This is a genomic window from Hymenobacter terrestris (assembly GCF_013377905.1).
GTDB lineage: Bacteria > Bacteroidota > Bacteroidia > Cytophagales > Hymenobacteraceae > Hymenobacter > Hymenobacter terrestris.
This window is the reverse complement of record NZ_JABKAV010000007.1, coordinates 57672-106775: the sequence shown is the minus strand read 5'-3', so window position 1 is coordinate 106775 and position 49104 is coordinate 57672. Positions and strand designations below refer to the sequence as shown.

The 49104-nt window shown below is 60.0% G+C and carries 36 protein-coding genes, 2 tRNA genes, 2 pseudogenes and 1 riboswitch (1 of these 41 cut by a window edge); of the genes and pseudogenes, 24 read left to right on the top strand and 16 right to left on the bottom strand.

Annotated elements, in window-relative coordinates; all coding sequences use genetic code 11:
- Positions 1-117: 117 nt before the first annotated feature.
- Together metF and metH are read right to left on the bottom strand one after the other, a co-directional pair.
- Positions 118-1074, bottom strand: a complete 957-nt coding sequence (gene metF / locus HW556_RS04425; protein WP_176898339.1) for a methylenetetrahydrofolate reductase [NAD(P)H] — start codon at positions 1072-1074, stop codon at positions 118-120.
- Positions 1075-1178: 104 nt separating this feature from the next.
- A pseudogene (metH, locus tag HW556_RS04420) lies at positions 1179-5322 on the bottom strand (methionine synthase).
- Positions 5323-5392: 70 nt separating this feature from the next.
- Positions 5393-5504: riboswitch (SAM riboswitch) on the bottom strand.
- A 167-nt stretch (positions 5505-5671) separates the two neighbouring features.
- On the opposite strand from metH, the gene HW556_RS04415 reads away from it, so the two are divergent.
- The 8 genes from HW556_RS04415 (at position 5672) to HW556_RS04380 (ending at position 16243) form a co-directional block, all read left to right on the top strand.
- The gene (locus HW556_RS04415) at positions 5672-6808 is read left to right on the top strand and encodes a PA14 domain-containing protein (RefSeq protein WP_176898337.1); all 1137 of its coding nucleotides are present in this window, start codon (positions 5672-5674) and stop codon (positions 6806-6808) included.
- Positions 6809-7123: 315 nt separating this feature from the next.
- A complete protein-coding gene (locus tag HW556_RS04410) occupies positions 7124-8083 on the top strand; it encodes an SDR family oxidoreductase (RefSeq protein WP_176898335.1) in 960 nt (319 codons plus the stop codon).
- A gap of 140 nt (positions 8084-8223) precedes the next feature.
- Positions 8224-8817: a gluconate 2-dehydrogenase subunit 3 family protein gene (locus HW556_RS04405; protein WP_176898333.1), complete on the top strand. Its 594-nt coding sequence runs from the start codon at positions 8224-8226 to the stop codon at positions 8815-8817.
- Positions 8818-8915: 98 nt separating this feature from the next.
- Positions 8916-10604 (top strand): GMC family oxidoreductase, encoded by a 1689-nt coding sequence (locus HW556_RS04400; protein WP_246289516.1) that lies wholly within the window; start codon positions 8916-8918, stop codon positions 10602-10604.
- Positions 10605-10982: 378 nt separating this feature from the next.
- Positions 10983-11906 carry a bestrophin family protein gene (locus HW556_RS04395; protein ID WP_176898331.1) on the top strand — a complete coding sequence of 308 codons (924 nt, stop codon included), beginning with the start codon at positions 10983-10985 and terminating at the stop codon, positions 11904-11906.
- 221 nt (positions 11907-12127) lie between these two features.
- Positions 12128-14440, top strand: coding sequence for a T9SS type A sorting domain-containing protein (locus tag HW556_RS04390; protein ID WP_176898329.1), 2313 nt, complete (start codon positions 12128-12130; stop codon positions 14438-14440).
- 123 nt (positions 14441-14563) lie between these two features.
- Entirely contained in the window at positions 14564-15304 is a 741-nt protein-coding gene (locus HW556_RS04385; RefSeq protein ID WP_176898327.1) for an alpha/beta fold hydrolase, read from the top strand.
- Between the two features lie 126 nt (positions 15305-15430).
- Positions 15431-16243, top strand: a complete 813-nt coding sequence (locus HW556_RS04380; protein ID WP_176898325.1) for an MIP/aquaporin family protein — start codon at positions 15431-15433, stop codon at positions 16241-16243.
- An 86-nt stretch (positions 16244-16329) separates the two neighbouring features.
- Here the strand turns inward: HW556_RS04380 and HW556_RS04375 are convergent, their stop codons facing one another.
- The 4 genes from HW556_RS04375 to HW556_RS04360 form a co-directional block, all read right to left on the bottom strand.
- Positions 16330-18678, bottom strand: a complete 2349-nt coding sequence (locus HW556_RS04375) for a patatin-like phospholipase family protein (protein WP_176898323.1) — start codon at positions 18676-18678, stop codon at positions 16330-16332.
- Between the two features lie 190 nt (positions 18679-18868).
- Positions 18869-19837 carry a zinc dependent phospholipase C family protein gene (locus HW556_RS04370; protein ID WP_176898321.1) on the bottom strand — a complete coding sequence of 323 codons (969 nt, stop codon included), beginning with the start codon at positions 19835-19837 and terminating at the stop codon, positions 18869-18871.
- Positions 19838-19906: 69 nt separating this feature from the next.
- Positions 19907-20641, bottom strand: coding sequence for a LytR/AlgR family response regulator transcription factor (locus HW556_RS04365; RefSeq protein ID WP_176898319.1), 735 nt, complete (start codon positions 20639-20641; stop codon positions 19907-19909).
- A 60-nt stretch (positions 20642-20701) separates the two neighbouring features.
- On the bottom strand, positions 20702-21742 hold the full coding sequence (locus HW556_RS04360; RefSeq protein WP_176898317.1) for a sensor histidine kinase: 1041 nt from the start codon (positions 21740-21742) through the stop codon (positions 20702-20704).
- A 209-nt stretch (positions 21743-21951) separates the two neighbouring features.
- Here HW556_RS04360 and HW556_RS04355 point away from each other — a divergent pair, with 209 nt between their 5' ends.
- On the top strand, positions 21952-23043 hold the full coding sequence (locus HW556_RS04355; RefSeq protein WP_176898315.1) for a DUF5694 domain-containing protein: 1092 nt from the start codon (positions 21952-21954) through the stop codon (positions 23041-23043).
- A 251-nt stretch (positions 23044-23294) separates the two neighbouring features.
- On the opposite strand, the gene HW556_RS04350 is transcribed toward HW556_RS04355, so the two are convergent.
- Positions 23295-23537, bottom strand: coding sequence for a DUF6952 family protein (locus HW556_RS04350; RefSeq protein WP_176898313.1), 243 nt, complete (start codon positions 23535-23537; stop codon positions 23295-23297).
- 14 nt (positions 23538-23551) lie between these two features.
- Positions 23552-23869 carry a thioredoxin family protein gene (locus tag HW556_RS04345; RefSeq protein WP_176898312.1) on the bottom strand — a complete coding sequence of 106 codons (318 nt, stop codon included), beginning with the start codon at positions 23867-23869 and terminating at the stop codon, positions 23552-23554.
- Positions 23870-24102: 233 nt separating this feature from the next.
- On the opposite strand from HW556_RS04345, the gene HW556_RS04340 reads away from it, so the two are divergent.
- The gene (locus HW556_RS04340; RefSeq protein ID WP_176898311.1) at positions 24103-24702 is read left to right on the top strand and encodes an arylesterase; all 600 of its coding nucleotides are present in this window, start codon (positions 24103-24105) and stop codon (positions 24700-24702) included.
- A 67-nt stretch (positions 24703-24769) separates the two neighbouring features.
- Positions 24770-25450 carry a hypothetical protein gene (locus HW556_RS04335; RefSeq protein WP_176898310.1) on the top strand — a complete coding sequence of 227 codons (681 nt, stop codon included), beginning with the start codon at positions 24770-24772 and terminating at the stop codon, positions 25448-25450.
- Between the two features lie 235 nt (positions 25451-25685).
- Here the strand turns inward: HW556_RS04335 and HW556_RS04330 are convergent, their stop codons facing one another.
- The gene (locus HW556_RS04330; RefSeq protein ID WP_176898309.1) at positions 25686-27461 is read right to left on the bottom strand and encodes an ABC transporter ATP-binding protein; all 1776 of its coding nucleotides are present in this window, start codon (positions 27459-27461) and stop codon (positions 25686-25688) included.
- A gap of 334 nt (positions 27462-27795) precedes the next feature.
- Here HW556_RS04330 and HW556_RS04325 point away from each other — a divergent pair, with 334 nt between their 5' ends.
- The gene (locus HW556_RS04325; RefSeq protein ID WP_176898308.1) at positions 27796-28710 is read left to right on the top strand and encodes a bestrophin family protein; all 915 of its coding nucleotides are present in this window, start codon (positions 27796-27798) and stop codon (positions 28708-28710) included.
- An 11-nt stretch (positions 28711-28721) separates the two neighbouring features.
- On the opposite strand, the gene HW556_RS04320 is transcribed toward HW556_RS04325, so the two are convergent.
- Both HW556_RS04320 and HW556_RS04315 read right to left on the bottom strand, forming a co-directional pair.
- Positions 28722-30890 (bottom strand): hypothetical protein, encoded by a 2169-nt coding sequence (locus tag HW556_RS04320; RefSeq protein WP_176898306.1) that lies wholly within the window; start codon positions 30888-30890, stop codon positions 28722-28724.
- Positions 30891-31061: 171 nt separating this feature from the next.
- Positions 31062-31133 (bottom strand) — tRNA-Glu (locus tag HW556_RS04315).
- 267 nt (positions 31134-31400) lie between these two features.
- Here HW556_RS04315 and HW556_RS04310 point away from each other — a divergent pair.
- Positions 31401-33185, top strand: a complete 1785-nt coding sequence (locus tag HW556_RS04310; protein ID WP_176898304.1) for a glycoside hydrolase family 15 protein — start codon at positions 31401-31403, stop codon at positions 33183-33185.
- 225 nt (positions 33186-33410) lie between these two features.
- On the opposite strand, the gene HW556_RS04305 is transcribed toward HW556_RS04310, so the two are convergent.
- A complete protein-coding gene (locus HW556_RS04305) occupies positions 33411-35588 on the bottom strand; it encodes a bifunctional alpha,alpha-trehalose-phosphate synthase (UDP-forming)/trehalose-phosphatase (RefSeq protein ID WP_176898302.1) in 2178 nt (725 codons plus the stop codon).
- Positions 35589-35763: 175 nt separating this feature from the next.
- Here HW556_RS04305 and HW556_RS04300 point away from each other — a divergent pair, with 175 nt between their 5' ends.
- Positions 35764-36546: an IS5 family transposase gene (locus HW556_RS04300; RefSeq protein WP_176898300.1), complete on the top strand. Its 783-nt coding sequence runs from the start codon at positions 35764-35766 to the stop codon at positions 36544-36546.
- Between the two features lie 14 nt (positions 36547-36560).
- Here the strand turns inward: HW556_RS04300 and HW556_RS04295 are convergent, their stop codons facing one another.
- The 3 genes from HW556_RS04295 to HW556_RS04285 form a co-directional block, all read right to left on the bottom strand.
- A complete protein-coding gene (locus HW556_RS04295) occupies positions 36561-36929 on the bottom strand; it encodes a DUF4260 domain-containing protein (protein ID WP_176898298.1) in 369 nt (122 codons plus the stop codon).
- Between the two features lie 73 nt (positions 36930-37002).
- Positions 37003-37596, bottom strand: coding sequence for a Crp/Fnr family transcriptional regulator (locus tag HW556_RS04290; RefSeq protein WP_317170472.1), 594 nt, complete (start codon positions 37594-37596; stop codon positions 37003-37005).
- Positions 37597-37694: 98 nt separating this feature from the next.
- Positions 37695-37766, bottom strand: a tRNA-Glu gene (locus HW556_RS04285).
- A gap of 288 nt (positions 37767-38054) precedes the next feature.
- On the opposite strand from HW556_RS04285, the gene gap reads away from it, so the two are divergent.
- The 5 genes from gap to HW556_RS04260 all read left to right on the top strand — a co-directional run bounded on the left by gap (position 38055) and on the right by HW556_RS04260 (position 43491).
- Complete coding sequence (gene gap, locus HW556_RS04280) at positions 38055-39062, top strand: type I glyceraldehyde-3-phosphate dehydrogenase (protein ID WP_176898296.1); 1008 nt, start codon at positions 38055-38057, stop codon at positions 39060-39062.
- 228 nt (positions 39063-39290) lie between these two features.
- A complete protein-coding gene (locus tag HW556_RS04275; protein WP_176898294.1) occupies positions 39291-40160 on the top strand; it encodes a diacylglycerol/lipid kinase family protein in 870 nt (289 codons plus the stop codon).
- Positions 40161-40344: 184 nt separating this feature from the next.
- On the top strand, positions 40345-40677 hold the full coding sequence (locus tag HW556_RS04270; protein ID WP_176898291.1) for a translation initiation factor: 333 nt from the start codon (positions 40345-40347) through the stop codon (positions 40675-40677).
- A gap of 141 nt (positions 40678-40818) precedes the next feature.
- Positions 40819-41223: a DUF1622 domain-containing protein gene (locus tag HW556_RS04265; protein ID WP_246289515.1), complete on the top strand. Its 405-nt coding sequence runs from the start codon at positions 40819-40821 to the stop codon at positions 41221-41223.
- A 132-nt stretch (positions 41224-41355) separates the two neighbouring features.
- Complete coding sequence (locus HW556_RS04260) at positions 41356-43491, top strand: glycoside hydrolase family 97 protein (protein ID WP_176898287.1); 2136 nt, start codon at positions 41356-41358, stop codon at positions 43489-43491.
- 91 nt (positions 43492-43582) lie between these two features.
- On the opposite strand, the gene kdsB is transcribed toward HW556_RS04260, so the two are convergent.
- A complete protein-coding gene (gene kdsB, locus HW556_RS04255; protein ID WP_176898285.1) occupies positions 43583-44323 on the bottom strand; it encodes a 3-deoxy-manno-octulosonate cytidylyltransferase in 741 nt (246 codons plus the stop codon).
- Positions 44324-44520: 197 nt separating this feature from the next.
- Here kdsB and HW556_RS04250 point away from each other — a divergent pair, with 197 nt between their 5' ends.
- The 5 genes and pseudogenes from HW556_RS04250 to HW556_RS04230 form a co-directional block, all read left to right on the top strand.
- A complete protein-coding gene (locus tag HW556_RS04250; protein ID WP_176898283.1) occupies positions 44521-45495 on the top strand; it encodes a LysM peptidoglycan-binding domain-containing protein in 975 nt (324 codons plus the stop codon).
- A gap of 107 nt (positions 45496-45602) precedes the next feature.
- A complete protein-coding gene (locus tag HW556_RS04245; RefSeq protein ID WP_176898281.1) occupies positions 45603-46361 on the top strand; it encodes a TIGR02757 family protein in 759 nt (252 codons plus the stop codon).
- Positions 46362-47037: 676 nt separating this feature from the next.
- Positions 47038-47228, top strand: a pseudogene (locus HW556_RS04240) (DUF2400 family protein); the annotation flags it as partial.
- Between the two features lie 264 nt (positions 47229-47492).
- The gene (locus tag HW556_RS04235; protein WP_176898279.1) at positions 47493-48107 is read left to right on the top strand and encodes a DUF4136 domain-containing protein; all 615 of its coding nucleotides are present in this window, start codon (positions 47493-47495) and stop codon (positions 48105-48107) included.
- Between the two features lie 275 nt (positions 48108-48382).
- Positions 48383-49104: the start of an endonuclease MutS2 gene (locus HW556_RS04230; RefSeq protein WP_176898277.1), read on the top strand. The gene runs 1702 nt beyond the window's last position; only the first 722 of its 2424 coding nucleotides appear in the window; it begins with the start codon at positions 48383-48385; its stop codon lies off the right edge, out of view.

The window sequence follows — 49104 nt, the reverse complement described above, 5'->3', positions numbered from 1 at the left end:
GAGCATAGCGAAGAATCTCGCGTGCTGACGTTGCTATTGTGTAACAACGTCAGCACGCGAGATTCTTCGCTACGCTCTGAATGACGTTCAACTCACCATTTCCCCATCCCATCACCGCTAAAACAGCGCGGCCGCTACCTGGCGGATGCTGTCGGATTTGCCCATGCTGTAGTAATGCAGGCAGGGCACGCCGTGGGCCATCAGCTCGCGGCTCTGGTTGATGCACCATTCGAGGCCAATCTGGCGGGCGGCAGCGTTGTCGGGGGCCAGGTGCACGGCGTCAGCCAGTTCCTCGGGCAGGTTGAGGTAGAAGGAACGCGGCAGCATAGTAAGCTGGCCTTTGGTGGTGAGCGGCTTGAGGCCGGGGATGATGGGCACCATAATGCCGGCTTCGCGGCAGCGGCGCTCAAAGGCGAAAAACTGCTCGTTATCAAAGAACATCTGGGTCACGATGTACTCGGCCCCGCGGTCGACCTTGTGCTTGAGGTAGCGCAAATCGGCCCCGTAGTTGGGCGATTCGAAGTGTTTTTCGGGGTAGCCGGCCGTACCGATGCAGAAGTCGGTGGCCCAGGTATCGTCCTGCGCCTCATCCAAATAAGCGCCCTTATTAAGGTCCGACACCTGCCCGATCAGGTCGCAGGCGTAGCTGTGGCCGTCGGGCTCGGGCATGAAGCGGCCTTCGCTCTTGATGGGGTCACCGCGCAGGGCCAGCACGTTATCAATGCCCAGAAAATTCAGGTCGATGAGGGCGTTTTCGGTTTCCTCCTTTGTGAAGCCCCCACAAATCAGGTGGGGCACGGTGTCCACATCGAAGCGGTTTTTGATGGCCGCGCAGATGCCCACCGTGCCGGGGCGGCGGCGCACGGTTTTCTTCTCCAACAGCCCGTTCGGGTGCTGGCGGTACACGTACTCCTCGCGGTGATACGTCACGTCAATAAACGGCGGCTTGAACTCCAGCAGCGGCTCGATATTGGAAAACAGCGTCTGGATATTCTCGCCCTTTTTGGGCGGCAGTACTTCGAAGGAAAACAGCGTTTTGCCCTCGGCGCGAGTCAGGTGTTCGGTTACTTTCATGGTTGTGTCGTCGTTCTGGCGTGGCGACTCACCCCCCGGCCCCCTCTCCGAAAAAGGAGAGGGGGAGCCTGAGGTAAGCGTTTTGCCGCTTAGGTTTGAACAGGCTAGTTGAATGCGGCTTTGATTTCGCTTACCACAGCTTCCAGTTGTTCGATGACCTGTTTATTAGGGAAGCGCAGAACTCGATAGCCAAGCTCTTCCAGCAAAGCAGTTCGGCCGGCATCGTAGTCCCGCTGGTCGGGCTCGTAGTGGCCTTTGCCGTCAACTTCCACAATCAGCTTGGAATCGAGGCTGACGAAATCAACAATGTAGCGGTCGATGCTATGCTGGCGGCGGAATTTTGGCCCAGCTTGTCCACCACGTAAAGCCTGCCATAATAGATGTTCGGCTTCAGTGGGTTCCTGTCGCATAGTCCGGCTCCGGCCTTTCGGATTTAGCTTGCCATACTGCTGCTTATCAGCCGTCAACGCCGTATCCTGCAGGGCAGTCTGCCCTCTAGAACCAATCGACTGGCTCCCCCTCTCCTTTTTCGGAGAGGGGGCCGGGGGGTGAGGCGAAACGTTGGCTGGAGCCGCCACCGGCTCGTAGTTCAGGTTCGGCATCAGCCAGCGCTCCAGCTCCGGTAGGGGCATGTCCTTGCGTTCGGCCAGGTCGGCTACCTGATCGGCACCAATGCGGCCGAGACCAAAGTAGCGCGAGTCGGGGTGGGCGTAGTAGAGGCCGCTGACCGAGGAGGCGGGGTACATGGCCAGGTTTTCGGTGAGCGAGATGCCGGTGGCGTTTTCGGCGTCGAGCAGCTGGAAGAGCGTGATTTTCTCGGTGTGGTCGGGGCAGCCGGGGTAGCCGGGGGCGGGCCGCACGCCCTGGTATTTCTCCTGAATCAGGTCGTCGTTGGAGAGGCTTTCAGCGGGTGCATAGCCCCAGAACTCCTCGCGCACCCGCTGGTGCAGCCGCTCGGCGAAGGCCTCGGCCAGACGGTCGGCCAGCGCTTTGAGCATGATGCTGCTGTAGTCGTCGTGCTCGGCGGCGTACTGCTCCAGCAGCTTTTCAATGCCCAGGCCAGCCGTTACCGCGAAGCCGCCGATGTAGTCGGCGCGGCCGGTTTGGCGGGGAGCCAGGAAGTCAGAGAAGGCCAGATTGGGTACGCCGGCGGCCTTTTCGCTCTGCTGGCGCAGGGTGAAAAACTCGGCCTGCACCTGCTGACGTGAATCGTCCTGATACACCTCAATCGTGTCGTAGCCCACAGTATTAGCGGGCCAGAAGCCAATGACGGCGCGGGCCGTAAGCAGCTTTTCATCGATAATGCGGCGGAGCATCCGCTGGGCATCTTGGAAAAGCTGGGTGGCGGCCTCGCCCACGGTGGGGTCGTCGAGCAGGCGTGGGTAGCGTCCCTTCAACTCCCAGGTCTGGAAGAACGGCGTCCAGTCGATGTATTCAGCCAACTCGGCCAGGTCGTAGTTCTCCAGCACTTTGGTGCCCAAAAAGCTGGGCTTGGTGGTGGGCGTGGTTTCCCAATCGGCCTTGAAACCGTTTTCGCGGGCAGCTTCAATGGTCAGGTAGGCTTTCTCGCGCTGGCGGCCGGCGTAGTCGTTCCGGAGCTGGCGGTACTCGTCGTGGATGGCCTGGGCGTAGGTTTCCCGGGCCGAGCCGAGCAGGCTGGCGGCCACGCCTACCGAGCGCGAGGCGTCGTTCACGTGCACAATCGGCCCCGAATACTGGGGCGCGATTTTCACGGCCGCGTGCAGCCGCGAGGTAGTAGCGCCGCCGATGAGCAGCGGGGTTTTCAGGCCGCGCTTTTCCATTTCCTGGGCCACGTACACCATCTCGTCCAAGCTGGGCGTAATCAGCCCGCTCAGGCCAATCATATCGGCGCCCTGCTTCTGGGCCTCGTCCAGAATCCGCTCCAGCGGCACCATCACGCCCAAATCCACGATGTCGAAGTTGTTGCAGGCCAGCACCACGCCCACGATGTTCTTGCCGATGTCGTGCACGTCGCCCTTCACGGTGGCCAGCAGGATTTTGCCGGCCGTCTGCCGGTCGCCGCTCTGCTTGTCGGCCAGTAGGTAGGGTTCCAGGTAGGCCACCGCTTTCTTCATCACCCGGGCCGATTTCACTACCTGGGGCAGGAACATCTTGCCGGCCCCAAACAGGTCGCCGACCACGCCCATACCGGCCATCAGCGGCCCCTCAATCACCTCCAGCGGCCGGTTCAGCTCCTGCCGGGCCGCCTCGGTATCCTCGTCGATGAAATCGGTAATGCCCTTGATGAGGGCATGAGCCAGCCGCTCCTGCACCGGCAGGTTGCGCCAATCCAGGCTGCCGGCGGCCGGTTGATTGCTCGTACCCTTCTGGTCTTTTACGGTTTCGGCAAACTCCAGCAGCCGTTCGGTGGCGTCGGCGCGGCGGTTGAGCAGCACGTCTTCCACCAGCTCCAGCAGGACCGGTGGCACCTCGTCGTACACGGCCAGCTGGTTGGGATTCACGATGCCCATATCCAGCCCGGCCCGAATGGCGTGGTAGAGGAAGGCTGCGTGCATGGCCTCGCGCACCACATCGTTGCCCCGGAACGAGAAGCTGATGTTGCTGACGCCACCGCTGGTGAGCACGCCCGGCAGGTATGTCTTTATCCAGCGCACGGCCTCAATAAACTCGACGCCGTAGTTGCGGTGCTCCTCCAAACCGGTGCCCACAATGAGGATGTTGGGGTCAAAAATGATGTCCTCGGCCGGGAAATTGATGCCCATCAGCAGGTCGTAGCTCCGCTGACAGATGGCAATGCGCCGTTCCAGCGTATCGGCCTGGCCGTCCTCATCGAAGGCCATCACCACCATGGCGGCCCCGTACTGGCGCACGGTGCGGGCGCGCTGCAAAAACACTTCCTCTCCTTCTTTCAGCGAAATCGAGTTGACGATGCTCTTGCCCTGCACGCACTTGAGGCCGGCCTCCAGCACGCTCCATTTCGAGGAGTCGATCATGACGGGCACCCGCGAAATATCAGGCTCCGAGGCAATCAGGTTCAGAAACGTAGTCATAGCCAGTTCCGAATCGAGCATGCCCTCGTCCATGTTGATGTCGAGTACCTGCGCGCCGCCCTCCACCTGCTCGCGGGCCACGGCCAGCGCCGCGTCGTAGTCGCCGGTCCGCACGAGGCGGGCAAAGGCGCGGCTGCCCGTCACGTTGCACCGCTCGCCCACGTTCACGAACAGGCTTTCGGGGGTGGGGTGTACGGCGTGGCGCATACCGTTCCGCCAGTTCGCTCAAAGCGGCAATGTGCTCGGGCGTGGTGCCGCAGCAGCCGCCTACAATCGTCACCAGGCCCTCTTTGAGGTAGTTCTCCACCACGTCGGCAAACTCGCGGGCCGACTCGTCGTAGCCGCCGAAGGCGTTGGGCAGGCCGGCGTTGGGATAGGCCGAAACGTGAACGTCGGCGAGGCGGGCCAGCTCCTGCACGTAGGTTTTGAGCTGGTCGGCACCCAGGGCGCAGTTGAGGCCCACGCTCAGCAGCGGCAGGTGGCGGATGGAGTTCCAGAAGGCCTCCACCGTCTGGCCCGAAAGCGTACGGCCCGAGGCGTCGGTAATGGTACCCGAAATCATGAGTGGCACTACCCGGCCACCCTCATCGAAGAACTGCTGCACGGCGTACAGGGCGGCTTTGGCGTTGAGCGTATCGAAAATGGTTTCAATCAGCAACGCATCCACGCCCCCATCTACCAAGCCGCGCACCTGCTCGTGGTAGGCAGCGGCCAGCTCGTCGAACGTCACGGCCCGGAAACCGGGGCGATTCACGTCGGGCGAGAGGGAGGCCGTGCGGTTGGTGGGCCCCACGGCGCCAGCCACGAAACGGGGCTTGTCGGGGGTGAGGGCCGAGTACGCATCGGCCGCCGCCCGGGCCAGCCGCGCCGACTCGTAGTTCAGCTCGTACACCACATGCTCCAGCCCGTAATCGGCTTGGGCGATGGTGGTGCCCGAAAACGTGTTGGTTTCCACCATGTCGGCCCCGGCGGCGAAATACTCGGCATGAATGCCCTGGATGAGGTCGGGGCGGGTGAGGCTGAGCAGATCGTTGTTGCCGCGCAGGGGCTTGGGATGGTCGGCGAAACGGGCCCCGCGGAAGTCCTCCTCGGTGAGCGGGTGGCGCTGAATCATGGTGCCCATGGCCCCGTCGAGCACCAGCACGCGCTGACGCAGGATGGCGTGCAATGGCGAAACAGCGGCAGGAGGTGAGGCGGGGGCGGAAGTGGTTGGCATAACGGCTCGGCTGGGAAAATCGGCGACAAAAACGCCTATCCAGAAAGAGCCGGGCACGAGGCCGGTTCCGCACTTATCTTCTTCCAGACCGACCAGCGGCTTGAAAAGGGAGTTAGCACCTTGTTTAAATCAGGTTGCTAAGACGTCGTCGGGCCCAATCCCTCGGTCTTTCTGGATAAGTAACGGGGTAAAGATACGGCCGAAACGCTGGAATGCCAAGAGCGCGCCCCGGCGGCAGCACTGAGTTCCGGCCGGCTATCGGACAGACTCAGCACGAAATCCGGCCGGCTTCCGGGTAAAATGAATAGTCTTTTCTATCTTTTGGGCGGCACTTATCTTATACTTTCCTATGGTCCGATTACTTTATACCTCCCTGACGATGAGCCTGCTGTTGCCAGCCGCACTTACCAGCCATGCCCAAACCCTGACACCCCGCGGACTGACGGGCACTTACTACCGGGGGCAGAACTTCGAGCGGGCCGTACTCACGCGCATCGACGACCAGCTGGATTTTGAGTGGAAGAAGCGCGCGCCCGCGCCCGGAGTGCCGGCGGCGCACTTTTCGGTGCGCTGGACGGGTTTTCTGGAAGCGCCCGTGACGGGCCAATACACGCTGCACCTGACTGTGGACGACGGCGTACGGCTGTGGCTGAACAACAAGCTGCTGTTTGACTCGTGGAAGGATCAGTATTTTACGAAGGGCCAAGCCCGCGTGCGGCTGGAGGCTGGCCAGCACTACGCTCTGCGCGTGGAATACTACCAGAACGCACTGGACTCGCGGATACTGCTGACCTGGCAGCGGCCCGATGCGTCGATGACCGATTTTTTTGGCGGCCAGTCAGCCATCCAGCCCATTCCGATGCGTTACCTCTGGTCGGCGCGGCCCGTGCGCCTCAAGCTTAACAACGCGTCCGATTCGGCCGCCTATATGGCCGCTAGGCTCGCATCCATCAAAAGTGCGCCCGCTAAAGCGGCGTTGGTAATTGGCTACCGGCCCCGCTCCAAGCCTGCACCGCTGCCCAGTTCCCGGTCTGCCGTGGTGGTCCGGACGGTGGTGCCCAAGCCGGTACCTAAACCCACTCCCAAACCCATGCCTGCCTCCACTACCGCCCAGCCGGCGCTGGCCAAACTGGGCAGCCTCGCCAAAGGCGCCGCCCTTACGCTGCCCAACCTGTACTTCACCCAGAGCACTGCCAATTTGCTGCCCGCCTCGCGGCCGGGGCTCGATGAACTGGCCCAAACCCTGCGGCTACAACCCGCGCTACGCCTCGAAATAGCCGGCCACACCGACAACGTGGGCGACGCCGCCCGCAACCGGCTTCTGTCGCAACAGCGGGCCCGGGTGGTGCGCCGCTACCTCGTGCAGCAGGGCATCGACTCGCTGCGCCTGACGGCCGTGGGCTACGGCGGAGCCTATCCGGTGGCCGACAACCGCAACCCCGAACTGCGGCCCCGCAACCGCCGGGTAGAAGCGGTAGTGCGGTAGGATTTAAGCTATCAGACTTGTTCCTCAATAAGAAATCAGTGGTTTTCCAGGCGGTATTTGAAGCCAGAAACTACGGCTCCTCAGAGAACCAGCAGATACCGGTTTCGCTAGGTAAAAAAGCCGGTTCGATTGACAACAGCAGCAGAAGTTTTCCGCCGTTTCTTATTTGGGAACAAGTCTATCAATTGACAGCTGTTAGTCGTTAGCTACCGTTTTGGATAGCCCAGGTCTGATTTGGGAGGATAATGCCGGCCGGCCAACGCCTCTTCTGGTTTCGCGTAAGCCTTACTTCCACCCACCTATCGAACTTCATTTATGGCTACCAAGAAGAACCCTACCCCCGAGAAAGCCACTACGCCTGCTGCACAGCAGGCCGCCCAGGCCGCTGGCCGCGCCCCCGAGCCAGTGAATTATCCCACGGCCAAAGACATGGCCGAGTACGCCGAGAAGCTGCCCTACCCGGCCAAGCAGGCCGATATGGAGCTGCAGCCGAGCATGAGTTTCAGCACCTACCGCGCCGCCGGCAAGCTCCAGGATAAAGTAGCGCTGATTACCGGGGCCGACTCGGGCATCGGGCGGGCCGTGGCTGTGGCTTTCGCCATGGAAGGCGCCCATGTGGCCGTGCTCTACAACGAAAACACCGTGGACGCCGAGGAAACCAAGCGCCTCGTGGAAGCCCAGAACCGCCGCTGCCTGCTGCTCAAGCATGATGTGCGCGAGCCCGAGCAATGCCGGCAGGCTGTGGCCCGCACCCGCGACGAACTGGGCGGCCTCAATATTCTGGTAAACAACGCCGCTTACCAGCAGGCCCAGCAGAAGTTCGAGGATATTCCGGAGGAGCAGATTCGGCGCACTTTCGACACCAACATTCTCGGCTACATTTGGATGGCGCAGGCCGCCGTGCCGCACCTGCAAAAGCACGACTGCATTATCAATACCGGCAGCATTGTAGGCATGACAGGCATACCGCTGCTCATTGATTACGCCAGCAGCAAGGCCGCCATTCACGCTTTCACCAAGAGCCTGGCCCTGAACCTGGGCGAGCGGGGCATCCGGGTGAACTGCGTGGTGCCTGGCCCGGTCTGGACGCCCAACATCCCCGGCACCATGCCGAAGGATGAAATTGAAAAGTTCGGCCACGAGGTGGCCCTGGCCCGCCCCGGTCAGCCCGAGGAGCTGGCCCCTGCCTACGTGCTGCTGGCCTCACAGGATGGCTCGTTCATGACCGGTTCGTTGGTGCAGGTAACCGGCGGCAAGCTCAGTAGCGACGACTAATGTGGCCGGCTGCCGGCGCAAAAGACACCGGCCGGTCTGAACCTGCCGCCAGTTCGCCGGTTGCGTTGCTGTGGTTGCTGTTTGCTGCCCGTTGGCCTGACAACTGACCTACTCTCATATCTACCTCTGTTCTCAACCGCATGCCCAACTACCCCGAAGGCACCGTCAGGGCGCTGCTGGAAACCGACCTGGTAACGCCCGCCACCCGGGCGGCGCTGGAGGCCCGGTTGACGGCCTCAACCATCTACGAGCCGCAGTTTTTCGACGCCGATACTTACCGGCTGCTGCAGGCTGTGGCCGCCCGCATCTATCCGCAGCCCGACCGTGAAGCACCCATTCTGCTGGCCCCGGCCATAGACAAGCGCCTGTTGAACGGCGACGCCGATGGCTGGCGCTACGACTCTATGCCCCCCGACCGCGAAGCGTATAGGCTCGGATTAGGTGGCATCAACCAAGCAGCCGAAGCCAGGTTTCAACAGCCATTTGTGGTACTGGACGAAGCCCGGCAGGACCAGATTATAGAGTTGCTGGCTGCCGCCGAAGCCCCCGGCGAAAACTGGAGCCAGCTGCCTCAAGGCCGCTTCTTCGAGGAAATGCTGGCCGAGTTGACTGAGGCTTACTATGCTCATCCGCTGGCCCAGGAAGAAATAGGTTACGTAGGTATGGCCGACGTGCCGGGTTGGCAACATATCGGCCTGAACGAGTTGGAGCCTCGCGAACCGGAAGAGCTTTAAAGACAACGAACTGCTAATCCGCTTCTAGTCCGGCGCTTCGCTCAGGACGAGAAGTAGGTTCGTTTAAACGCCAACTCATCACTTCACCACCTCACCTCATGCCCGACGAAGAAACGCTGGAAGAAAGCGTACTAAACCCGGTTCAGCCCGAAATACAGGACCCATTGTTGCGCGAAATACTTGAAGAAAACGAGCTGCAGGCCGACCCCAGCCGCAACCCGCTGGAACAGCCCGCCCCGTTGCCTGACCCTAACGAAATAGTGGACTGCCTGGTGATTGGCACCGGGGCGGGCGGTGCCCCGCTGATAGCCCGGCTCGCTCAGGCCGGCCTGCGCGTAGTGGCCCTCGAAGCCGGGGCCCGCCACGACCCCAAAACCGAGTTTGCCACCGATGAAAAAGCCCAGAACTTCCTGTTCTGGAACGATGAGCGGCTGTCGGCCGGCAAAAATCCGGTGGCATTTGGCAAGAACAATTCGGGTATCGGCTACGGTGGCTCTACGCTGCACTATACCGCCTACACGCCCCGTGCCCACCGCGGCGACCTGATGCTGCACACCGAATTCGGCCAAGGGGTCGACTGGCCCTTCGGAATTGAGGAGTTGGAGCCATACTACGAGGAGGTAGAACAATTTCTGGGGGTTTCGGGCCCCACGCCCTACCCCTGGGACCCCGGCCGCCGCAAGGGCTATCCGCTGGCCCCGCTGCCACTCAACGGCGCGGCCCAACTCATGGAGCGGGCCTGCGCCAAGCTGGGCATTACCACCTCGCCGGCCGCCAATGCGGCGCTATCGGCGCGCTATTACCAGGAGGGCGTGGGTTGGCGGGAGGCCTGCACCAACCGCGGTTTCTGCCAGGCTGGTTGCAGCACCGGTGCCAAGGCCAGCATGGATGTTACTTACCTGCCCGTAGCCGAGCAGTATGGGGCCGAAATTCGGACCGGTGCCTACGTAACCGAGATTGAACGCGACGCCACGGGCCACGTAACGGGCGTGGTGTACGAGCAGGGTGGGCGCACTGTGCGCCAGCGCTGCCGTAATCTGTTTCTGTGCGCCGGCGCCATCGAAACGCCGCGCCTGCTACTGCTCAACGAGCTGGCCCTCAATAGCGGGCAGGTAGGCAAGCACTTTATGGCCCACGTGGGCATGCAGGTGTGGGGTACTTTCCCCGAGGACATCCGGCCCTACAAAGGCATTCCGGGCGGACTGATTTCGGAGGATACTCACCGGCCCAAAGATGCTGACTTTGTGGGCGGTTACCTGTTGCAAAGCATTGGGGTAATGCCCGTTACGTTTGCCACCCAAATGGTGCGCCAGCGCAAGCTCTGGGGTCAGCCCCTGCGCGACTACATGCGCGACTACAACCACATTGCCGGCATCAATGTGCTGGGCGACTGCCTGCCCCACGCTGATAATTTCGTGGAGCTGAGTGATGAGAAAGATGCCCGGGGTGTACCCAAGCCCCGTGTACATTTCACGGCCCAGGAAAACGAGCAGCGGATGAACCGGCACGCCGAACGCATCATGCGCCAGATCTGGGAAGCCGCCGGAGCCAAGGATATCTGGGCTTTTGAGCGATACGCCCACATCATCGGTACGGCTCGCATGGGCACTTCGGACAGTGAGGCGGTGGTCGACCCCAATGGCCGCGCCTTCGACGTACCCAACCTCTACATCTGCGACAACTCGGTATTTCCCAGTGCCTTGAGCGTCAATCCAGCCCTCACTATTATGGCCCTGAGCCTGCGCACGGCCGATAAGTTCTTGCTTCAGCGGAAAGCTGCTGGCTGACAGCGGTTCGCTTTTGATACGCAACACTCGGGGGCCGGCGGGCGCGGCATAGGTCGCGCCCGCCGGCCCCCAAATGCGTTTTGGCGAATTCAGGCGGATTCTCCCCAGTTGATCATGCAGGGAGTCCATCAACCTGGGTTTCTGCCGGGCCAGTGCGGTTTAGGCGTGTTGTGTAGGATTGCATAGGGCAACCAGGCAAGCCCAGCTGAAAACCGTGTTCGACCTGCGGCTAAACCGCCAAGTTTATTCGCTAACCTGTTTTGCTGAAAGAAGAGAAATAGGGTTTCCTACTTCTCCAGAGTAGACGTGGTGCCAATGGGCAGGTGGCCACGGAACCCTTTGGAGTAGTTCGCGTTGCAAGCTCCAAACCTTGCGACTATGATTGTTTACAAAGCCGGCGACTGGTGGCGGGCCCTCTGGCATTTCCACACATCAAGCGTCATTCTGCTGCTGCTGCGTCGGGTGGCGCTGGTAGGAGTTTATAACATTGCCGTGGCGCTGGTCGTGCTGCGCTACCATGCGGTGCCCATTCAGCTGGGCCGCGAGTACTTCTCGTTTCTGGGCATCATGCTCAGCCTGCTGCTGGTTTTTCGCACCAATACCGCCTACGACCGTTACTACGAGGGGCGGCGGGTGTGGGGGCAGCTGGTGTCGCACTGCCGGGGGCTGGCCATCGAGCTCAATGCTATTCTGCCCCGCGATGCCGCCCGCAGCCGGGCCTACTACGCGGCCCTGATTTCCAATTTCCCGCTGGCGCTCAAGGGCCACTTGCGCAATAACGTGCGCTTCGAGCAGTTCGAGGCTACGCCTGACATTATTGGGCGCCTGCAGGCCGCCGATAGCCCCACCGTCTGTTTGCTGGCCGTTTTGCAAGAAAGCATCGAGCAGTTGCGCCAGGCCCAGATTATTGACCCTGTTCATCTGCTCGCTTTTAAACCCCACCTGTTGGGTATGATGGAGGTAAACGGCGTCTGCGAGCGAATCAAATCTACGCCCATCCCGTTTTCCTATACCTTCTTCATCAAAATGTTCATTACCCTGTTCATCGGCATTATGCCATTTGTGCTGCTGGCCAGCAGTGGCTACTGGATGATTCCCATCACGATGGTAGGGGCCTACATCATGCTGGGCTTGGTGATGATTGCCGAGGAAATCGAGCAGCCCTTCGGTACCGACAGCAACGACTTGCCTATTACCCAACTAGCCCACAAAATTCGGGTTAGCGTCCATGATGTGCTGAACGTGGAATTGCCCCATTTTAAGAAAGCACTGGCTGCACCACCCTACAGCGTGGTCCGATAACTGGCTTGTTTATTGTAGTAGTTTATATTATTTATTGAATATATAACATCGATAAGCCTATTTTATGCCTTTTTGCCGGTATATTACATATTTCTTGTTTTTTTATACAAAATTTGCAGCCATAATTCACCGGCTCCGTATAGCCGACCAAATTCGCCCGGACACGGGCGCGTAAGTCTCGTAATTGGAAATTTTTCTCTCTTTTTTAAGCATCCTCAGGAATGAAGACACCCTTATCTAATCCATCTCTTGCCCTCCGGGGCCAAGCATGGCGGCGCCTATTACCTCTGCTGGCGCTGTTTGTCGCCTTCGGCACGAGCTTTCAGGCCCGCGCCCAGAGCAACAGTAGCATCACTGGCTCCTCAGTTATCATAGACCGCGGCAATGGTAACGAAACGTTTGGTGGTCAGAACGGTATTCCGTCCCCAGCCTTCAACGGAACTAACTTGGGGACTTTTGATATCAGCAACTTCAACGCGGCTGTACTGCTCAATGGTGGCACCGTCACCACTCGGGAAGCCATGCCTGACGTTATTAATGCTGGCCGACTGACCTATCGTATCCGGGCCAATGGCAGCAGCAGCAACATTTCGACTGGCACTATCGATTTAGTTCAAGGCACTCCTGGTACTGGCGGTACCCGTACTTTCGCTCTGAACACGGCCAACATTAACATTCTGGCTGGCCTGACTGCCGGTACCTACTCGCTGAGCGTTCAGTTCGCAGTGGATGGTGTGAACACTGACGAGAACGAGGACTTCACTCTGAGCGACCCGCCTACCACTTTCTACCGTGCTACTTTTACGGTACAAGGCACCCGCCCTACTGAAGCACCCACATCCACTACTTGGACCGGCGGACAGGATGACAACTGGTTCGATCCAGGCAACTGGACCAACGGCGTACCCAATTCTGGAAAGGATGCCACCATCCCTAACTTCGGTTCAGGCTCGACGGTGGAATACCCCAACATCTACAGTGACGCCATCAAGCCTCCTAGTACCCGCACTACTACTGTGCAGAACCCTGACGGCACTACCTCTACCGTAGTTACGCCGGTGCCCGGCTACGATAACACCGCGAGCGGCCCGAGAGGCGCTTCCGGCCCTGCTCAGACACGCACTCTCACGATGAGTGGCACCAGCCAGGCCCAGCGCTCTATCACCCGCCTCATTGTTGGTCGTCTCAACGTGTTCGGCGACTTTAACAACCTGCAGGATAGCTTTATCCAGCGCGAAAACACCTTCCTCGCCTTCAAAGGAACCACCCAGTCCATCAGTGGCTCGGCTTCCGGTCTGGTGAACGTGGAGATTGACGGTGGTGGAATTAAGACCTTGGTATCCAACTTCGCCATTTTGCCCGGCGGTACGTTGCGCTTTATCAATGGCATTCTGGAAACCGACATCAGCGCCGTCAATGTGTCGTTCGTAGAGTTATTTCCCTCTACTACTGTCGGGACTACAGGAATCCCTTCGGGCCGTATTGCAGGGGAAACGGAAACCTCCTTCCTACGTGGCTACGCGAAAATTGCGGAAGTGGCCCAGGTGGGTGTCCCCCAGGACTTCGGCAACATCGGTATTACACTTACGTTCCAGGGCAACGGTCCTGGTGTAGTGGCTATTACGCGCAACACGGCTGAAAACTTTGCCTCCATCAACAACGGCTCGAATGGTCGCCCAAGTATCCGCCGTATTTTCGGAGTGCGCCCGACTGATCAGCAGACCAATACGGGTGGATTGAATGCCACGCTTTCGTTCCGCTATCTGGACAACGAGTTGACGAATCTTAGACCTAATAATCAGACGCTCGACGAAAACAAGCTGGCCCTGTTCGTTTCTACTTCAGCCGGTGATACGTTCGGCCAGTTGGGCCGTGATGCATTGGATACCGAAAACAATATATTGATAAAGAACAACGTGCGGGCCTTCGCTACCTTCACCCTCAGCGAGTTCACGTCCCCGTTGCCTGTTACGCTCACGGCTTTCTCCGCCAAACGGGTAGGCAGCAATGCCGAGATTACCTGGGAGACGGTGACCGAGTTGAACAGCCGTGGCTATGAAGTGCAGGTATCCAACGACGGCCGCAACTACCGTGCGCTGACGTTTGTAGCAAGCACCAACCCCAACAGCAACCAGTTGCTGCGCTACCGCTACACCGACACCGAGGCCGGCAAAACCGGCGTGCGCTACTATCGTCTGCGCCAGATCGACCTCGATGGCACCGACCATTACTATGCGCCTAAAGTGGTGACGTTTGATGGCGGCGCAGCCCTAGACAAAGCGGAGGTTCGTGCCTTCCCTAACCCTTTCGGGGAGGTGTTGACTCTGACGGCCAACACCAGCGTGGCTGGCCCGGCTCAGTTGTCGGTAACCGACATGACGGGCCGCGTGGTAAGCCAGCAGACAGTGCAGCTGAACGCCGGTGTTAACGACGTATCCGTATCAAATGTAGCGAACCTGCGAAGCGGCATTTACCTGGTGCGCCTGGTGCTGGCATCGGGCGAAGCCAAAGTGCTGCGGGTAAGCAAGCAGTAAGTAACCAGACTTGGTTGTAATAATGAGGGCAGCTCCTAACGGAGCTGCCCTTTTTTGTTGTAGCAACCGATGGGTGCGGTGGTGCCCGACTGTTTGCGGACCACGTTCGTACACCCGCGTACTATGCCCCACTCCCTCACCTTTATCGGCCTGCATTATTGGGCCGGCGCTGGCCACGAGTTCGACCAGATAGCCCGCCTGCTGGCGCCCGACTACCCTCTGCTGGCCCCCGACCTGGGAGGTTTTGGCGGCGCACCAGTCCCACCCAGTGGCTTTACCGTAGCTGCTTACGCCGATGCGGTGCAGGGCTTTATCGAGGCCGAATGCCCGGGCCGCTACGTGCTGGTAGGCCATAGCATGGGTGGCAAGATTGCGCTGGAGCTAGCCGCCCGCCAGCCGGCGGGTCTCGCGGGGCTGATGCTGCTGAGTCCCTCGCCGCCCAGCCCCGAGCCCATGACCGACGAAGACCGTCAAACCAGCCTGCACGCCTGGGGCAAGCCGGTAGAGGCCGAAAAAACCGCTCGCCATATCACGGCCCATTCCCTGCCCGAAACCACGCACCGGCAGGTAGTGGCCGACAACTTGGCCAGCTCGCGCGCGGCTTGGGAGGCCTGGCTACTGCACGGCAGCCGCGAGGATATCAGCGCCCGGATGGCCCGTATTGAGGTGCCCTGCGCTTTGGTGGCCGGCGACCAGGACCCGGTGCTTTCGCCCTCGGTGCACGGCCTTGAAACACTGCCGCTGCTGCCGGCCGGTACGCCCCTCGAAATAGTAGCCGGGGCGGGCCACCTACTGCCCTATGAGGCGCCCCAGGAGGTAGCCGCGCTGCTACAACGTTTTGCCGAAGAACGGGTTGAGTACTGATGGGTAGCGGTCTGTTCCGCAAGCTGCCCGCAGGCGTCTTAGCGCAACAGCCATCCGCTAATAAGTACCACACCTAAGAATCCTTTCATCCTCGTGCGCCGACCCGGTTTTGTTGCTCACTTATTAGTGTCGGTCAAGCGACATTGGTCCAATTATCTGACGGAGGCAGCAGGGCTGTTTCTATTCCTGTTTGTGTCGGGGCTGGTTGCTACGGCCGTGCATTATCCGGGTTCATGGCTGGCCGAACTGCTGGTGGGGCATAAAGTACTGGGGCGGGCCGTTATTGGGCTGGTAGTAGGCCTTACGGTGGTGGTTATCGTGTACAGTCCCTGGGGAAAACGCTCGGGGGCCCACGTGAATCCGGCCGTGACCGTCGCCTTTTGGCAACTGGGCAAAATCAGGCCGGCCGATGTCTGCTGGTACCTCTTGGCCCAGGTGGCCGGGGCCCTGCTGGCCGGTCAAGTTCTGCTGGCGCTGCTGGGCCGTTATTTCACTCATCCCGAAGTGAATTACGCCCTTACCCAGCCCGGCCCCGAGGGCGTTGCGGTGGCCTTTGGAGCCGAGTTTCTGATTACGTTCATCATGGTGGCCGTGCTGTTTCTGGCCCTGCACACCAAGCGGCTCCAGAACCTGGCTGGCTGGCTGCTGGGGGTACTGCTGGCTTTCTATGTGGTAGTCGAAACGCCTTATTCGGGCATGAGTCTCAACCCGGCCCGAAGCCTGGGTTCGGCCGTAGTGGCCCACAACTACACCGACCTGTGGATCTATCTGCTGGCACCAACGCTGGCGGCCTGGCTGGCAGCCGTGCTTTTCCAGCTGCTGTTCCGCAAGTCGCCACTGTCAGGCTCCAGCGTTGCCGGCCCTGCCCCCAACTCCGGCGACCATACCACCACTAAAACCAACGAGGAGCCTCCACAGTACCCGGTAGAGAAACGATGAAACATTAAAAAAGCCCTGTTTCGGCAAGCGGATGCTTGTTGAAACAGGGCTTTTTTCTGGTTAACATCACTTCGTCATTTCGCCTTTTAGTCCAAGGCCCGGTCGCGGAAGAGCAGGAAGCCAATGTGCGCGAATACGCCAAACTTCTGACGCGGGTCGTCATAGTGAATGGCCTGGAGCGAGAGCGGCCCAACCGGCGACTGGTAAACAAAGCCGCTCATGAGCGTGAGATAGGGCCGCGAAACCGTATTGCCGCGCTCAGGCAGCAGCGGGTTGGTTTCCTGCCGCTCCCAGGGCCGCACGAGCGTGTGCACGTACACCTCAGAGCGCCATTCGAGCTTGGTTAGCACTTCCTTGATGTAGCGCAGCCCCAAAGCCGCGAAGGCCGTGCCCCGGTAACGGTCCATGAACAGGGTGCGCGAGTCGGTGAGCGGCAGGAAGGCGGCCGAGGTCGTGAGTGAGGAGCGGTAGGTGGCAAACGGGCCCTGGGTGCTGGCCTGCACTTCGACCAGATAGCCCCAGGCGTGCACCTTGCGGCCCAGGGTATCTACCTTATTGAATTTGAAATACTGCTCGTTGAACAGGCTCGCCTTTAGCCACTGATGGTTTTTCCGGCGGCCAGCCAAGAGTTGACCATCCGGGTTCTCGGCCGTGCTGCCCGGCGCATAGAGTTCTTGGCCACCTACTCCGCGCACCCCAATCTTAACCCGCCGGCCGGCTACGGCGTACTGGCGCCGGTCAAGGGAGTTGCGCTCGAAGCTGAGGCCGGCCGTGAAGCCCTGCAACCGGTTCTGGTCGAGGGTGGCGTCGCTGTTGATGTTGTCGGTGTTGGCAAACTGGTCGCGGTTGGTAAACACGCCCCCGCTCAGCACATAGCGGCTACGGTAGTTGGGGCTGAAACCGACCTGCAGTATTGTTTTCACGTCGCGCTGCTGAATCTGCGAGTTCTGGGCAGACGACTTCAGCAGCGGGCTGGTATCCTGGTAACTGAAGTTGTTGAACACGAATACGGGCTCGATGTAGAGCGGAATGCTGCCCGGGATGCTGACCCGGAACGAGGCCCGCGCCCCGTTGTAGAAGCGCCCGATAGTGGCATCGGCCTTGATGGAGTAGAGGTAGCGGTTGAGGTAGCGGTAGCCGACACCCAAGTGCAGGTTGCTCATCGAGCGCGTCGAGAGTACCCCTCCGAGGTCGGCCGTCAGGTTGGAGTTCTGGCGAGCATCCACCCCCAGCACGTAGCCGCCTTGCTTCTTGTCGTAGCGAATGCGCGGGTACACGTTGTTGAAAAAGTCGTTGCTAACCAGCCGGTAGTAGCCTTCCTCCACATCGCCGGGCGTGTAGTAATCGGAGCCGGAGCGCTGGAAAAAGCGCCGCACAAACTCCTGCTGCTGACGCGGCAGGCCTTGCACAGTTATCTGCTTGAACTGCGTATCGGGGGCGCGCTGCTGGAAAGCCAGCCGGCGGGCCTGTAGCGCCAGCGTATCCTGGCGGCGCGCAATACGACTCTTCAGCAGCTCCATTTTGCTGTCGGCGGCTTGGGCGCCCAGCTCCACCAGCTGCTTGGCCTGGTCGAAATCGGCCGCCGTAATGTCGTTCAGGTCGGGCTGAATGTACACACCATTGGGCCCGACCGACGTGGTATCGGCCACGTTGGAACCCAAAAACAACAGCGTAGATGTCAGCAGTTTATCATCTCGTTCCTTGGGGTATCTCTTGAAAGCTACGTCGCCTACATTCACCCCGATCATAATATCGGGCCCAAACTCCTTGCGCATTACTCCGGTCGGGAAGTTGTCTACCACGGCCCCATCAAAAAGATAGCGGCCATCGGCCTGGCGGATGGGCCGGAAGGCCAGCGGAAAGGCCATGGAATTGCGCACGGCATCGGAAAGCGAGCCACTGCGCTGGATCACCTTCTCGCGGGTAAACACCTCCGTCGCCACGGCCCGGTAGGGTACCAGCAGGTTATCGAAATTGTACTCGGCAATGGCCCCGGCCGGGGCCAGCATGGTGGCCAGCACGTAGTTGAGCGTCACGTCATCTACCAGCCGCGGCGTAACCCGAATGTTGAAGCTCGTGTCGATGGCTAAGCGCAGGTGCAGCGGAGCCGGCGTGGGGTCGGCATCGTAGTAGTTGTACACCTTGCCCTCCAGCGGCGCCCCCGACACCCAGGTCTGAAACTCGGGCCGCAGCACAATAGTCTCAATCTCATCGGGCGAGTAGCCGGCCGCGTACATCGCGCCCACAATGGCGCCCATGCTGGTGCCCACGATGTAGTCGATGGGAATCTGGTTTTTCTCCAGCTGCCGCAGTACGCCCACGTGCGCCAGGCCCTTGGCCCCGCCCCCGCTTAATACCAGGCCCACTTTCTGGGCCTGCATGGCACCCGGGAGCAACAGCACCAGCAGGGCCAGCGCGCAATAAAATTTCCGCATATTTTTTGGAGAAGTACTCAGGCAAGTCCGCTTCCTACGTAGCGCCGGGCCCGGAGTTATCCGACCGGTGCATTATTGGCCATCAGCGGCTTCCGCCCCCCATTGGGTGCGCAAAGATCGGGGATTTAAGGCAGTAAGCCGGCATGCTGCCGAACCTATATTCCGGGGTATTGCGCGCACCAGTACTGTTTCAATCTTCGTGGCCGGCGGCCGGGCGCATGGGCGCGTTTTCGAGCTGCTTGGCTTCGAGGGCGAGGCGCTGCTGCTCCTTTTCGGAGGGCGTGCGCGGCAGCTTATCGAGGTCGGGCTGGCCGGCATCCACCCAAGCCGTGTACCAGAAGGCGCCTACCAGGCGCAGAGCCAGCTTCATCTGGCGCTCTACCTGCCCGCTCAAGCGTTGGTGGTAAGCACGGGCAAAATCGCGCGAGTAGGTGCGCACAGTGACGTTGGCACGCTGCTCGAACCCGTATTTGCGGTCCTCAGAGAACTCGCGGCTCAGCTCCTGCTCGAAGCGCAGCACCGAGTCGAGGGCGGCGCTGGAGCGAGCCACGGTAGTCCAGATAACGTCGGTGGGCCGCTCCAGGTAGGGCGCGGGGCCAGTAAAAAAGTCGTAGCCACCGCTCAGCAGTTCGGGCAGGCGGCTTTCCCAGAACCCATGGATGCCGCGCTGGCCCGTGAACTGGCCGTTGTAGTTGCGGGTGGTGTGCAGCGGTACGCAGGCATCGGCAATGTAGTGGCCCAAATCGGCCGATAGGTGCAGGATTCGGTCGGTGTCGCGGGCTTGAAAAGCGGCCGTCAGCTGGCCTTTCATGCGGGCCACCTGCCAAGGCACAATGCCGTGGCGTAGCAGCGTATCCTCGCTCAGCAGGGCCACCGCATCGGGGTACGAGCGGGGCAGCTTATAGGCCGCCGAGTCGCCGTAGGCATCGAGGTCGAGGAAGTGGCGGGGCGCTTCGCCGGGCACCAGGGTGCGCCGTGAGTCGGGCCGGGTGGCGTTGGTAGTCAGGTAATCGATGTTGGCCTTGTAGAAGACCACCATTTCGGGCGGCAGCGTGTACACGGCCAGCCGGTTGATAAGCCGGTGCGCGAAAAACCCCCAGGCCCGGGCCGGAGCCGGCAACAGCCAGAGGAGCAGCAGGAAAGGAGCTAGGCGGCGCATAGACAGAGGCAATAATCTAACGACTAGTAATATACGTTTCCTGCATAAGGCCGGCAAATTTCGGGGCGGCTATTGCCGCTCCCGCACCAGCCTGTACAGACTTTCGCGGTAGGTTTCGCCCACCGGAATAGCCGTTTCCCCCACATACACGGTATTGCCATCCACTATCGTCACCTTATCTACGGACACCAAAAACGACTTATGCACCCGCAGGAACGGGGGCTCCGGCAGTTGCGCGGCCAGTTCTTTCAGGGTTTGATAGGTAACCAGCCGCTGCCCCGCTACAAAAAGGGCCACGTAGTTGCCCAGCGCTTCGGCGTACAGGATATCGGCGTAATCGATGCGCAGAAACTTGTTCTTGCTTTCGCCCTTCACAAACAGGTAAGCCGGTCCCGGAGTCAGTCCGGCGGGGGGCTTTAATTCGATAACCGGTTCCGGGGCCACCGGGGCCGGCCGCAACGCCTGCGCTTTGTGCACGGCCCGCAGAAACCGGTCGAAGGCCACGGGCTTGAGCAGGTAGTCCACCACATCGTGCTCGTAGCCCTCCAGCGCGTACTCGGGGTAGGCCGTGGTAAGGATTACCTGACAGCGGTTCCCGCAGACTTTAAGGAATTGTAAGCCCGTGAGCTCGGGCATCTGAATATCCAGAAACACCAGGTCTACACGGCCCTCCTGCACCCATTGCAAGGCCTCCAACGGGTTGGTAGTAGTGCCCACCAGTTCCAGGTCTGGTATTTTCTGGATGTAGGCTGCCAGCAGCCGGGCGGCGTAGGCTTCATCATCAACGGCAATACAACGGAGCATACAGAACAAGTATATAATTGGTAGTAAAGCTGCGCAAATAGCCGCAAACGGCCGTAGTGCTTAGCTCAGCCGTAATTCCAGGCGGGTGTGGTGGGTGCGGCCGTCGTTGTGCACCGCCAGGTGGTAGCGGCCGGGGTAGAGCAGCTCCAGCCGCCGCCGCAGGTTGGGCAAGCCGATACCGGTGGTGGCGTCTTTCTGCTGGTGGCTGATGTAGTTGTGGACCTCGAAGTGCAGCGTGTCGGGCTCCGGCAACCGGAGCGTAATGGTTACCGGGCAGTCGGGCCGGTGGACGAGGCCGTGCTTGAGGGCGTTTTCCACAAACGGAATCAGAACCAGGGCGGCCACCCGCTGGTCGGCTACGGGGTCGGGTTGGTGGAAGTCGACGAAGAACTTCTCTTCGAAACGGAGCCGGTGCAGGGCCAGGTAGTTTTCCAGGTAGGCTACCTCCCGGCGCAGGTCCACCTGGCCGTCGGGGCTCTCGTGCAGCATGTAGCGCATCAGCTCCGAGAGGCGCAATACCGCCTCGGCCAGCGGCTCCGACACCGGGTACGCCTGGGCATAGATGTAGTTGAGCGTGTTGTAAAGAAAATGCGGGTTGATTTGAGTTTTGAGAAACGCCAGTTCGGCCTGCGTTTTTTCCTGAAGCAACTGCTGGTTTTCACGCTCCTTCTCCTGCACCAAGCGGTTCTTGTCGCGCACAAAAACGTCTTCTACCCCCCAGGCCACGGCCGCCACCACCACAATGGGCAGACTATAGAGCAGGTTGTCGGCGGCGTAGAGGCGCAGGCTGGTGCCAGCATCGTAGTTGCGGATGCCAAACGTGAGAGGCAGCAGCACTTCCTGCAGCAGGTAGCGCGCGGTCATAAATACGAGGGGTGCGGCCAGCAACCCGCCCACCAGCAGCGGCAACCGGCGACTTCGCAGGTAGCGCGGAAACAGAAAGCAGTAATAGAATACCACCACCAAGCTCATTCGGAAGGTGGTTTGCAACAAGTAATCGGTTCTGGTCGCCTCCTTATTCTGGGCAATACCCAACCAGTCGTAGCCGATAAGCAGTCCCCAGGCCAACACGTGGTACCCGATAATCTTGTTCCGATTCATGGGCTAAAGCTACGCGCCACCAACCCAGCTTGGCCGAATATTATGCCAACCGGCTCCCAACAGCGCGCAACCCGGCCTGTGGCTATGCCAACAGGTTGCGGCAGCCAGCCACCCGGTTGGCAGTTGTTTTCGGGTGGTTGCTATAATAAAGTTTCGAAGCCGGCGGGCAGCCCGCACTTTTGGGACACTCATCTACATCTCAATAGCTTATGAAAACGCGCCACTTCCTCTGCTCCATCCTCATGGGCTTGCTATCGACCGGCAGCATCCCCGGTATTGCCGTCGCGCAGGCCCCTCTCGAGGTGCTGATAGTGGCCTCCTCCCACGTCAATACCGACCCGGCCGCGGAGTACCGGCCCATCGTGGAGAAGCTCAAAGCGTATCAGCCCGATCTGGTATTTGGCGAGTATGTCTCGGCCCCCGACATGAAGCAGCTCCCCGCCGACAACTACGCCAAGTCGGCCTTCATACCCCGCTATCACTACGTGCGCCGCCGCAACCCTACGGCCCGGCTTATGTCGGACGCCGCCCTGGCCCGGGCCGAGAAAGCCCTGGCAGCGTTTCCGTACTACCATAAAACCCGCATCGATGTGGCCCGCCACCATGTGCTGAGCTACGACCCGGCCAACGCCGCCTACCAGCTCTATGTGCTGGAGCAGGAGATGAAGTCCCGTTTCGGGGCCGATGAACAGGTATATTACGCTCGCGTGTTCGGGGGTGCCGATTCGTTGCGCCTGAAGGGCTTTCTGCGGCCCAACAACGAGTATGGCAAAATCTTCTTTCCGCTGCTGTACGAGTTGCGCCAGGCCCGCATCTACGGCATGGACAGCCAGCAGTATGATGCCGACTGGGGCCATGCCTGGCAGGCGGCCCGCGAGCAAGTGGAAGCCATGCAGGCCCGCGTCAAGGCTGATTCGACCTTGCCCGAAGCCGCTACGGCCCGGCGCATCAAGGCCGCTACCGCCGCCTATTCCCGCTTCTGGGACCAGGCCGATGACGTACCCGGAGCGTACCGCATCATGAACGGCCCGGCCTACGCAGGAGTCGATGAGGGCATGAACTTCCTGGGCGGTGAGGCGCTCTATGGCTTCCCCGGTTTCCCGACTGAGCAGGTGAAAGCCATGAAAGCGCAATGGGTGCTGCGCAACGAAGCCATGTGCGCCAACGTGGTACAACGAGCCCGGCAACAGCAGGCCCGCCGGGTAGTGGTCGCCGTGGGCGCCTCCCACGGCCATATTATGCGCGAGCTGCTCAGTCGGATGCCCGGGGTGAAGGTAATAGGCTACAACGAGTTGCCATAACTCCCGACCCATGCGCTCAACGGTAACTGCCGACCCTACTGCCGGCCCTGGCCCACAAAACGCATGCGGTAGTCGATGTTGCCCTGGCTGATTCAAGCACTAGCTGGTGCCGACAACAGCGGGAAAGGGAAACATCGGAACATGAGCATCAGCTAAGGCATTTTTAGAGTCAAAAAGTAAAAGCCGTTGAACTTCAGCACCTGGCTGGTTCAACGGCTTTTACTTTATTACTTTTTCGCTTTGATTTCGCCCTAACTGATGCTCACGCGCACCTTTTTGGTGTACTCACGCAGAGCAGTCTTGAAGTCGGATTGGTGGTCCTCGATGTGGTTGAGGATGAAGATGGCAGCAAACACGTGGGTGAGTTGCTCGCCTTCATCCTCACCTTCCACCTCGAAAGCGGGCGTCTGCTCTTCCAGCAGCGCTTCTTCGGCAGCCAGCAGGCTTTCCACAGTCTGGGTTTCTACCAGATGACGGATAACGGGCATTTTCATGGCGGCGGTGCGGGCTAGTTTAGGCGGGAGATGAGCGAGGCGACGGCCTCTTCCTTGCTGGCGGCCACGGTGTCCACCAACTCACCGTTGCGGAACACGGCGAAAAAGGGCAGGTTGGTAACATTGGCCAGCTTGCGGGCCTCGGGGCTGCTCTCGGCGTTTACGTCCAGAAACTTCATTTCCTCGTTGCCCTCGGCCTGAGACAGACGCTTGAACTTGGGCGAGAACAGGCGGCAGTTGCCGCACCAATCGGCGTAGTATTTCACCACTACCTTCTCATTTTCCTGAAGTAGTTGCTGAAAATCAGCGTCAGTGGCTTTGATAACGGACATTCTGAAAGGGGTTTGATGACAGGTAACGATGTTTTTCAGATAAGAATTATTCTTATCTGCCAGCAAAGGTAAAGGCAAAAACGGCCAAAAAGGTTCTCGTAGTTCTATTTATATGGCTACGGCAACGGCCTGCGCTACAAAAATCGGTTTTGCAATGCCGGCCGTTGCCGTTGCGCCGGAACTATGGACTGCTGGCCGCGTTTAGTTGCTGCCGGTTCGGCCCACCTATTTATATGCCTCAGAACATCCTCTTTTTTGGCGACTCGCTCACGGCCGGCTACCAGCTGCCGGCCAGCGCCTCCTTTCCTTCGCGTATTCAGGAGAAAATCGACGCCCTGAGCCTTCCTTATAAAGCCCACAACTACGGCGTGAGCGGCGAAACCAGTGCCGGCGGCCGCCAGCGCCTGCCCACCGTGCTGGCCCGCTTCGCCCAGCTCGATGTGTTCGTACTGGAGCTCGGGGCCAACGACGGCCTGCGCGGTATGCCGGTGCGCGAAACAACCCAGAACCTGCAGTTCATTCTTGACGAGGTGAAGCGCGCCCACCCCCAGGCCCGCCGGGTGCTGGTGGGCCTGGAGTTTCCGTTCGATTTGGGTCCGCTGGCCACGCTGGGTGGCGGCCGCATGGGTCACTATGCCCAGGAGTTCAACGCCCTGTTCCGCCAGCTGTCCGATAAGAACGCAGTTGATTTCGTGCCTTTCCTGCTGCACGGCGTTATCGGCCAGCGCCACCTCAACCTGCCCGACGGTGTGCATCCCAACGCCGAGGGCCAGAAGCTACTGGCCGACAATGTATGGCAGGTATTACGCGGTGTGCTGGAGCAGCAGCCGTAGTGTAGCAGGCCTTCTGAACCATATTCCTGCTAATTTAGCCTCCCATTCATTTCTTGCCCTTCCGCTTATGAACCGCCCGTTTTACCACCTCGGCGACTGGCGCCGCAACCTGTTTCTGCTCACGGCCGCGGCCAGCCTGGGCGTGCTACCAGCCTGCTCCTCCAACGACAGCCGCCCGGAAGCCGCGGAATCCTCCTGGGACAATGCCGCTACCGACTCCTACAGCCAGGGCGTCATCACCGAAATGACCGAAACGGAGCCGGGCCAATGGAAAATCACGGCCGAGCGGCCGGCCGGCAAGGAAGAAGTGGCAGCTGTTCTGCGGCACGCCGATGGCCGGGTAGATACACTGCAGGGCCAGGCCTTGCAGCAACAGATGCAGGACTACACCCGCCAAAACCCCGAAAATCGGGTGGCCGGCCGGGGCATGATGGATATACTGATGTGGAGCGGCATCGGCTACATGGCCGGCCGCTGGATGACACCCAACACCGGCGCCTATGCCTCGTCGGGCATCATGCAGCGCAACAATGGCTGGCGGCAAACTATCGCCCAGGAGCGCACCAACGAGGGGCGGGGCTTTTTCGGGCGAGGATTTACGGGTAACCGCAACGGCGGCAATTCGGGCATTAGCCCCAGCTCCAGCGTACAGCGCAGCACCCCACGCGGCACGTTCCGTAGTTCGGCCCCCAGCGGCAGCCGTAGCGGCTTCGGCAGCCGGGGCAGCTCGCGGGGCTTCGGTGGCTAAACGGCCTCACATCCATCAGGTTACGCAGAACGACGTAGGGGCGGGGGGTGGCTCCCCCCCCCGCCGCCCCCCACCCCGCACACCCGGGCGTGGGGGGGGGGGCGGGGGGGGGGGGCCCCCCCCCCCCCGCCGGCCCCCACATATCAAGGGTTTGTGTTAAAAGGGAATTTCCCAGGGGGGGGGCGGGAACCCCCCCCGCCCCTACGTCGTTCTTCGGGCTACTGCGCAAAGTCATTTAACGGCCCACCGCCGCCAACGGCCGCTCGCCGATTTGCTGGCGCCACATGGCGTAGTAGAGGCCACGCTGTTCGAGTAGCTCGGCGTGGCGGCCGGCTTCCGCTACGTGGCCGCGTTCGAGCACAAAAATGCGGTCGGCGTGCAGCACGGTGCTTAGGCGGTGGGCGATGAGGATGGTGATGTGCTGGCGCGAGCCCGACAGCTCGCGCACCGTCTGGCTGATTTCTTCCTCCGTGAGCGAATCGAGGGCCGAAGTGGCCTCATCAAAAACGAGCAGCGTGGGGTGGCGCAGCAGGGCCCGGGCGATACTCAGACGCTGCTTTTCACCGCCTGACACCTTTACGCCGCCCTCGCCGATTACCGTGTCGAGGCCCAGCGGGGCGCGGGCCAGCAACGACTCGGCTGCCGCCTGGTGCAGGGCTTCGATGCACTGCTCGTCGGTGGCGTTGGGGGCCACAAAGCGCAGGTTTTCGCGGATGGTGCCAGCAAACAGCTGAGTGTCTTGGGTTACGAAGCCGATCTGCTCGCGCAACGTGTCAAGGTCGAGCTCGGGACCCGGGATGCCGTTATATAGAATCTGCCCCTCGGCGGGCGGATAGAGGCCCACCAGCAGCTTCACGAGGGTGGTTTTGCCCGAGCCCGAAGGACCCACGAAGGCAATGGTCTCGCCCAGCTTGGTGCGGAAGCTGATGCCGTCGAGGGCCGGGGCGCTGGCCGTGAGGTGCTGGAAACGCACGTCGTCAAACTCCAGCGTCTCAATCTGGTCGATGACTTTGGGGTGGGCCGGCTTGAGCTCCTTGGGCGTGTCGAGAATCTGCTGGTAGTTGGCCAGTGAGGCCTCAGTTTCGCGGTACACATTGATGATGGTGCCCATCTCCTGAAGCGGCCCGAAAATGGCGAACGAGTAGATGAAGAAAGAGAAGAACTCGCCCACCGAAATGGTCTGCTGAACCACCAGAAACAGCAGCATGAGCAGAATTAGGTTGCGCATCAGGTTCACGAACGTGCCCTGCACAAACGACAAGGAGCGCAGGTACCGCACCTTGCGCAGCTCCAGCTTCAGAATTTTCTCGGTCGTGGCGTTCAGGCGCAGTGTTTCCTGCTGAGCCAGCCCCAGGCTTTTGATCAACTCTATGTTGCGCAGACTTTCGGTAGTGGAGCCGGCCAGCGCCGTGGTTTCGGCCACAATCGTCTTCTGAATCACCTTGATGCGCTTGCTCAGAAACAGGCTCAGGGAGCCCAGCAGCGGAATAGTGAGAAAATACACCGCCGCAATGGGCCAGTACACGCTCAGGGCATACCACGTCACGAACACAATGCCCACCAACGAGATGAACAGGATGTTAACGAAGCTCAGAATAAGCTTCTCCACGTCGGTGCGCACCTTCTGGAGCTTGCCCAGCGTTTCGCCGCTGCGCTGATCTTCAAACACCTGGTAGGGTAGCTCCAGCGAGTGGCGCAGGCCATCGGAGTACAGTTGGGCCCCGAGGCGCTGGGTGATGACGTTGGTGTAATAGTCCTGGAAATTTTTGGCGATGCGGCTCACCATGGCCACGCCCATCGCCTGCAGAATCAGCAGGCCCGCCCCGCCAGTCAGGAAAGTCCAGAACCCGTTTTCAAGGGCGTTGGTCCCGGCCTTCACCACGTGCCGGTCAATAATCTGCCGGAAAATATACGGGTCGAGCAGCGAAAATACCTGGTTGATGGCAGCCAACAGCAGCGCCAAAGCCAGTAGCCCCCGGTAGTGCCGGAGGTAGGAAAAAAGAATTTTCATGCAGAAGAGAAGGAGGGAGAATCGGAGGAAAAGTCGTTAGTCTGGCGGAAGGTTTTGCTACATCTGCCCCGCTTTGCCCCAGCCGCGGCATATATCCGTCTGGTGCGGCATGGCTATCGGTGCCAGCTTTAAACCGAAGATTTTCCGTATCCGTACCGGTAGTACCACATTGCTGCCAGGGCGTATTTATACGCTGGCACCAATGCATAGGTGGGTGCGCAGAGTGCCACCCGAACAACTTCTGCCAGATGCGCAGGTTGCTTTAAATATCAATTTTGAAGCACTCAACGTGCCATCCGAATAGCTTATACATTCTCTCTTCATTGTTTGCTCCATGTTATTGAAAACTAAAATTCCCCTGCGTTATATATTCGGTGGAATAAGAACTGAATTGTTCTTTGTCTTTGCCTACGCCGGCATTATCGCCCTTGAAGATAAGTACATTCACCTGGTCACTATCTCCATTCCGCTGAGTGTGCCCATGGTCCTGGGTACGGTTCTATCGCTGCTGCTGGCGTTCAAATCCAACCAGGCCTACGACCGGTGGTGGGAGGCGCGCATTGTCTGGGGAGCCGTCGTCAACGATTCCCGAACCCTGGTGCGGCAAATCCTCTGCTTTGCGGAAACTCCCTACGACTCCGAGGAGATGCAGGACTGGCAAGTGCGGCTAACCAACCGGCAGATTGCCTGGCCCTACGCGCTGGGCATGACGTTGCGCAAGCAGATGGAGCCAGAAATAATCCGTCCCTATTTGTCGCCAGAGGAGCTGGAGTTCGTCGCCACGCACGAAAATATTCCGAATGCCCTGTTGCAGCTCCACGCCCAGGATTTACGCCACGCCCTGCAACAAGGCTGGATCAACCGCTACCAGCAGATGGAATTAGACGGTACGCTGACCAAGCTGACCGACTCGATGGGGCGTTGCGAACGAATCAAGAATACGGTGTTCCCGGTAACGTACTCTTTGTACACCCACTTCTGCCTGTTCTTTTTCGTGATGCTGCTGCCCTTTGCGCTCCTCGAAGTATTTGGCATATTGGAGGTATTCATCGTGCTGGCCATCTCAACGGCCTTTTTCCTGATCGAGAGAATGGCCATCCACCTGCAGGATCCCTTTGAAAACAAGCCCACCGACACGCCCGTAACGGCCATTGCCCAAACCATCGAGCGAAACCTGAAACAGATGATTGGCGACCATCAGGCCGTGCGGCAGGTGAAGGTACCTGATTCGCACTTTTTCATGCTATAGCCCAGCGCTGCCTAAAGCCTTACCCCAATACCGGGGCCGAACAGGAAGAACATCTGGCCCTTGTTCACCAGGTAGCCGGCGCCCAGGTACAGCGGAAACGTGAGCTTGGCGTCGGAGCGGGTGGGGTACACCGAGCCCAGCACCACGAGGCCCAGGTCGCGGGAGGCGTTGGCGTTGGAGCTGAGGTTGAAGGCGTTGAGGGCCACAAAGCCCGCGCCTACCTTGTAAGGTCGTAGCTTATTTATTTTGTTGGGGTTATAGAAGCTCAGTTGGGCCAGCGTGGCCAGGCTGATGCCGCTGAAAGCCGTGTAGTTGTTGGCCTCGCCGCCGCCGAGCTGCTTGGTGAGCAAACCGGCCGGAAAACTGATGTCGATATCGAACTTCACGCGCCGCTGTAACACCAACTCCAACCGTTGCGTGAAGCCCGGCTCCTGGTACTGGGCCTGGGTGTGCTTCACGGTGATGATAATCTTGCTCCAGTCGTCGAGGTCGTAGCTTTTGCGGGCGCTCAGCAGGTTGTTGAGGCTGATGTTGCCCACCTGGCACTGCTTGTCCTGGTAGAAGGGTGCGCGGACCGACTTACCATCGGGGCAGATGACCACGTTATCAATAGTACGCATCTCAATCAGGTCGCCCTTGGCATTCTGGGTTCTTATTTCGAAGGTCAGATACTGCTTGCCATACAGCTGCTCGGGCGAGTCGATGGTTCCCGGGTTGAAGCTGAACACCACGTCGCGGATGGTGCGGTCGTAGAGGATGGGACCGTTGAGGCGGGTGATGGGCCGCACGGCCTCGCCAAACGTCACGCCCACAAAATCGAGTGGGTGGGGCTTCTGGAACTCGCGTACCGCCAGCGCAAAGCCGGTGCTCTGGCCGGCATTATCAATGGCAATGCGCTTCTTATCGATGCCCACCGGCACCTGCACCCGGTACACCACCGCCGCATCCGAGCGCACGCTGGAGTCGGAGGGCACCACGCGCACGTCTTCAAAATGGAAGCGGCCCCGCAGCAGCGCCACGCCTTCGAGGCGCACGTCTACGGTTTCGCCGGGGTTCACCGTGTTGGTGCTGGTCCAGTCGCCGCCGCGGTGACGCACACTCAGGCCCGTAATGGCCGTGGGGGGCGAAATGTTGAAGTTGGTGATGTACTTGGCCTGGTCGTTTTCCTTGATGTAGAGGTAGCTGTCGGCCTGGCGGTGGGTGTTGTACACGCGCAGCCAGCACAGCACCCGGTCGTTGGTCAGGTATTGGCGCGTAAACAACTCGGCAATCAGGGCCCCGCCGGCTTCCTCCTGGTCCTCGATGCGGTAGGTGCGCTTGAGGTTAAAGCTGCGGCCATTGTCGAGAATCAACTCCACGCCCTTGCGGCGCGACTCCTCATCGAGGGTAACCTCCTTTTTATCAACGCTCAGAAAGCGCAGTCGCGAACTTTTTACGTTGAACTCCTGGCGTAGCGGGGGTAGGGCGTAGGTTACGCGGCGGTTGCGGTCGGTGAGGAAGGGCTGCTCGGTTTGGGGCCGTAGCGTGAGCACCCGGCTGCCAGTGTTGTTGGGCAGCACGTGCAGGCGCAGGGTGCCTTTCTCACGGTCGAGGCGGTAGTCGATATCCTGGCCGCGGGTCCATTCAGGGCTCAGGCGAATGTTTTTGGAGTTGTTGCTGGTCAGCTCGAACACCTTTTCCTCGCCCACAAACAGCTCCGTATCGGCGGGCCGCAGCTCCAGGGTAGTACTCGTTACGGGGAGCAACTTTACTACCTGGGGGCGCGGGGCGAAGCCACCCGCCACGGCCGGCTGCTGAAATGTAAGGCTCAGGAAGCGGGCATCGGCGAGGCTGCGAAAGCGCAGCTTGGCCCGGTAATACCGCCCGCCATCCACGGGTGTCAGCGAGTCGAGCAGCGTAAAATCGGCTGAGCGTTGCAGCTGCAGCGGGCCGGCGGTGGGGTCGGTGGGGGCCACCCGCAGTTCGGCCGCGTCGTCGCCGGGGCGGTACGTAAAGTAGAGGTGGGGCTCCTCCTGCGCCAGAACCGTGTTGCGGCTCAGGTAGAAGCTGGTGGTATCGAGGCGCAGGCTCAGCTCGCGCAGCAGTGGGGGGGCAGGGGCTTGCTGGGCGCGGGCGTTCAAGCACAGGCTAAGCACTAGCAGCAGGGCGGGCAGCAGCTGGCCCGCCCGGAATCTGGACAAATGAAACACGGCAACAAATCTAAAAACGGCTCCCGACCCACCGGTAGCCCCCGCAAAGGTAGGCGGCTGCGCCAAGCCGTTGCACAACTGCGGCCCTTTTCAATGGAAATCCCAGACCAAAGAGCCAGAAAAGCAAAAAGGCTTTCCGCGTAGTGCGAAAAGCCTTTTTTGTAGTCCGTAGGGGAATCGAACCCCTGTTGGTAGAATGAAAATCTACTGTCCTAACCCCTAGACGAACGGACCGGTTAGAAAACGAAAGCGTTTTTCCGTTTTGGTGGTGCAAAGATACAGGCCAAATAATGCGGGGCAAGGGCAAGGCGTAAAAAAACCAGTAAAACCCGATAAGTGATACAGAATCAGTCGGATTGTTTTGTGCGAACCAGCCCTGATAGTAGCCATTTGGCTGGCGGCCCGGTAACTCGCACCCGCCCGAAACGGTACAAGTAGGGAGGCTGGCCGCCACATAAACAGTATGGCGCGCCGCTCAACCAGACTTTCATTCGCAGACTTATGATGAAACACACCTATGATATGGGCCTGATTGGCAACTGTGCCTTTCTGGGCCTGATTGGCACCGACACGGCCGTACGCTGGCTCTGCTGGCCCCGCTTCGACAGCAGTTTTGTATTCGGCTCGCTGCTCGATGAGCAGAAGGGCGGCGAGTACAGTATCCGGCCCGTAACCGATGGCGGCTTCGAGAGCCGGCAGTACTACGCGGCCAACACCAACGTGCTCGTAACCGAAATTACCACCGATGAAGGCCGCTACCGCGTCACCGACTTTGCCCCACGCTTTCCGCAGTACGAGCGCTACTACAAGCCGCTGATGTTTATCCGGAAGGTGGAGCCGCTGGAAGGCACGCCTAGGGTGCGGGTAACCTGCCGTCCGGTGGCCGAGTACGGCGAGCAGCAGCTCAGCCGCCGCCGCAGCTCCAACCACATTGCGTTTCTGGGCATGGAGGAGGAAATCCGCCTCACAACCAACCTGCCCCTGACGTACGTGCTCGATGAGGAAGCTTTCGGCCTCAACGAAACCAAATACCTGGTGCTCACTTACGGCGCACCGCTCGAAGCCCCGCTGGAAAGCACCTGTGAGCGGTTTCTGAAAAGCACCCTTGACTACTGGCGGCAGTGGGTGAAGAGCACCAGCATCAGCAATTTCCACCAGCCGGCCGTTATCCGCTCGGCGCTGGCCCTCAAAATGCACCAGTACGAGGACACCGGAGCCATTATTGCGGCCAGCACCACCAGCCTGCCCGAGGCTCCCGGCAGCACCCGCAACTGGGACTACCGCTACTGCTGGATGCGCGACACGTTCTACACGCTCACGGCTTTCAACAACATTGGTCACTTCGAGGAGCTGGAGCGTTATTTCCACTACATCGCCAATATTTCGAGCAGCATTACCGGCAAATACCAGCCGCTGTACGGCATCAGCGGTGCCTCGCAGCTTACGGAGCAGGAGCTGCCGCTGGCCGGCTACCTGGGCAACCAGCCCGTGCGCATCGGCAACGACGCCTATACCCACATCCAGAACGACGTGTACGGCCAGGTGCTGGTAGCGCTGCTGCCCCTGTACGTGGATGCGCGCTTCGTGAACCCCGAGCAGCGCAACCCCGAAAAGCTGGTGTACGAGGCCCTGCAGCAGATTGAAGCCACCATGGACCAGCCCGATGCCGGCCTCTGGGAGTTCCGCAACCTGGCTCAGCGCCACTGCTACACCTACCTGTTCCATTGGGCCGGCAGCCACGCCGCCTGCCACGTAGCCCGCTCGCTGGGCAACGCCGATATGGAGGCCATGGCCTCCCGCCTCATGCAGGCCGCCGCCGACCGCATCGAGCAGTGTTTCAGCGAAGAGCAGCAGGCCTACACCAACGCCATCGGCTCGCCTCACCTCGACGCCAGCACCATTCAGCTGATCATGATGGGCTACCTCGATCCGGCGTCCGAGCGGGCGGGCCGCCACCTCGAAGCTTTGGAACGCGCCCTGAAAACGCCCGAGGGCCTGTTCTACCGCTACCGCCACCCCGACGATTTCGGTACGCCTGAAACCACCTTCCTCATCTGCTCCTTCTGGTACGTGGAGGCGCTGGCCTGCGTGGGCCGGGTAGAAGAAGCTATTGTCGAGTTCGAACAACTGCTCACATACACCAACCATCTGGGTCTGCTCTCGGAGGATGTGGACGCTAAAACAGGCTCGCAGTGGGGCAACTTCCCCCAGGCCTACAGCCACGTAGGTCTCGTAAATGCGGCCTTCCGCATCGCCAAAAAGCTCGATAACCCAAGTTTCTTGTAGGCACTTAGCTCTAAGAGCGTGTTTGGGAATTTATTAAAACAGCGTTTCCGTCATGCTGAGCTTGCCGAAGCATCTCTACCGCTTCGTTAGAGAAGCCGCTGGCGAAGCAGTAGAGATGCTTCGGCAAGCTCAGCATGACAATTCCCAAACATGCTCTAAAAATTAGATTTTAGAAATAAGAACGTCATTCAGCGCAAAGCGAGGAATGACGTTCTTTTTTAAGCCTTACATCAGCATCTCCCGCAGCAGCTGGCGCACTTCGGTGGGCGAGTCTACGTGGTAACGGGCCAGCGACCGGGGGGCGGGGCCGACTTTGATGGTGTAGGCCTCGGGAGGCATCACCCGGAACGTGTCCTCGTCGGTGCGGTCGTCGCCAATGGCCAGCAGGAAATCGGCCGGATAAGTGGCCATCCAGCGGGCAGCGGCAGTGCCCTTATTAATGCCGGCCGTCTTGATTTCAATCACCTTGTTGCCCTCCATTACCTGCAAATCGGCGTTGGCAGTGATGAAGGTGAGGTGGTTCATCAGCTCGCGGGCCCGCATATCGCCCAGCTCGGCATCGGCCCGGCGGAAGTGCCAGACCAGCGAAAAGTCCTTCTCCTCGATGAACGAGCCGGCCGTGCGGGCCACGTACAGATCGAGGATAGTGCGGATTTCGTCCTTCCAGTCGTTGTTGAGGGCCTGAAACAGCTGCCAGTCTTCGCCGGCTGGCCGCAGCCATACGCCATGCTCACAAATGAAATCGACCGGCAAATGACCCAGCCAGCCCTCCAGCGTGGCCCGGTCGCGGCCGCTGATGATAACGACGCGGTTTTGCGGAACTTCGGTGAGGGCGCGTAGTAGCAGGAGCATTTCCTCGTCGGGGCCTGCCTGCTGCGGGTCGTTATGGAAGGGGCTGAGCGTGCCGTCGTAGTCGAGCAATAGCAGGCGGGTAGGGGCGGCGTGGTAGTCGCGCAGCAGTTGGGTAGTAAGGTCGGGGGAAAGCATATCGGTGTCAAGAGAAAGTTGCTCCTGCTTGGCGTAAGCCAGCCGGCTCATAAACAGATCGGTCCAGGCAAATACGTCGTACTGGCGCACCAGCCGGCGCATGGCCCGCATGCGGCGCGCCTGCTCGTTAGCGGGCATCACCAGGGCTTCGTGCAGGGCGGCGGTCAGCTGGTCGAGGTCGGTGGGGTTGATAATGAGCGCGTCGGACAGCTCACGAGCCGCGCCGGCCCGCTCGCTTAGAATAAGCACGCCGTGGTCGTTGGCCTTGGTGGCCACGAATTCCTTGGCCACCAGGTTCATGCCGTCGCGCATGGGCGTCACCAGCCCCACTTCGGCCAGGCGGTAGAGCGAGGCCAGCTCATCGAGCGGAAACGAGCGGTAGAAGTAGTGAATGGGCGTCCAGCGCATAGTGCGGTAGGCGGCATTGATGCGGCCCACCAGCTCGTCGATTTCCTCCTTCAGGACGGCGTACTGGGCCACCTGGTCGCGCGAGGGCACCACCACCATAATCAGGCTTACCTGCCCGCGCCACTCGGGGTGGCGCACCAGCAGTTGCTCGAAGGCCCGCAGCCGCTCGGCAATACCCTTGGAGTAGTCGAGCCGGTCGATGGACAGAATCACACGAATATCGCCCAGCACCTGCCGGTAGCTGGCTTCGTGCTGCCGGGCCGACTCGGACGCGGCGGCCTCGGCATATCGGTCGTAGTCAATGCCCATCGGAAAGGTGTCGACCAGCACTGTGCGCTGCCCGGCTTCGAGGCGCCCGTTGTGGGCCGTAAAGCCCAACAGGTGCGACACAGAGCTTAAAAAGTGACGCATAAACCCGAAGGTGTGGAAGCCAATCAGGTCGGCGCCCAGCACGCCGGCCACCAGCTCCCGGGCCCAGGGCAGCACCCGGATTAGCTCATACGACGGAAAAGGAATGTGCAGAAAGAAGCCAATGGTAGCCCGGGGGCGCGCCGCCCGCAGCATGGCCGGCAGCAGCAGCAGTTGGTAATCGTGCACCCAAATCGTATCATCGGGGCCGGCCAGGGCCAGCACCGCCTGGCAGAATTTCTCGTTCACGGCCACATAGGCGGCCCAGTGGGCGGGCTCATAGGTGGCGTACTGCGGGAAGTAGTGGAAGGTGGGCCAGAGCGTGGAATTGCTAAAGCCTTCGTAGTAGTCGCGGATTTCGGCTTCGGTTAGGAACACGGGCTCCATGCTGTCCTGGCGCAGCTGTTCGCGCACGTAGCCTTCCTCGGTGGCATCTTCCACAAACAGGCCCGGCCAGCCCACCCACACGTTGCCGGCCTGCTGGTAAATCGAACCGAGGCCTGTTGCCAAGCCGCCTTCGCTGGCCTGAAACGTGAGCGAATCATCGGTGCGAAGTACTTTGGTGGGTAGGCGGTTGGAAACGATAATGGTGCGGGACATAGCGTGGAAACAAGTAGAACTATTCCTCACTTTACGGCCAAAAGCCCCGAAAGATCATTTGTGTGTTTGCCCGATTTTGCTACCGGGCCACTAAGAGCGTGTTTGGGAATTGGCTAGGGCAAAAAGAAACGAGCCAGTAAGTTGCGACGGGAGTTCCTAGGCTCCGATTCGCATTATGGTTGACGGCTATCAACCCCTTACTGACTCGCAGTGGCAAGTTATTGCGCCGCTGCTACCGCTGCAACGTAAGCGGCACTTGTGTTTGCGCCAAGTCGTTGATGCCTTGCGCTACATATGTCGCACGGGCTGCCAATGGCGCAGCCTGCCGGCTTGTTTTCCGCCCTGGTCGGCGGTGTACTACTATTTTGCCCGTTGGCAAAGCACCGGCATGCTGCACCGATTGAATGAGGCCAGCAACCGCGCTGACCGGCTGGCGAGTAAGCGTTTGCCCACCCCGTCGCTAGCCCTGGTCGACGCGCAAAGCGTCAAGTTGGCCCCGCGCCTGGGCCAGCAGCGGGGCCTCGACGCCCACAAGCGTGTCAACGGGCGCAAACGGCAGGTGCTCTGCGACACGGGCGGGCGCATCTGGTGCGTGCATGTGCACGCGGCCAACGGCCACGACAGCCGGGCAGCGGTGCCCCTACTACCCCGCCCCACGCAGCTGCGCCCCGCCTGGGCCAGCCGGTTACGCAGGGTGCTGACCGACAAAGCCTACGGTGGCCAATTCGCGCAGCACGTGCAGGAGCTGGGCTGGCAGCATCACGTGGCCAGTCGGCCGCCTAGTGCCACGCGTGGGTTTGTCCCAGTGGCCCAGCGCTGGGTCGTGGAGCGTACCTTCGCCTGGCTCAATTGCTTTCGCCGGCTCGCCATGGATTACGAGCGCACAACGGCCAGCCATGCTGCGTGGCTGCTGGTCGCCAACTTGACCATGACCTTGCGCCGAGCAACAGCCAACTAATTCCCAAACACGCTCTAAGCCGCGGGTGCCGGGTGCCGCCCGATTTCTCCTAAATGCGTGTGCTGAAACCCGGTGGCATATTTCAGCCCATAGCCCAGCAGTCGGTCGAAGGCGCTATGGAACAGCAGTACCGTACCGGCTAGTAGCAGCAGGTGGTGGTCCATAATCCAGCCGGCCGCGCCTAGCAGCAGCGCCAGGGCTTTATGGTGGAGCAGGTTGTAGAAAAACGCGCCCGTGCGGGAGCCGGCTAGATAGCCCAGCATGCTCAGATCGGGGAGCAGAAACAGCGCCGGGAGCCACCACCAGGGGTAGGGGAGATGAGCGAAAACCAAAATGGCGAGCAAAGCCTCAGCCAGTTCTTCGACCTTAAGCAGCGTTTTCATGGGGCAGAAATTTGAGGAGTGAAACAACTACCCAAAGGTCCGGCTCCGGCGGTGCCTAAATCGTTAACAAACGTTAAGAAATTGGTCCATCTGATGCCTGCACCCGCGCCCGAATGCGGCTGAGCGACACGGGCGTAATGCCTAGGTACGAGGCAATGTAGCGCTGGGATACCCGCTCCAGAATTTTGGTTTTGGTGCCGCCCAGCAGTTTGGCGTAGCGCTGCTCGGGGCTGAGCAGCAGCAGTTCGGCCAGGCGTTCGTCGGTGCCCAGCAGGTGGTACTCGGCCAGCCGGCGGCAAAACCGTTCGTAGGCCGGAAACTCGTTGCAGAGCGCGTCGAGCACGGCGAAGGGAAATGTCAGCAGCTCGGTAGGAGCCAGCGCCTCAATGCCGAAGGCGCTGGGTTGGCCGGTCAGGCAGCTTTGGTAACTCCCGAGCAAATGGTTCTCAAAGAAGAAGTACGTGGTGCGCTCCTCGCCATCGGGGCGGGTATAGAACAGCCGGCAGGCCCCTGATACCAGCAGCGCCAGTGCGGGCGCTGGTGCGCCCTGCGTCACGAAAAGCTGTTTCCGCCGCAACTGCTGCGGTAGCAGGGCCGCCGCCAGCGGGGCCCACTCGGCGTCGGTGAGGGCCACGAAACGGTGGATGTAGGCGCGGAGCGGATGCACAGGTGCCAAGGTACACGCCGGGGCCCGGAAAGCGAAAAACCCCGCCCCGAAGAGTTCGGAGCGGGGTTTCAGATAAAAGCCAAAAACGAGGCCGGGAGTAGTCCGTAGGGGAATCGAACCCCTGTTGGTAGAATGAAAATCTACTGTCCTAACCCCTAGACGAACGGACCAGATGAAGGCGACCTCGCTGCGTTTTGGTGTTGCAAAGATAGGTGACCTGTTGAGCGGCGCAAGGGGTAGGTTTGAAAAAAAGTGGCTCACCGACTTAAATAGGCTGATTTTCAACCCGAAAGTTTTGTCGTTGCCGGGCTGTTGGACCTGTTGGCATAATCGGCAGCTGATTGTGGGCCTGGCGCAATCAGCTGCCGATTTGGGTATCCGCGCCCGGCCCATTACCTTCGTTGCGTGTTTTCACCCCGGCCTTCGCGGTCGACAAACTTCCCACTTCCCCTACTACTATGGCTAAAATTAAAGTTGCCATCAACGGCTTCGGGCGCATCGGCCGCCTCACGTTCAAGGCGCTGCTCCAGCGCGACAACGTGGAAGTCGTGGCAATCAACGACCTGACCGATAACAAGACCCTGGCCCACCTGCTCAAGTACGACTCCGTACACGGCCGTTTCCCGGGTACGGTTGAGTTCGATAACGACAGCCTGACCGTGAACGGCAAGCGCATTGTGGCCCTGGCCGAGCGCGACCCCAAGCTGTTGCCCTGGGGCGACATGGGCGTGGACATCGTGCTCGAAAGCACCGGCCGCTTCGTGGATGAGGCCGGCGCAGGCCAGCACATCACCGCCGGCGCCAAGAAAGTAGTGATTTCGGCTCCCGCCAAAGGCAACATTCCCACAGTGGTGCTCGGCGTGAACGAGGACATCCTCACGGGCGACGAAACCATCATTTCGAACGCCAGCTGCACTACCAACTGCCTGGCCCCGATGGCCAAGGTGCTCAACGACACGTTCGGTATCGAGAAGGGCTTCATCACCACGGTGCACGCCTACACTTCCGACCAGAGCCTGCAGGACTCGCCGCATTCGGACCTGCGCCGCGCCCGCGCCGCTGCCCTGAGCATCATCCCGACCAGCACTGGTGCTGCCAAGGCCGTTGGTCTGGTGCTGCCCGAGCTGAAGGGTAAGCTCGATGGTATTGCCATGCGGGTGCCAGTTCCGGATGGCTCGACCACCGACCTGACCGTGTTGCTGAAGCGCGAGGCTACGGCCGAGGAAATCAACGCGGCCATCAAAAAGGCTGCTGATGGCGACATGAAGGGCATTCTGGAGTACAGCACTGACCCGTTGGTTAGCGCCGACATCATCGGTAACCCCCACAGCTGCATCTTCGATTCGGAGCTGACTTCGGCCAACGGCACGCTGGTGAAAGTAGTGGGCTGGTACGATAACGAAGCTGGCTACAGCGCCCGCACCGCCGACCTTATCAAGATGCTGGGCGACAAAATGAACGGCTAGTTTTTAAGCAGCTAGCTGAGAGCTATTAGCTGTCGGCTTAACGTGCTAAGCGAACTGTTTACGGAACGTCATTCAGCGCGAAGCGAAGAATCTCGCGTGTTATTCGTCAGGGTAATTCCCAACGATTTCACGCGAGATTCTTCGCTTCGCGCTGAATGACGTTCTTTTGTTGTCAGCTCTGGCCTCTCTAACAAAAAGCTAAAGGCTCTTAGCTAACAGCTCCATAAAATGCGTGTCTGCTTCATTCTTAATCCGACCTCGGGCACCAACCGGAGCCAGAACGTGGCGGCGCTGCTCACTGAGCACGCCACGGCGGCCGGGGCCGAGTTCGATATTATGCCCACGCAGTATGCCGGCCACGCCGAGGAACTGGCCAGCCAGGCCGCCGCGGCGGGCTGCCGGGTGGTAGTAGCCGTGGGTGGCGACGGCACGGTGAACGAGGTGGCCCGGGGCCTATTGGGCACCGGCGCGGCCCTGGGCATCGTACCCCGCGGTTCGGGCAACGGCCTGGCCCGTCACCTGCACGTGCCGCTCGATTTGCCCGCCGCCGTGCGCCGGGTTTGCAACCCTACTTTCCAGCGCATCGACGCGGGCCAGATCAACGGGCACTGGTTTTTCTGCACCGCCGGGTTGGGGTTTGATGCCCACGTGAGCCGCCTGTTTGCGCAGGCCGGCACCCGCGGGCTGGCCACCTATGTGAAAGTGGCCCTGTGCGAATACCGCCACTACCGTCCTACAGCCGTGCAACTGACGCTGGAAAATGAGGCTGTGCGCGACACGCATTGCTACGTGCTGGCTTTCGCCAACGCCTCGCAATACGGCAACAACGCCTACATCGCGCCCCGCGCCAACATCCAGGACGGCCTGCTCGACCTTTGCCTGATTGACGCGCTGCCCATCTGGCGAGCCGTGCGGGTAGGGGTGGGGCTGGCTCTGGGCACGCTGCCCACCTCGGGCGGCGCCCAGTTCCACCGCAGCCGCCACATACGCGTGCAGGCCGCCAATCCGTTGGGCTTCCACGTCGATGGCGACTACGTGGCCGACGCCACCAACTTCGAGGTGCTGCTGGAGCCGCTGGCGTTGGAAGTGGCGGTGTAGGGCTGAGCTGATGAATGCGTTAACGGAGCGGAAGACTGTGTCGTGCTGAGCTTGTCGAAGCATCTCTACCGCATTGCCTTTATTAGCGTTGTGGTAGAGATGCTTCGACAAGCTCAGCATGACGTTCGTATTTTCCCTAATCCCTAATCCCTAATCCCTAATCCCTAATCCCTAATCCCTAATCATGAAGATCAACCGACAGGGCGTAGTATACTCTACCAATCCCGAATTCAGCTACGATGAGCCCACCGAACAAACGGCCGCCACGCTGCCCCCTCAGCAGCAAAACCTGCGCGTGCAGCTCGATAAGAAGGCTCGCGGAGGTAAGCAGGTGACGCTGGTAACTGGCTTTGTGGGCCAGGAAACCGATTTGCAGGAGCTGGGTAAGCTGCTCAAAAGCCGTTGTGGCGTCGGGGGTAGCGCCAAGGATGGCGAAATCCTCATCCAGGGCGACTTCCGCGACAAAGTGCTGGCCCTGCTGCTGGAGAAGGGTTACAAGGTGAAGAAGAGTGGTTGAGCATGCCTACTGGTAAAGATTCTTTGCGCCGGTTGGCGTGTCTTTATTGATCCATTGCTTTCAGTAGCCCGCCAGCCTGGCCGCTAACCCGACGCAACCGTACAGTTCTCTCCACTTCGCCCGCTACCGATGCCTGATGTAATGCTCCCGCACGTTTCTAGTGCCTACACCCAAGTGGAGGAAGCCGTAGTGCACGTGGTGCTCTGGCTGAAGCTGGGGGCCGAGGCAATTGGGGCAGGCATTATTGTGCTGGGTATTGTGGCGGGGGCCTACCTGTTTGCCAAAGCCCTGTTTGCCCGCAAAACGGCCGACTTCACGGCTATTCGCCTCACGCTGGCCCGCTACCTTGCGCTGGCCCTGGAGTTTCAGCTCGGGGCCGATATTCTTTCCACGACCATTGCGCCGAGCTGGGAGCAGATTGGCAAGCTCGGGGCCATTGCCGTCATTCGCACGGCCCTCAACTTTTTCCTCTCCCGCGAAATGAAGGATGAGCACCGCGCCGCCGCCGAGCACCATGTGCAGCGCCAGGCGAATCAGCAGGAGTAGTGTTAGTCGCTGTTAAATAGTCAATGGGGCGCGAAGAACGGGTAACGCACTGGTAGTCCGGGAGGCGGCAGTAGCCGAACTTGCGGTTGCAAAGGTCTAATTTGCCAATTCCTGTTACTTCAACCCGTATCTATGCTTACTTCCCTCGTTTCCTGGCGCGCTGGCCGCGGCTTGTTGCTGCTCATGTTTCTTTGGACCAGCGCCACACTGGCCCGCGCCGAAGAGCAGCTTCAATCGCCCGATAAGCAGCTCACCCTCAGCGTCGACCTGACCGCCGACGGCACGCCCACGTACCGCCTCACCTACAAGGGCCGCGCGGTGCTTAAGCCCGGCCAACTGGGCCTGGAACTTAATGGCGCGCCAAACCTCACCAACGGCTTTGTGCAGGCGAATGCCGTCCGCAAGTCGATTGACGAGAGCTGGAACCCAGTGTGGGGCGAGGTGAAAACCATCCGCAACCACTACAACGAGCTGGCCCTCACGCTCACGCAGCCCGCTACCAAGCGCACAATGCTGGTGCGGTTTCGGCTGTTTGATGATGGCCTGGGCTTCCGCTACGAGTTTCCGCGCCAGCCCGAGCTGGGCTACTTCGTGGTGAAGGAGGAGAAAACCCAGTTTGCTCTGGCCGGCGACCACAAAGCGTTCTGGCTGCCCGGCGACTACGACACCCAGGAGTACAGCACCGTCACGTCCAAGCTCTCCGAAGTGCGCGGACTGATGAAGGCGGCCATCACCGAAAACGCCTCGCAGACCCAGTTCTCGCCTACCGGTTTGCAGACCCCCCTCATGCTCAAGAGCGCCGATGGAATCTACATCAACCTGCATGAAGCCGCGCTGGTCGATTACTCCACGATGTCGCTCGACCTCGATGATAAAACCTTCACGCTCAGCGCCCACCTCACGCCCGATGCGCAAGGCAACAAGGGCAACCTCCAGACGCCCAGCACCTCACCCTGGCGCACGGTTATCGTCAGCGACCGGGCCGCCGCTATTCTCGAATCCAAGCTGGTGCTCAACCTCAACGAGCCGACCAAATACAAGGACACCAGCTGGATTAAGCCCATCAAGTACGTGGGCGTGTGGTGGGAAATGATTACCGGCAAAAGCTCGTGGTCGTACACCAACATGGAAAACATCAAGCTCGACTCCATCGATTACGCCAAGGTGAAACCCAACGGCACCCACGCCGCCAACACGGCCCACGTAAAGGAGTACATTGACTTCGCCGCCAAGCATAAAATGGATGCCGTGCTGGTGGAGGGCTGGAATACCGGGTGGGAAGACTGGTTCGGTAAGCACAAGGAGTACGTGTTCGACTTTGTAACCCCGTACCCCGATTTCGACATTGCCGAACTCAACCGCTACGCCCACGAAAAAGGCGTTAATATCATCATGCACCACGAAACCAGTGGCTCGTCGCGCAACTACGAGCGGTTTATGGAGCCCGCCTACGAGCTCATGAACAAGTACGGCTATAACGCCGTGAAGAGCGGCTACGTGGGCGACATTCTGCCGTTGGGCGAGTACCACTATGGCCAGTGGATGAACAACCACTACCTCCACGCCATCACCGAGGCCGCCAAGCACCGCATCATGGTGAATGCCCACGAGGCCGTGCGCCCCACCGGCCTGGCCCGCACCTACCCCAACCTCATCGGCAACGAGGCGGCCCGCGGTACCGAGTTCCAGGCCTTCGGCGGCAGCAACCCCGACCATACCACCATTCTGCCTTTCACCCGCCTCATTGGCGGCCCCATGGACTACACGCCCGGCATTTTTGAGATGGACGTGAGTAAGTATAATCCTAACAATAACTCGCACGTCAACAGCACGATAGGCGGGCAGCTGGCCCTGTACGTAACCATGTACAGCCCGCTGCAAATGGCCGCCGACCTGCCCGAAACCTATAACAAGTTCCTCGATGCCTTCCAGTTCATCGAAGATGTGCCCGTGGATTGGGACGACACCCGCGTCCTCGAAGCCGAGCCCGGCGACTATATCACCATTGCCCGTCTCCAGAAGGGGGGCAGCAACTGGTTCATAGGCAGCGTCTGCGACGAACAGGGCCGTACCAGCAACCTTGATTTCAGTTTCCTGCCCCGCGGTAAAAAGTACACCGCCACCATCTACGCCGACGGCCCCCAGGCCCACTACAAAACCAACCCCCAGGCCTACGCCATCCGCAAAATCACGGTAACGAGCAAAACCAAGCTCAAGCAGGTTTGCGCCCCCGGCGGCGGCTACGCCATCAGCGTAGTGGAGAGGTAGCAAGGAATTAAAGGGTAAAAGTGAAGCGCCAGAAATGGCCGTTGAACAACTTCTAAACGGGTGTTCAACGGCCATTTCTGGCGCTTCTCTTTTACTTCTTAAGTAAGCGTAGCGCCCGCTCCACGTCCTCGGGCGTGTCAATTCCGATGGTTTCGAGCGTCGTTTCGGCGGTTTGGATGGCGTAGCCGGCTTCGAGCCAGCGGAGCTGTTCGAGGCTTTCGGCCAGTTCCAGGGGCGAGGGCGGGAGCTGGGTGAGGGCGCGCAGCACCTCGGGGCGGTAGGCATAGAGGCCGATGTGGCGCAGGTAGCGGTGCTGGGCCAGCCACTCGCTCTGGGCGTGCTGGCGCTGGTAGGGCAGGGGGTGTCGGCTGAAATACAGTGCCCGGCCCCGGCTGTCGAGCACTACTTTGGGGAGGTGCGGACTGAACAGCTCCTCCTCGCTGACGACCGGCTTAACCAGCGTCCCGACTTGAGTGGTGGGGTCGGCGAACAGGGCCAGCAGCGCGTTTATCTGGTCGGGGTGAATGAACGGCTCGTCGCCCTGGATATTGACGACGCAATCGGCCGCAACGTCCAGCTGCTCGTAGGCGTCGCGTACCCGGTCGGTGCCGCTGGGGTGATCGGGGCTCGTAAGCACAGCCTCGCCGCCGAAGCCGCGCACGTGAGCCAGAATCCGCTCATCATCGGTGGCTACTACTACCCGCTGCAGATTGGCCTGTTGGGCCTGCCGCACTACGCGCTCAATCATAGTCTGGCCCCCGAGGTTGATGAGGGGCTTGCCGGGTAGGCGGGTGGAGGCGTAGCGGGCGGGAATGATGCCAATGGCGAGCATAGAGTAGGGACAAGAGGACGATGCGCAAGAAACGGCAAAAGCGGCGAACAGCCTACCGCATATTGTCGGGAAGTCCCCAAAATAACTGGATTGCAGGCCTCGGAGGCAGTACTAAAGCCCGAATCCGTAACTTTAGGCAAAGTTTATGCGGCTGCGTTGGTTTCAACCTGCTTATCCGCTTCGTGTTCTGCTTTCCTATGTCCCGATTTTCGTTGCTGACCGCCGCTCTCGTCCTCTCCGGCCTTTCTGCGTGGGCGGCTCCTGCGCCGGTGGCCCCACCCGATTCCATCGGTGTGGAGTACCGCAACAACAAGCTGCTGATTCGCCACCGCGTAACAGCCGGCGAAACCATTTACGGCCTTTCGCGCCGCTACAAAGTGCCCGTCGAGGATATTGTAGAGGCTAATTCGGGCCAGAAGGGCCAGCTCAACCTGGGCCAGATAGTGCTCATTCCGCGCACCCGGGTGGTGCTCACGCCTGCTCCGGCCCGGCCCGCGGCCCCGGTAGCAGTGGCCGTGCCCGCCGCCGCCGCTGTGCGCGCCTTGCCCACCGATGCCAACGGCAACCGTGTGTACAAAGTGGCGGCCGGCATGACACTTTACGCCATTGCCCGCCGCTACCAGACCACGCCCGCCGAGCTGGCCCGCCTCAACGGCTTCAGCGCCGACCATAGCGTGCGGGTTGGTGAGGTAGTAATTGTAGCCGCTCCGGCCACCGGCGCAGCTGGCCCGCCCGCCCCCGTAGTGGCTGCTGCCCGCCCTACCGCCCGCGAAAAGGCCATAGCCCGCGACGCCGAGCGCGAAAAAGCGCGTGACGAGGCCAACTCGCCGGCTGTAACGCCTGAGTCCGACGCGAAACCCGAAGCCAAAGAAACCCCCGCTCCGGTGCGCGTTAACGAAGCCGGGCGCCGGGTTACGGAAAGCGGCCTGGCCATGGTCATTCCGACCGATGCCTCGGACAAGTACCTAGCGCTGCACAAAACGGCTGCCGTGGGCACCATCATGGAAGTGCGCAATATCATGAATGGTCAGGCCGTGTACGTGCGCGTCATCGGCCGCCTGCCCGATACCGGCGAGAACGACAAGGTGCTGTTGCGCCTCTCCAAGCGCGCCGTGCAGCGCCTCGCCACCCCCGACCAGCGCTTCCGCGTGGAAACCAGCTACGTGCCGTAGGGTAGTACTGAGTAGTTGGTATGGAGTAGTGAGACCCAACTTTGCTAATACCAACGACTGCAAACTGTCAATCTCACTACTCCATACCAACTACTCAGTACTAAAATATGAACCACGCCCAGGTGCGGGCGCTGCTCGACGACAAGTACCGCCGCTACGACCAGCCCGGCTTCATTGCCCTCGACCCCATCAGCATCCCGCACCAATTCTCGGCGCGGGCCGACGTGGAAATCAGCGCCCTGTTTGCTGCCGTGCTGGCCTGGGGACGCCGGCCCACCATCATCAGCAAGTGCCAGGAGTTGCTGCGTCGCATGGACGATGCCCCCCACCAGTTCATCACCCAGCACCACGACGACGACCTGAAGCGGCTGCTGGGATTCTGCCACCGCACGTTCTGCGACACTGACCTGCTGTACTTTGTGCACTGGCTGCGCTGGTATTATGGGCAGCACGAATCATTGGAAGACGCTTTCTTGCACGGCACCACCCAGAAACAGCGGCTGGAGAACTTCCATAATCTGTTCTTCAGCCTCGAAGACGCGCCCCAGCGCACCCGTAAGCACGTAGCCACGCCCGCCCGCGGCTCGGCCTGCAAGCGCCTGAACATGTACCTGCGCTGGATGGTCCGTCTCGATATCCACGGCGTCGACTTCGGCCTCTGGACGCGCCTCTCGCCCGCCGACCTTATTTGCCCCTGCGACGTGCACGTGGAGCGCGTGGCCCGTCGCCTGGGCCTGCTCCAACGTAAGCAGGTTGATTGGCTGGCCGCCGAAGATCTGACGGCCCATCTGCGCGCCTTCGACCCGCTCGACCCGGTGAAGTACGATTTCGCCCTGTTTGGCTTGGGGGTGGAAGGGGAGATGTAATTGCTTATAAATCTTAAAAAGATATCCAGTGATGGACTCAGAGAACCAGCATCCGTACCAAAATCAGCTACCACCATCGCCTGACGCCGTTAAAGAGAAACTAATAGTGAACATCCAGCGCGATAAACCTTTCTTTGAAAGGCCAATAGGAAATGTAGCTGGCTGGCTGATATTAGTTACGCTGGTATATTTCAGTTGGTATCTGCTCACACATGGTCTCGATCCACAGAAGCCAGTGCTAATAGTAGTGCTGATATACGGTAATTGCTTGGCGTATTTATGGCGTTGGTGGGATGGGCGCAAAAAGAGGAGAGCGTAACTAGAGGGCACAGCGGAGCTTGCAAATGCAGCGAATCTTTCCTGGCCCGTTAGCTGTTTACCGTCGCGCTGTCCTCCAATTACCCGGTACCTACTATGTAGTACTTAATTTGATTCCTCTCCAGAACTTCGAGTAGAAACTGGGTCTATCCTAACTACGGAATCTGCTTAGGGCGTTATGCCTGGGTTGCCTGGGCCGCCACTTCGTGAGCAAGATGAGCTTCCAGACGCTGGCCGAGCTCCTGCAGAAACTACTGCTGCAACTCGACGAGTTTCGTCAGCTGCTCACTCAATAGCGCTGCCGATTCTCCCGGTGAGTACATTACCACGATATAGCACTGCGGTTGGTGTGGGCTACCCCGCCGACCTCATCTGCCCCTGCGACGTGCACGTGGAGCGCGTGGCCCGCCGCTTGGGCCTGCTCCAACGTAAGCAGGTTGATTGGATGGCCGCCGAAGATCTGACGGCTCACCTGCGCGCCTCGACCCGCTCGACCCGGTGAAGTACGATTTCGCGCTATTTGGGCTGGGGGTGGAAGGGGAGATGTAACGTCGGTTGTATATAATTATGGCCTAATTAACTCCCGGACTACTGGCCTGAGCGGTGGGACTTATTTGGTTAACAAAATCGGGCTTAAGGACGGTTTTAGCACTACTTAAGCTAGACCGTAGCGGCTTTATCTGGCGGGCCATCGAGGAGAGAATGCTGCTCCATTACAGATTGAAAGCGACAAGTTAAAAGGTAACAGATTGATGATCTGATACGTATGAAAAGATATCAAGTAAATCGTATTACCTTTTTAACTTTCCTATTATGACTATTAAGCATCTTTTCTTAGCCCTAGGCACTACGCTACTCCTGGCTGGCTGTAATGAAACCAAGCAAGCCGTAACCGTAGGAGCCGATCAGCGGGGCGCGACCACCACTGCGCCGCCGGGCTACGCGGGTACCGACAACGAGCCTGACTTCTCGGCTTATAAAAGCTACTCGTGGGCCTCGCAGGTACGGGATGAGCAAAACAACGCTTACTTCCTCAACGACCTGCTATTTAAAACCATGCTGCGCGATGCCGTGGCCAACGAAATGGCTTCGCGAGGCTACCAATATATGCCCAGTAGCGGCGACCTAGTAGTAAATTTCCGGGTGTTTGAGCAACCTGCCGAAATCAAAACCATGGACAATATGGGCACCGGCTACTGGGGCTCCAGCGAGTCGTATGCCTACGATACCAACCGCTTCGGTGAGGTGAAACTCGATAAGGGTAGCATAATCGTCCAGCTTATCGACCGCAAAAAAGGTGTAGAGGTGTGGCAGGGCTACGCCTCGGGCCTGACCGATGGTAACGTGTTCGATAAAAACAAAGACAAAGTCTACTCAGCTGTCGGCGCGATTTTCGATAAATACCAGTATCGGGGCGATAAGCTGTAGCGCTGATAATTTCGCTTCGTTTACGTATGGGCCGGCTTCCGCAACATGTGGAAGCCGGCCCATATTCGTATAAAACGTATGCCTATGCCCGACTTATAAACCGTGGTGCGGCATAGTCAGGCGCATGTTGTATGGCTCTTTGCGGCTTACGGGTCTATAGTTATATGGAGCAGAAGCTTCGCGCTAATGCCCTGGCCTGAATCTTTCCCCACTGGTTTGCTGTTTACCTTCGCGCTGTCCTCCAATTACCCAGTACCTACTACGCAGTACTTAATTTGATTCTTCCTCAGAATTTCGAGCAGAAAATTGGCTTCTCCCAACTGCGGGATATGCTAAATGAGTTGTGCCTGAGCGGCCTGGGCCGGCACTTTGTAAGCAAGATGAGCTTCCAGACGCAGGCCGAGCAGCTCCAGAAGCTGCTGCTGCAAACCGACGAGTTTCGCCAGCTTCTCAACAGCGGCGTCGATTTCCCCGGCAGCCACTACCACGATGTGAACCCGTACTTGGTGCGGGCCAACCTGTCGGGCTCCTACCTCGATGTGTCGGCGTTCTTCGCCATCAAGATGAGCCTGCGCACCATCCGTGAGGCCCTCACATTTTTCTCGCGGGCCGAGGACGACCTGTATCCTACGCTGCGCCTGCTGGGCATCGGTGTGCAGGTCGACCGCAACCTGCTGGCTGCCATGGATAAGGTGGTGGACGACGAGGGATTGGTGCGCGACGACGCCTCGCCGCTACTGCGCCAGCTGCGCCAGGAGCTGATTTCGCGGCAGATGATGCTGCGCAAGCAGATTGGCAGCATCCTGCGTAATGCCCGCCAGCAGGGCTGGGTGCCCGAAGGTGCCGAGCCCACCATTCGGGGCGGGCGGCTGGTGCTGCCGGTGGTAGCCGAGCACAAGCGTCGTGTGAAGGGCCTAATTCATGACGAGTCGGCCACCGGCCAGACGGTGTACATCGAGCCCGAGGCGGTTTTCGAGCTCAACAACGACATCAAGGA

Bases quoted from the DNA above. Each gene is read 5' to 3' on its own strand.
- metF (WP_176898339.1), bottom strand. From the start codon at position 1,074: ATGAAAGTAACCGAACACCTGACTCGCGCCGAGGGCAAAACGCTGTTT.
- HW556_RS04415 (WP_176898337.1), top strand. From the start codon at position 5,672: ATGGTCCGATTACTTTATACCTCCCTGACGATGAGCCTGCTGTTGCCA.
- HW556_RS04410 (WP_176898335.1), top strand. From the start codon at position 7,124: ATGGCTACCAAGAAGAACCCTACCCCCGAGAAAGCCACTACGCCTGCT.
- HW556_RS04405 (WP_176898333.1), top strand. From the start codon at position 8,224: ATGCCCAACTACCCCGAAGGCACCGTCAGGGCGCTGCTGGAAACCGAC.
- HW556_RS04400 (WP_246289516.1), top strand. From the start codon at position 8,916: ATGCCCGACGAAGAAACGCTGGAAGAAAGCGTACTAAACCCGGTTCAG.
- HW556_RS04395 (WP_176898331.1), top strand. From the start codon at position 10,983: ATGATTGTTTACAAAGCCGGCGACTGGTGGCGGGCCCTCTGGCATTTC.
- HW556_RS04390 (WP_176898329.1), top strand. From the start codon at position 12,128: ATGAAGACACCCTTATCTAATCCATCTCTTGCCCTCCGGGGCCAAGCA.
- HW556_RS04385 (WP_176898327.1), top strand. From the start codon at position 14,564: ATGCCCCACTCCCTCACCTTTATCGGCCTGCATTATTGGGCCGGCGCT.
- HW556_RS04375 (WP_176898323.1), bottom strand. From the start codon at position 18,678: ATGCGGAAATTTTATTGCGCGCTGGCCCTGCTGGTGCTGTTGCTCCCG.
- HW556_RS04370 (WP_176898321.1), bottom strand. From the start codon at position 19,837: ATGCGCCGCCTAGCTCCTTTCCTGCTGCTCCTCTGGCTGTTGCCGGCT.
- HW556_RS04365 (WP_176898319.1), bottom strand. From the start codon at position 20,641: ATGCTCCGTTGTATTGCCGTTGATGATGAAGCCTACGCCGCCCGGCTG.
- HW556_RS04360 (WP_176898317.1), bottom strand. From the start codon at position 21,742: ATGAATCGGAACAAGATTATCGGGTACCACGTGTTGGCCTGGGGACTG.
- HW556_RS04355 (WP_176898315.1), top strand. From the start codon at position 21,952: ATGAAAACGCGCCACTTCCTCTGCTCCATCCTCATGGGCTTGCTATCG.
- HW556_RS04350 (WP_176898313.1), bottom strand. From the start codon at position 23,537: ATGAAAATGCCCGTTATCCGTCATCTGGTAGAAACCCAGACTGTGGAA.
- HW556_RS04345 (WP_176898312.1), bottom strand. From the start codon at position 23,869: ATGTCCGTTATCAAAGCCACTGACGCTGATTTTCAGCAACTACTTCAG.
- HW556_RS04340 (WP_176898311.1), top strand. From the start codon at position 24,103: ATGCCTCAGAACATCCTCTTTTTTGGCGACTCGCTCACGGCCGGCTAC.
- HW556_RS04335 (WP_176898310.1), top strand. From the start codon at position 24,770: ATGAACCGCCCGTTTTACCACCTCGGCGACTGGCGCCGCAACCTGTTT.
- HW556_RS04330 (WP_176898309.1), bottom strand. From the start codon at position 27,461: ATGAAAATTCTTTTTTCCTACCTCCGGCACTACCGGGGGCTACTGGCT.
- HW556_RS04325 (WP_176898308.1), top strand. From the start codon at position 27,796: ATGTTATTGAAAACTAAAATTCCCCTGCGTTATATATTCGGTGGAATA.
- HW556_RS04310 (WP_176898304.1), top strand. From the start codon at position 31,401: ATGATGAAACACACCTATGATATGGGCCTGATTGGCAACTGTGCCTTT.
- HW556_RS04305 (WP_176898302.1), bottom strand. From the start codon at position 35,588: ATGTCCCGCACCATTATCGTTTCCAACCGCCTACCCACCAAAGTACTT.
- HW556_RS04300 (WP_176898300.1), top strand. From the start codon at position 35,764: ATGGTTGACGGCTATCAACCCCTTACTGACTCGCAGTGGCAAGTTATT.
- HW556_RS04295 (WP_176898298.1), bottom strand. From the start codon at position 36,929: ATGAAAACGCTGCTTAAGGTCGAAGAACTGGCTGAGGCTTTGCTCGCC.
- gap (WP_176898296.1), top strand. From the start codon at position 38,055: ATGGCTAAAATTAAAGTTGCCATCAACGGCTTCGGGCGCATCGGCCGC.
- HW556_RS04275 (WP_176898294.1), top strand. From the start codon at position 39,291: ATGCGTGTCTGCTTCATTCTTAATCCGACCTCGGGCACCAACCGGAGC.
- HW556_RS04270 (WP_176898291.1), top strand. From the start codon at position 40,345: ATGAAGATCAACCGACAGGGCGTAGTATACTCTACCAATCCCGAATTC.
- HW556_RS04265 (WP_246289515.1), top strand. From the start codon at position 40,819: ATGCTCCCGCACGTTTCTAGTGCCTACACCCAAGTGGAGGAAGCCGTA.
- HW556_RS04260 (WP_176898287.1), top strand. From the start codon at position 41,356: ATGCTTACTTCCCTCGTTTCCTGGCGCGCTGGCCGCGGCTTGTTGCTG.
- kdsB (WP_176898285.1), bottom strand. From the start codon at position 44,323: ATGCTCGCCATTGGCATCATTCCCGCCCGCTACGCCTCCACCCGCCTA.
- HW556_RS04250 (WP_176898283.1), top strand. From the start codon at position 44,521: ATGTCCCGATTTTCGTTGCTGACCGCCGCTCTCGTCCTCTCCGGCCTT.
- HW556_RS04245 (WP_176898281.1), top strand. From the start codon at position 45,603: ATGAACCACGCCCAGGTGCGGGCGCTGCTCGACGACAAGTACCGCCGC.
- HW556_RS04235 (WP_176898279.1), top strand. From the start codon at position 47,493: ATGACTATTAAGCATCTTTTCTTAGCCCTAGGCACTACGCTACTCCTG.